Here is a 57,162-nt window from a genome sequence, read left to right on the forward strand (position 1 = left end):
GGCCGCCTGCTCGCGGGTGAGCTCCCCGGCGGGCGCGAAGGACCCGTCGCCGTTGCCGTTGAAGATCCCCTCCGCCAGCGACCAGGCCACGGGCCCGGTGTACCACTCGCCGGCGGGCACGTCGGCCGGCAGCGCGGACTCGTCGACCTCGAGCGCGGGCTTGCCCGCGGCGTTCCAGAGCACCGCCGCGGCCTCGGAGCGCGTCACGAAGCGGTCGGGCCCGAAGGTCCCGTCTCCGTAGCCGGTCATGACGCCGCCCGAGATCGCCCAGTCCACGGCCGCGTGGTACCACTGGGACTGGTCCACGTCCGGGTAGGGCTCGCTCGGGCAGAGCGCGCCGCCGTCGCAGGCGAAGGTCACCCTCACGGTGACGTCACCGCCCGGCATCTCGAACGTCCAGGTGCCGTTGTCGTTGGGCGTGACCTCGACCTCGTTGCCCTTCTCGTCCACGACCGTCACGGACGAGACCTGCTTGCCGGCATCCGGCGTCGCCGTCACGGTGACCTCGGAGTCCTCGGGCGCGCGGTCCTTGTCGACCTGCGCGGAGCCGCCCGCGGTCTGCTCGACCTCGATGGCGTGGGAGGGCTTGGTCTGGCCGCCGGACGAGCCGCCGCCACCCGGCTTGGGGCCGGTGATGGATGCGGTGGCGGTTGCGTTGGCAGTGAGGCTGTCCTCCTCAAAGGTGTAGTTCTTCGAGAACGGGCCGTCCTCGCGCAGCGTCACCGTCACGGTGACCCGCTTGTTCTCTCCCGAGTCAGAGTCCAAGAAGGACGCGGTGGCCGTGTAGTCCTCGCCCAGCGTCAGGCTCTCGCCCTCCACCAGGCCGTCGAAGGTCACGGACACGACCTCGGCCGTGGTGGTGCCGTCGTTGGCCTTGTTCTTGACGGTCACGTCGTCGATGGTGATGGGTCGCTTAGAGATGGTGCCGGTTGCCGTGGAGAAGAACGTCGACGTCGGGCTTTTTTCGTCGCCGACGATCTCGTAGTTCCAGGCGGCGGAGTTCAGGTAGGCAAAGTATCCGTCGTAATTGCCTCCACTGACTTCTTCTTCAAACTTCTCAAGGACCTTCTCGGCAGTCCTCGGGACCGTCCAACTAAACGTACCGGTAATTGCCTGCTTGCCGGCATTGGGTGATTCATAGTTGAGGCCTGTAAGTGTGTAGTCATCGTTTTTGAGCTTCAGGTCGTCGAGCTGATCATCGAACACAGGCGTGACATCATCGGTGGGAAGCGTTGTCGTGCCGTCGTAAACCTTGTCGGCACCCATAATGGACGTCACGGTGACGGGGTGCCGCGTCACGGCATTCATCTGGTCGCCGTTCTCATCCAGACACGGGACCTTGAACACGCCGTCGGTATCTTCGCGGACGCGGCTGAAGTCAAAGCCCTCGTCGTCGTCCGGCCACTGCTGGATGGTCCCGCTCACGATATAGATGCCAAGCTCAGCAGCTTTATATGGATAGTTTGGAATCGCCCCATTCATAGGATCGGCAAGCGAGACGTCGGTCAACGTAAAGCCGGCATCAACCGGAATCCTCACGCGATCGCTCTGGCCGGAGGCCTTGAAGAACAGGGCTTCCACCTCGATGGTGTCCGTCCCGTCGTAGTGGCGCGGCGTCACCTGCGCCCCCTCCAGTTTAGTTAACGTGCTCGCGACGATGCCGGGGTTTGCCGTGGCCTTCACGCCACCCTCGGGTAAGTTGACTCCCACGACGTCCTTCAGCGAGGTAATCTTAAGGTTCTTCTCGTTCACCTCGGCGCTTTTGAACACGGCTTCGCCGTTCACGCCGGTCAGCGTCATGGAGTATCGGCCATCATCAGTCTGCTTGGTGATGGTGATTCTCTTACCCTCAAATTTATAGTCTGGGGAGCCGTCATAGGGCTTCGACGCCCAGATGGTAACCGTATAGCTGTCATCAAGCTTCAGCGGCTCGATGACGAGCTTGCCCTGCTTCTCCGCAGCCGCGTAGAGGTCCTCGGTAACCGGGTCGACGCTCTTGGGAATCGTAAAGAGCACATCATACGTACCGGGCAGCTTGGGATCCTCGTTACGGTAATTCCACTCGATCCAGTCGTCCCCCGGACCCGCCGGCTTCCACTTCTTCGTAATGGTAATGCCCGTCGTGACCGGGTCCTCCCCTCGTTTCACCGTCGCGTCATACTCTGTGTGGGCCACATCTTGGCCGTCATAGGTCAGCGTCAAGGTTTCTGCAGACACCGTGTACTGCTTGATATTGGTTTTTGGGATGATGCGCCAGACGCCGTCAACGTTTCCGGAACCCTCACTCTTCACGAAGTACGTGACGCAATTGTCCGGGAGCGGGACCCCCAGGAATCGCTGCTGGCTTTCGCTTGGGTACTCCACTATGTCAGGCTTACCGTAATCCCTGCTGTTATACTGGCTCAACACCCAGCGTCCTCCGGTGATGCTCGTCTCCTCGCCGCCGCGGGACTGCCCGTAGGTCGCAAGCTGGAGGTATTTCGCATCGCTGTCTGACTTGGCAATGTCAAACCTCCCGCCCGATACGGAGATGCCCGTGCAGGTTGCATCGGTATTCGCAGTTCCGATTACAGGAGCACCTTCCCAAATGCTGCTGCGAGGCATGTAGCCAAAATTCACCGTACCGTCACTGATGTCGATGCCATAGACGTTGCCCTCGGTCGATCCTAGGAACGGATACGCTTTGGTGCTCGACTCATAAGCACAAGTAAGCGTCACAGTTCCACTAGTAATGTTGATATTGGACACGTCACCCTTGACGCTTCCGATGCCGGGGCCACCATTTATGTTCACCGTACCTCCGGTCACGGAGATATCAGAAACGTCTCCCGTGACCGAGCCCACGCCGGGATATGCCCGGCGCAGATCACTCATAGTGACGTCAGCACCATCGAAGGAGATGTCGGTGACTATACCGTCGTAGTCGCCGATGGCGGGAGCATAGTACCCTCCGCCGATGTCATAGGCGCCGGAGACGAAGTGTATGTCCGAGCCGCGAACCCCCATGACTTTGGCCATTGTCATGGTGTCAAAGTTAACCCTCAGGCTACCCGTGCCGTTAAAGGTCAGCCTCGCCGGAGAGACGACCTCGACGACGCCAAACGTGCCCTCGATCTCCTCGTTCACCCCAGGATTGATCATGAACCGGTTTTCCTGCTCTCCAACAGGAGAGAGGGTCACATTGCCAGACTCCACGGTAACAATAGGAGACAGTGAGTTTTTATCTCTTATGAGAAGATTGCAGGAATTGAGAACTACTTTGAGATCCCGCCCGCTTCCCGGGTCAAGAACCAACCTGCCATCAACACCATCATAAAGCCCGGTTCCTGCGTCGGGCGTCGACACCGTGACGGTCTTGGTGGTTTTGAGGGTCAGAGTCTTGGTGGGTTCGTCGTACTCATAGTCCGTACCCGCGGCGAGCGCCTCGTCGGAAGAAAGAGAAAACGGCCCTATGCGGTGACTGACAGGCTCAGCGGAGGCAGCCCCCCCCCGTCAGCAAAGTTACGGCGAACGCAACCGTCGCAAAGAGCGCTGCTAACGGTCGAATCCGCACGGTACCGGCAGATACCATTGCATCCTCCTTTTCATCAACGTTCCCAGGAGCCCCCAGGATTCCTGTAGGAATGTTGAAAGTGTACTACACCCAGCCGTCGCGACTGACGATTTCCGTCAGCGTTGGCTCTCGCTCTCCCAGAGGAGCGCGAAGGGCGGCGACCACCCACACCCGCACGAGCACCGCCCTCACGCAAGCTCGCCGATAAGGCACGCCGCATAGAGGGGCACGTTTCGCACCGTCTCCGTGACGCCGAAGTTCCTGCCCGTGACACGCAGCACGTGCGGGCACCCGTACTTCTCTGCAAAGCGCGTCGCGCTCCTTGACCTGACGTGCGTTCCGCTCTTCACCTCGATCGGGACCACGCCGTCACGCAGCCGCACCACAAACTCAACCTCGTAGGTCGACTGCATCCCCCAGTAATACGGCTTGAGACCCGCCGCCACGAGCTGCTGCATGACATAGTTCTCCGCCATGCCGCCGCGAAAGCGCGCGCTGCGGTTGCCCGTGTCGCTCAGGTCCGCGGGAGTGGCGTCGTACGCGCTGGCAAGGAGCCCCGTGTCCGCAACGTACAGCTTGAACGAGGACTCGTTCTCAAAGGACTTGAACGGCGAGACGCCCTCAGAAACCTGCGTGCACTTGCTCACGATCCCCGACGCCACGAGCCAGTCGACCGCACTTCCGTAGCGCTCCGCCTTGGCCCCGCTGGCAACGTGGCGCCAGACGAACTTTGTCGACCCGCTCTCCTTGGCCAGCTGGGCGGGAATGCTCTCCCAGCAAGCGGAGATTTTCGCAGCGTCAACTGCGGTCGCGTACTTCACCATGTCCGCCACGTACGCGGTGCGTATGTCGCGCTGCACTCCGGCGGCATCCGCGACGCGACGGGTCCGCGCAAACCTCGCCACCGCCTCGGGCATGCCTCCAACCAGCAGATAGTCCCGGTAGAGATCCATGAACCGCTCGTGAAGCGCAAAGGGGGCGCCGTTCGCGAACGAGTCCCTCAGCAAAGAGAAGCCGCGCCCCTCGTCAAGCGCCCAGCAAAACTCCTCGAAGTCCATGGGGTGCATGTCCAGCATGTCAACGTAGCCAACGGGAAACGACCCCTCGCACGCCACATGAACTCCCAGCAAGCTCCCCGCTGCCACCACGTCATACTCGGGGGCGTCGGCGCGAAAGAACTTCAGGGCGGTGATGGCGTTGTCACAGTCTTGAATCTTGTCGAGGAAGAGCAGGGTGGACTCCGGATCGATGTCACGCCGGAGCAGGGCCTCGAGCGCACGAATGATGACGCGCGGCTCCAAGCTACCCGCAAACGCCGCCTTTGCCTGCGGCTGGCGATAGAAGTCCACGTGCACGATCGACTTGTACGAGCGATCGCCAAAGGCCAGAACCGACGTGGTCTTTCCCACCTGACGCGGCCCCATAAGGATCAGGGGCTTGCGATCTGCGCGCAGCTTCCAGGCATCGAGTGCGCTATCGATCTTGCGTCTCATGATTGCCCCCTCTCTTGGTTCGCTACAGTATAGGAGATTTTTTCTAGAAATAGTCTCCATGATTGGACACTTTTTCTAGAAAAAATGTCCGAGACGGGCGTGTCGACGCTGCGAGCAGATGCACTCGTCGCGTAGGACGGGCGGGGCGGGGGCAACGGCCAGGGCAACCTTGCTCCTCAGCAGACCTGCTCCCGCGCCGAGGCAGCCACGTTCCTGCAGCGCATGGACGAGGCCCGCCTTCTGTAGCGGCGACAAGGCCCCACGCCCTGAAGCTGGCTTGAACTTCGGGGGCGGCCGTCTGCGATCATGTGCGGACGGCCGCCCCCTTGTTGTTGGGCTTTGAATCCCTGGGGGTACGTCGGACCTTAGGGGCCTTTTCACCCCTATCTCCACCCATGTGGGCGGGACGCGTATCAAACATGAAAAAAGGCCAGAGACCAAAACGGCCTCTGACCTGTGCGTTTGGCTGGAGCCAGCTACCAGACTCGAACTGGTGACCCCCGCTTTACGAGAGCGGTGCTCTACCAACTGAGCTAAGCTGGCGTGTCAGCGAATAACAACTATACGAGAACCGCTGCCACTGCGCAAGCACGTTTTTCTTGCCCGCCCCGCCCGCGCGGCGCACCCGCGCCCGCTACAGCAGCCGAAGCACGCCGCGCACGAGCGCCTCGAAGTCCTCAGCGTGCTTCTCGGCCTCGGCGAGCACCGTCTCGTGGCTGACCGCCGGCGCGCCGGACTCGTTGGCCGCCAGCGTGAGCCCCAGCACGTTCATGCCCAGCGCCCGCGCCATGACGACCTCGCACACCGTGGACATGCCCACGTAGGACACCCCGAGCGTCCGCAGCGCCGCCACCTCGGCCGGAGTCTCGAAGCACGGGCCCAGCACGCCCGCGTAGACGCCCTCCTCCACGGCGATGCCCAGGTCGTCGGCCACGCCGCGCGCGATGGTGCGCAGGTAGGGCGAGTAGGCGTCGTTCATGTCCACAAACGGGCTCTCCACGTCGCGCAGACCCTCCCACTCGGCGAGGGGGTTGCGCCCCGTGAGGTTGATCTGGTCCGTAAGGATGCCCAGACCCGTGTGCGCCTGGCCCGGCACCGCGCCCGTGGCGCACGCAAAGACGACGTCGCGGCAGCCCAGGTGGTGCGCGTGGCGCACGAGCGCCGTGACCTCGGCGGCGGAGTAGCCCTGGTAGAGATGGATGCGCCCGGGATAGACCACCACCGGTACGCCGTCGATCGAGCCCACGGTGGCCTCGAAGCTGTGCCCCGCCACCGGGCGCGCGTCCTGCGGAAATCCCTCGATGTCACGGTAGTCGATGCGGCGGACCGGCCTCACGAGCGAGCCCAGGTGCCCCAGGCCGCTTCCCAGCACGATGGCGACGGGATGCTCCACGCTCGGCTTGCACGACTTCACGGTATCCTCGGTGACCACGCAGATCCCCTCCTCCTCGAGCCTGCGGGCAAAGACGCCCTGGCCCGGAACGAGCCTTCCAGAGTAGGTTCCATCGTAGACCAGACCCACCCCGCACGAGGGGCTCTTTGCCTTGAGGACGGCCAAACGGACCGGCGAGCGTCTCACCGCGTCGAGGCACCGCCGCGCCCCGAGGTCAAACTCCGCGGTCACGTCCCGCCCGTCGGCGAGAAGGACGCGCCCCCCGAGCTGCTCCGCCGGCGGCCGCGGCACGGGAAGCCCGCTCGCGGTCTCGGGGCACACGCGGACGACGTCGACCTTCTCGGCAAGCTCGAGCACCTCGGAAACGGGCTTGGAGCCCCCGTCGTAGCGGACGGGGGCTCCCAGCAGGCAGGCGCTTATCGCGACGCGCATCAGGAGGTCGCCAGGGAGCCGAGCTGGATGGTCGCGCCCGCGAGGAGGTTCCTCGTGTAGTCGCTCCACTCGTTGCTCATCTGGGTGTAGGCGTCCTGGTAGGCGCTGTAGGCCACGTTGTAGGCGGCCTCGGCGGCGGCGTAGGTCGCGGAGTCGTTGGTGATCTCGTAGGTCGAGAGCGTGGCGTAGAAGTCGCCGTCGGTGCGGGCCCAGGTGCCGGCCTCGGAGTCCCACTCGTCGCCGAGAAGGGCGATGATGTAGCTCGCGTAGTCGGCCGTGGGCGTGTCCTCGGCGCCGTCGGCGGGGGCCGTGGGCTCGGTGGGCTGCTCGGGGAGCGTGGTCTCGCACACGGAAGCGCGCAGCTTCTCGATGACGACGGACTGGGCGAAGGTGTCGCGCACGGCCTGCTCGTCCATGCCGTAGTAGCTGGCGATGCTGGCGAGGTCGGAGGTGCCCATCGTCTTCTCGCTGTAGTCGGAGATCTCCTCGTCGCTTGCCGTGAGGCCGCGGGCCTCGGCGTCGTCCAGGATGATCCGGTTCTGCGCGTACACGAGCACGTTGGTGGCGGCGGGCACGTTGTAGGTGCCGTCCTCGTTGACGGCGGTGTCCACCGAGGAGCCGCCGAAGGTCAGCACGTCGCGCGCCGTCACGTTGGTGCGCACGCCGTTGTAGGTGTAGGTGGCGATGGTGCTGTCGAGCTCGTCGGCAGAGAGCGTCGTGCGGCCGTCGAGCGCGACGGAGCCGCCGCCCGCGCCGCCGAGCAGGAAGAAGCCGGCGAGCACGCCCACGACGAGCGCGCAGACGCAGATGGCGACCCACACGGGCGTGGAGGGGCCGCGGTGCGCGGGGGCGTCGGCGTCGGCGGCGTCGGCGGCGTCGGCCTCGGCGGGGGCGTCGGCGTCGGCGGCGTCGGCGGGGGCGTCGGCGGGCTCCGCGGCAGCGGCGCCCGGGGCGGGCGGCGCGCCGGAGCCCTTCTCGGTCTCGGCAGCCTCGGGCTCGACGTCCTTCTCAGCCTTGGCCTCCACGTCCTTCTCCTCCACCGAGTCCGCGTCCTTCTCGGCCACGTCCTCGATCTTGTCCTCGTCTGCCATGGGTCTCCCCTCACGCTCGGCGCTCCGCGGCGGGCGCGCCCATCTTGCTTTCAGGCCTTGATTCTACGGCGCGGCACGGCGACGGGGAGCAACCTCCCCCGCCCCTGCACAAACCTATGAGAGAGCTTGAAGGATCTCTGCCGAGAAGGACTTGATGTAGCCCGTGCCGTTCTCGGCGTCAAACTTCACGCGAGCCGCCAGGGAGCAACGCGTCTGCTCGGAGGCAGCGCCCTGCGCGAGGCCCAACAGCGCCGTGAGCATGTCGCGGTACTCGGCGTCGCCGTGGTAGCACTGGATCGCCTCGTCGAGCAGCGGCCAGACCTCGTCGGAGCGCTCGGGCGAGCTCGCGCCGAGGCGGCACAAAAACTCGAAGGCCGCCAGGCGCACCGTGGCCGAGCCGTCGTCGAACAGCGACGCCTCGGCGCCCTCGAAGGCGCCCGCCACGCGCTCGGCGTCGGTCTGCGCGACGGCCCCGAGGGCGTCGAGGACCTCCCAGCGCGTCTGCGCCTCCGGGCGGAAGAGCGCGTCGATGAGGTCGTCGGCAAAGGGCGCCACCACGTCGGGGTTGCTGCGCGCGGCCTGGGCGATCGCGTGGGCAACCTCCTGGCGGCGGCGACGGCTCGAGCCGGAGAGCTCCTCGACCAGGCCCGAGATGTCCGGGGTTTCGATATCCGCCATGTTTTTCCTCCCTACTCGCAGAACCCGTCGACCACGGCCGTGCCGCTCTTGGGGTCCTGGTGAATCTCAATGAATCCGAGCTTGGACGCCTCGCGCAGAAGCGCCGTGAAAGAACGGTAGCCGTACGAGGCCTCCGAGAACTGCGGGCGCTTGCGCTTCATCGTGTCCTTGAGGCGCGAGGCGAGGATGAAGCTGTCGCTCTCGCGCTGCAGCGCGTCGATGGTCTCGAAGAGCAGCTGGTAGCAGTCCTGCTTCTCGCGCGGCACCTTGCCGGAGAAGTCCGGGATGCCCGCGCCGCGGGTGATGTCCTCGTAGAAGATGAACTCGTCGCAGACCTCCGCGAGCAGGCTGCTCGTGGCCTCCTTCATGCCCACGCCGATGACCGTCTTGCCAAACTCCTTGAGCTTGGAGACGAGCGGCGAGAAGTCCGAGTCGCCGGAGAGGATGGCAAAGGTGTCGATGTGGTCCTTCGTGAGGCAAATCTCCATCGCGTCCACGGCAAGGCGGATGTCGGCGGAGTTCTTGCCGGTGTAGGCGCGGTCCGGGATCTCGATGAGCTCGATGCCCAGCTCGTGCAGGGGCGTGACGGCGTCGGAGAAGCGCTGCCAGTCGCAGTAGGCGCGCTTGGCGGTGATGCGGCCCTTGTCGACGAGTCGCTCGAGGATGAGCTTGACGTCGGGGAGCGGGCCGGGCTCCTGGTGCCCGCGGCGGTTGCGCTTGCCCGTGCCGAGGGCGAGGTTCTCAAAGTCGATGAGCACCGCGATGGAGCTCTGCGGGCTCTGGGGGATGTCGGTTCCGTTCATGAAGCGGGTGGTTCTCCTTGTCTTGCGCGGCGCTGATCGGCCGGCGCCGAGGATGTCGACGCCGGCCGGCTACCGTAACATACACAGTTCCGTTGCGTATTCTATATCCGCAGGTATTTTTTTGGCAAAACCGGAGCTGTGCATGTTAGCGAGGCGCGCCTGGCCCTCGTGCCCCGTGGCTAGTGCTCGTGATCGTGGTCGTGGCAGTGGCACTCGTGGCCGTCGCCGTGGCCGTGCCCATGACCGCCGCAGCACTCGTGGTCCTCGCCGTGGTCGTGGCCGCAGCAGCACTCGTGGTCGTGCTCGTCGTCCTCGCCCTGGTCGAGCAGGGACCAGTCGAGGCCGGCCGCCACGCACGCGGCCTCCTCCTGGTAGAGCAGCGTGAGGGCCTGCGTGCCCATGCGCGAGCCGCCGATCTGGCAGAGCATGTCAAAGAGGGTGAACGCCGTCTCGGCGCCCGGCAGCGTGATGTCGAGGTCCTCGGAGCGCTGCAGCGCCAGGCCAATATCCTTGCGCAGGTGCTCGGCGAGAAATCCCGGCTTGTAGTCGCCCGCGAGGGACTTGGGCGCCAGGGTGCGCGACGCGCCGGAGCCGCCCGTGCCGCTCGCCATGACCTCGAGCACGCGCTCGGCGTCGATGCCGGACTGCTCGGCGAGGGCCAGCGCGTCGGCGTAGCCCACCATACAGGAGGCCAGCGAGACCTGGTTGCAGAGCTTGGCGGTCTGGCCGCCGCCGGGCTGGTCGAAGTAGAAGATCTTGGACGAGAAGGACTCGAGCACCGGGAGCACGGGCGCCGCCGCGGCCTCGGTGATGCCGGCGATGAGGGTGAGGGTACCGTCGATCGCGCCCTGCTCGCCGCCCGTCACCGGGCAGTCGAAGGCGTGCTTGTCCTCGACCTCCGCGGCGTCGTGGATGTCGCGCGCGAGCTGCGGGGAGCTCGTGGTGAGGTCGATGAGCCAGGCGCCCTTCCTGGCGGCGCGGATGAGGCCGTCGGTCGTGAGGTAGACGTCCTCGACGTCGCTCGGGTAGCCCACCATGGTGAAGACCACGTCCGCGTCCGCGGCGGCCTCGGCGGGGCTGCCCGCCCACGTCGCCCCGCGGGCGAGAAGCTCCTCGGCCTTCTCGCGCGTGCGGTTGTAGACGGTGAGCTCGTAGCCGGCGTCCATGATGTGGCCCGCGATGCGCGCGCCCATGATGCCGGTCCCGATGAAGGCGATCTTCTTGATCTGCAAGGTGGTTCCTTTCCACAGGCAGGGTGATGAGGAGGGACGGTCCCTCCTCATCACCCCGTTGTCAGACAGTTGCTACTTCTCGCCCTTGACGCGGCGGGCGATGCGGTCGGTGAACGAGAGGCTCTCGCGACGGTCCTTGCCCCAGAAGAGCAGGGCCACCATACCCGGGCCCACGTGCGCGCCGATGACCGGCCCCACGGAGCTGTAGATGATGGGGACGTCGGCGCAGCCCGGCTCCTTGCGGACCTGCTCGGCAAGCCACATGGCGTCCTTCTCGGCGTCCGCGGAGACGATGGCCATGGGGAGCTTCTCATCGCCGCCCTCGGCGCCGAGGTAGTTGGCCTTGAAGTCGGCCAGGATCGCGCGCAGGGCCTTCTTGCGGCCGCGGCACATGCCGCGCAGCGTGAGGGCGCCGTTGGTGTCGTAGGAGAGCTCGGGCTTGATGTCGAGCTTGCCGCCCACGGTGGCCGCGGCCGGCGGGATGCGCCCGCCGCGCGCGAGGGCGTCGAAGGAGTCCAGCGTGAAGTAGCCGTGGACGTAGTAGCGCGCCTCCTCGACCCAGGCCACGAGCTCCTTGGCGGAGAGCCCCTTGGCCGCCTGGTTCACGGCCTCGAGGGCCAAAAGCTCCGCCGCGGCCGACGGGCAGAGGTTGTCCACCACGTAGATCTCAAAGCCCGGGTGGCTCTCGCGGACCATCTCGGCAGCCTGGCGCGCGGCGTCCACGCTCGAGGAGAGGCCGCGGGTGAAGGCCAGGTACACCGTCGGGGTGCCCTCCTCGGCCGCGCGCTCGAAGTGCTCGAGGTAGTGGCCCGGTGTCACGGCGGCGGTGGTAGCCGTCTCGCCGGCGCGCATGCGGTCGTAGAACTCCTTGGGGGTCATGGAATTCCAGAGGTCGTCCGCGTGCTCCTCGCCGCCCATGACGTAGGTGAAGTTCACCACATCCACGCCGAGCGCCTCGGCCACGCCGGGGGCGAAGTCGGCGCAGGAGTCCACGATGATCCTCACGTTGGACGCGCGGTGATACGCGCGGCCCAGGCGCGCAGCCTCCTGCGACGCCTGGGCGTTGGTCTCTGACGCGAGCCCCTGCTCGGAGGCCGCGTCCTCGATTGCGGTGGTGCTGGTATCGCTACTGCTCATTCTCTTCCTCGATCTTGGGCTTGATGATGCCGTATCCGCCGTTCTTGCGGTGGTAGATGACGTTGACCAGGCCGGTGGTGGCGTTGGTGAAGACGTAGAAGTCGTGGCCGATGAGGTCGGTCTGGACGAGCGCCTCCTCCTCCGTCATGGGGAACAGGTCGATGTACTTCTCGCGCACGAGCTGGTCGTCCTCGGTCTCGTCCGGGCCGGGCTCGATGAGGGTGGCGAGGTCCTCCTGGGTGACGGTGCCGGCCTTGGCGGCGGCGACGCGCTGACGGCGGTCGATGACGCGCGTCTTGTACTTGCGGAGCTGACGGGTGACCTTGTCGGCGGCGTCATCGATGGCGGCGAACATGTCGTCGGAGCTCGCGACCACGCGGACGACGTTGTCACGGACAAAGACCGTGACCTCGCAGGTCTTGCGCTCGGGGTTGGAGGGGTTCTTATCGACGCGCAGAACGACATCGCAGGTCATGGGCTTGATATCGAACACCTTGAGCGCGTTGCCGACCTTCTCCTCGACGTGTGCACGAAGAGAGTCGGAGACTCCCACCTTGCGGCCCGAGATCTTGATGTCAACCATGCGAACCTCCTAACGATTGCCATGGGCGGGCGCGACACGGGCGCGGCCGCTCCTACGACAATAGATACCCAAATGCGAGCGGCCCATTCCCCCCTCTCGCGGCCACCAACTGCCTGAGCGGCATGGTCTGTTCGGCGTGCGTTCGCAAAGGCGGGCGAGAAGAACGCGCGCTCGCTGCCGCGCCGGGAGCGCGGGGCCGGACGCCGGGCTCGGCGTCAGTCGAACGCGTAGGCGGAGCCGATGTAGGTGCCGTCAGAGTCGTCGGTCCCGGCGTCGGTGCCGTCCGCGCCGGCGTCGTCGGCGGAGTAGCCGTTGCCGGAGACGCCGTCTTCGCCCTCGTCACCGTTTTGGGCGTCGGCGTTGCCGCTGTTCTCGTCGCCCTCGTCCACCGGCTCCTCCTGCGGCTCCGGCAGGCCGGTCACCACCGTGGCCTCGGTGAGGGCCGGGAACTCCCCCACCCAGCGGGACTTGGCGATGTCGGCGACGCCGTTGGTCTGGATCGCGTCGAGCGCGGCCTGGACGTTGGCCTGCAGGGACGTGGCGTCGGTCGAGACGGCCACGCCCACGGGAACGGGCGTGTCGATGGTGCCGGCGAAGGAGATGCCCTCGTGCGTGCAGGCGAGGTAGGCGCCGGCGTAGGCGTCGCACACCACGTAGTCGACCGAGCCGGCCGCGAGCGCGTCGAAGGCCTCGTTGAGGTTGGAGAAGGTCTCCTCGAAGTTGCCGAGCCCCAGCTTGGCGAGGGAGGCCTGCGAGACGGAGCTCTCCTGGACGCCCACCGTCTTGCCGGAGAACTCCGTGGCGGCGATCGGAGTCGCGACCGTGTCGCCGGCGGCGAAGACGCCGAGCGCGCTCTGGGCGTAGGAGCCCACGACGGTGCAGTCGCCCTGGGTGGCGTCGACGCTCATGACGACGTCGCAGGAGGCGAGGCCCGCCGCCACGTTGGTGACGGAGACGAACTCGACGTGGGCGAGCCCCAGCTCGTCCGCGAGGGCGTACGCGGTGTCGACGTCGATGCCCATCGTGGAGCCGTCCGAGCCGGTCATGACGAGCGGCGCTGTGCCCGTGGACCGTACGCCGACGGTCAGGGTGCCGGGGGTGACGAGGTCCTCGTCGCTCACGGCGGGCACCAGCTCGGCGCGGCGGGCGGCGCGGGCCTGCTCGACGGTGACCGGGTCGGTCACGTCCTTGATGATGCTCTGGACGACGCTCCCGACGCCCGAGGGGATCTCCGAGATCCCCGAGCAGCCGGCGAGCAGCGTGACGCTGAGGGCCGCGGCGGCGACCCCGAGGATGCTATGAAAGCGCGAGCGCGGCATGGCAACTCCCGTCTACGATTGCGGTCGTGCGCCTCTCCCAGCTGACCTGGTCTTTGCCCCCACACCCGCGCACCGGGGACGTCGCTTCCGGCGCCGCGGCGCCTCCACTCTTGCCCCTCTCGCCCGCGAGGCCGTATGCCTCTTAGGTATGACGGGCGGTGCGACTTACCTCTAGGACGAGCCATGATCGTCAGGACGCGCACGCCCTGACTTACGTGGATCCCTTTGTCCTCGTCTGACATGGACTTGGGCTCCGGACGCGCCGGGGCCCGCAACCACAGACCTGGTCGAGACGTCTGCTCAGTATACCCCGTCCGCGAGGCGCTTCGGGGAGGGGGCGGGTGTGTTAAAGCAAGTTTCATCATGTTGCCGGGCGCGGGTCGCGGGCGGGCGCGGGGAGCGGGCGCGGGCGGCCCTCAGGCACCGGGCTCACCACACGCGGGCGAGGACGCAGGCGGTGACCGACGCCGCGCCCCGGGCGAGAAGGGCGCGCGAGGCCTCGGCAATCGACGCGCCGGTGGTGGCGACGTCGTCGAGCAGAAGCAGCCGCGCGCCCGAGACGTCCCCGCGGACGTACATGGTGCCCTCGAGGTTTTCCGCGCGTTCTTCTCGGCCAAGGATGCGCTGGTCACGGGCTTGCGGTCGCACGAGCACGTCGGCGAGCCCCAGGCCGGAGAAGCCGCAGAGCTCGCGGGCGACCAGCGCCATGTGGTCGAAGCCGCGGCGCGCGAAGGCGGCGGACGTGGCGGGCACGAAGCAGACGCCGTCCACCTCGTCGGGCGAGAAGCGCGGGCGCCCGTCCGGCGCGGGCCAGGCGGACGCCTCCTCGAGCGCCGTGAGCAGGGCAGCCGCCATCACCGGCGCGAGCCGCAGCTCATGTCCGTCCTTGAGGCAGGTGACCATGCGCGCCGGCGTGCCATGGAAGCCAAACGCGGCGACCGTGGCGCGCACGGGCCAGGTTCCGTCGCACTCCGTGCAGGTGAGGTACCCGTACGGTGCACCGCACGAGGGGCACGCCAGGCGCTGCTCGATCCACGGCAGTGCGGCGCGACATCGGTCGCAGATGAGCTCGCCAGGCTGGTCGCAGCCCACACAGCGCGTGGGCCACAGGGCCTCCGCGAGTCCCTCCCCCATCCTTGTGGCAAGACGCCCGATGCGCATGCGACCCCCTTCCGTCTGCGGATGGGGGTCGCCTCGGTGGCGGTAGTGTAGCACGCGAGGGACGCGGGGCGTGCGCAGGTCCTGTGCTTAAGGTTTGCGGCCCGTCGCACTTCTCGGCCTGGGCTCCGTCCCCGTTTTTGTCGCGCCCGCCACGTCCTTCTCGTCCCGGTCGCTTTGGGCCGAGCCGTTACCTACTTCAAAACCAGTGGGTAACCGCCCTCAAGAGGGGCTCTTTTCCGTTTTTGGGCCAGTTACCCACTGGTTTTGAAGTAGGTAATCCTTCCGCCTCCGGTCAAGGGTCGATGACCCCTTCACGCGGCGGCGCGCCTGGCGTACGCTGGCATCAACGTCGACCGGAGGAGCCGTCATGCGCACCATCATCTGCGACCTCACGCGCGCGCAGCTCGAGGCCACGGGCGCGCGCTTCGACGCGGCCGTCACGCGGGAGGACCTCGCCGCCGCGCACGACTGCGCGGGCTGCTTCGGGTGCTGGGTGCGCACGCCGGGCGTCTGCGTCATCCGCGACTCCCTGGGCGACCTCGGCGTTCTTATCGCCCGGACCAAAGAGCTCTGGATCTTCTCCCAAAACGCCTTTGGCGGGTTCTCCCCGCTCGTCAAGCGCGCGCTCGACCGCTCCATCGGCTACCTGCACCCCAACTTCCGCATGGCAAACGCCCAGATGCACCATCGCCTGCGCTACCCCGACCACGAGCTGACGATCAGCTGCTGGCTCTACGGCCCCTCCACGGAGGCGGAGCGCGCGTGCTTTGGCCGCATCGCCTCCGCAAACGCCCTCAACCTGGGAGCGCGCCTCGCGGGCATCTGGTTTCCCGCAGACGAGCTGGGCGCAGGCGCCGAGAAGAACGCGCCCGCCGTGCCCGCGGCGGCCACCCAGCCGCACGCGCCCGCCCTCCCCCGCCGCGTGGCGCTGGTGAACGGCAGCCCGCGCGGGGCCCGGTCGGCGACCGCGCAGCTGCTCGGGGACTTTGCGGAGGCGCTGCCGGTCTACGCACGGATGGCCGGCGTGGGGCGTCCCGAGCTCGTGCGCGCGACGCGCGCGGAGCTGCTCGAAGGCTGCGACGTGGTGCTCATTGGCTATCCGCTCTACGTGGACGCGCTGCCGGGAGGACTCGTGGAGCTCCTCGAGCGCTCCCGGGGCGTCATCTCCCCGGGGACTCGCGTCTACGCCCTGGCCAACATGGGGTTTTACGAGGCCGAGCAGATCGTTCCGTCCTTCTCGGTCATCGAGAACTTCTGCGCGGGATCGGGCGCGCGGTGGATGGGCGGCGTCGCGGTGGGCGCGGGCGGTATGCTGGGGGCCATCGCCAAATCCCCGCGCATGGGGATGCTGCGTCGCGGCGTCTCCGAGGCGATCGACCGGCTCATCATGGCGGTCCTCGCCGGATCGGACGCGGGCGAGGGCCTGGCGCGTCCGGGGGTCCCGCGCTGGGCGTACCGGCTGGCGGCCGAGGCGCAGTGGAGACGCCTCGCGCGCGAGCACGGCGCCGACCTCGACGCCCGCCCCGCCGACGCGACCTGATCCCACACCTCTTTGGGGAACGTGCGGGATCCGGACGGTCCGGGCCCAAAAACCGTCCGGGCGCCGCACCTGCTTCAGCCACGTGCGGGATCCGGACGGTCCGGGCCCAAAAACCGTCCGGGCGCCGCACCTGCTTCAGCCACGTGCGGGATCCGGACGGTCCGGGCCCAAAAACCGTCCAGGCGCCGCACCTCCTTGGGAACGTGCGGGATCCGGACGGTCCGGGACGCAAAACCGTCCGGGCGCCGCACCTCCCCGGGGAACGTGCGCCGCCCGGACGGTCCAGACGAGAAGAACCTCGGGAACGGCCCCTATCGCCCAAAGAGCGCGCAGGCGTTGCGCCACAGCGCGTCGTAGGTCTCCTGACGCGAGCCGCGCCCGCCCTTCTCGCGGACGTCCGCGATCATCGCCGCGGTGAAGGCGACCATCGCGGGCTCGCACTCCTCGCCGCGCAGCGGCACCGGCGCCATGTACGGGCTGTCCGTCTCCGTGAGCAGGTACCGCTCGGCGCAGATGGTCGCGGCCTCGCGGATATCGTCGGAGCGCATGAACGTCAGCGCGCCGCCAAAGGCGATGCGGCAGTCCAGGCGCGTGAAGCTCTCGAGCACGCGGACGCCGCTCGTGAAGCAGTGCAGGTCGCAGCCGGCCTCGGGCACGCCCTCCTCCTCGAGGATGCGCGCGGCGTCGCGGTGGGCGCCGCAGCGGACGTCGTTGGCGGCGTCGCGGATGTGCAGCTGCACGGGCATCCCCAGCTCCTTGGCGAGGCGCAGGTGGGCGCGGAAGACCTCCTCCTGCACCGGGTAGGGAACCGTGCTCGAGGGGCCGTAGTCGAGGCCGAACTCGCCCACGCCCACGCAGCGGGGGCTCGCCAGCAGCTCGCGCAGGCGCGCCATGACGTCGTCGTCGAAGGTGCCCGCGCCGTAGGGGTGCGCGCCGGCGACGATGCGCACGTTGTCGAGAAGCTCGGGCGCGTCGTAGCCCTCGAAGGCGGGCGGGACAAAGCCGCGCTCGGTGCACTCGGCGAGCGCCTCGCGCGCGGTCTCGATCTGCTCGTCAAGCCAGCTCAGCAGCGCGGGCACGCTCTCCCACCTGCGGGGGATGTCGTCGATGGGGTCGATGGGGACCACGAGCAGGCGCACGCCGGCGAGCGCGGCGCGCACGAGCGCCATCGCCGGGTCGTGCTCGCGGAAGCTCGTGAGGTGACCGTGGGTGTCTGCCAGCGGCGCGAGCGGCACGGGCATCGGGGCCGCCGTCCCCTTGTGGTCGTGGAACAGCTCGCCGTCCGCGAGCGTGAGATCGTCGAGCGCAATGACGTTGGACATGGTGTGCTCCTAGCTCCTTTTGGTCTATCCCTGGTCCTGGGTCCCGCCAATCGGCCGGACCTGGCCCTGAGTCTGCGAGATTTCCTGATAAAGGCGGACAAAGTCCTCGGGCGCGAGCGTCTCGGCCCGGCACGTGGGCGCAATCCCGCAGGCGGCAAACGCCGCGTCGAGCGCGCCCTTCTCGTATCCCGATGAGGACATGGAGTTGCGGATGGTCTTGCGGCGCTGCGCGAACGCGGCGTCGATCACGGCGGACACGCCCGCCACGAGCTCGGGCGCCACCAGCGGCGCGCGGTCGATGCGCACCACGGCGGAGTCCACGTGCGGCGGTGGCATGAAGTTGCCCGGCCCCACCTCAAAGCGCCCGGTCACCTGGCCGAGAAGCGCGAGCTTGGCCGTGTAGGCGCCGTAGGTGCGGCTGCCGGGCGCGGCGCAGATGCGGTCGGCGACCTCGGCCTGCACCATCACCACGAGCCGGCGCAGGCTCGGCATGCCCTGCAGGTAGGCCAGGATGATCGTGGCCGCCACGTTGTAGGGCAGGTTGGACACCAGCGCCGTGGGCTCGCCGCCCGCGGCCTCCACGATCTTCTCCGCCGGGACGCGCAGGGCGTCCCCCATGAGGTAGGCAAAGCTCGGGTGCGCGGCGGCGTGGGCCGAGAGCACGGGCTCGAGCTCACGGTCCATCTCCACCGAGACCACGCGTCCCGCCTCGGCGAGAAGCGCCAGCGTGAGCGTGCCGATGCCAGGCCCCACCTCGAGCACGCGGTCTTCTCGCCCAAGCTCCGCCAGGTCCATGATCTTCTCGATCACGTGATTGTTGACCAGGAAGTTCTGGCCCAGGCTGTGCTTGGTCGCGAGGCCGTACGCCTCGAGCAGGGCGCGCGTGGCGCCGGGGCTTGCGAGAGGAGATCCGCCCACGCCCGCCTACTTCTTGACCGTGTCGAGGCGCGGGAAGAGCGCGTCTCCCTTGGTCACGGGCACGCCTCCCGCGAGGCCGCCCCAGGCGCAGGCCGCGCGCAGGTCGTCCGTCGCGGCCTCGGCCTCGAGCGACATGCGGCGCAGGACCTCGGCCGAGGTCTGGGGCATGAACGGCGCGAAGAGGTGCGCGCAGATGCGGATGGACTCCAGCAGGTCGCGGATGATGTCCGCGAGCTCGCCGGCGCGCTCCGGGTCCTTGGCCACGGCCCAGGGCGCGGAGTCCTCGATGTAGTGGTTGGCGGCGTGGACGAGCTCCATGACCACGTCCTTGGCGCCCGCGTAGTCAAAGACCTCCATGCGGGAGGCATAAGCGTCGTAGATACCCTCGGCGACGCCCTTGAGCACGCCGTCCTTCTCGGCCCAGCCCTCCGGGCACGCCGGCGTGGCGCCCTCGAAGTACTTGGCGCTCATGTTGAGGGCGCGCGAGACGAGGTTGCCCCAGCTGTTGGCGAGGTCGGCGTTGTAGACCTGCTCCATGCGCTCGAAGGAGATGGCCGAGTCGTCGCCGTGCACGACGTCGGTCATGAAGTAGTAGCGGTAGCCCTCGACGCCCAGCAGCTCGATGACGTCGCGCGGGGCGATGGCGTTGCCGCGGGACTTGGACATCTTCTCGGCCTGGCCGGTCTCGGGATTGCGCACCGTGAGGAAGCCGTGGACAAAGACGTGCTCCGGCAGGGCCTCGCCGATGGCCATGAGCATGGCGGGCCACAGGATGCAGTGGAAGCGGATGATGTCCTTGCCGATGAGGTGGCACTGGGCCGGCCAGCGGCGCGCGAACTCGGCCGCGGAGGCCGCATCGTCCAGGCTGTAGCCCACGGCGGTCATGTAGTTGAGCAGGGCGTCAAACCACACGTAGGTGACGTGCTTGTCGTCAAAGGGCACCTTGATGCCCCAGTCGAAGGTGGTGCGGGAGACCGAGGTGTCCTGCAGGCCGCCCTCGACGAAGCTGCGGACCTCGTTCATGCGGAAGTCCGGCTGGACGAAGTCAGGGTGCTCGTCGTAGAGCTTGAGCAGACGGTCCTGGAAGGCGGAGAGCTTGAAGAAGTAGGACTCCTCCTGGACGCGCTCGAGCGGGCGGCCGCAGTCCGGGCAGAGGTGCTGGCCCTTGGTGCCGCGCTCCTCGTCGGCCTTCTCGACCTGGGTCTCGGTGAAGTAGGTCTCCTCGGGCACGCAGTACCAGCCGTCGTAGGAGCCCTTGTAGAGGTAGCCGGACTCGAGCATGCGGTCCCAGAGGTACTGGACCGCGTGGTGCTGGCGCGGCTCGGTCGTGCGGATGAAGTCGTCGTTGGAGACCTCGATCTCGCTCCAGAGGTCCTTGAAGAGCGGGGCCTGGGAGTCGCACCACTCCTGCGGGGTCATGCCGTGCTCGGCGGCGGCCTCGGCGACCTTCTCGCCGTGCTCGTCCATGCCGGTCAGGAACTTGACGTCGTAGCCGGCGGCGCGACGGAAGCGCGCCTGGACGTCGGCGAGCAGGGTGCAGTAGGCGGTGCCCAGGTGCGGGGCAGCGTTGACGTAGTAGATGGGGGTGGTGACGAAGTAGGACGGCTTCTCTGCCATAGGTGCTCCTCATGACGGACTTTGGCATGTGGAGTCGATTGTACTCTTTCGCGAGCGGCAGCGAAGCGGCGGCGAGCGGCTTTGCGCGGGGCACGAACGGGGCGGGGTGGGCGGCGCGCCCGCCGGGGTGTGCGCACTTCTCGGCGTTGTGCGCACTTGTTCGCGTTGTGTACACCGGACGGCGTTGTGCGCACTTCTCGGCAGCGCGTCTACCTGCGCATCTGCCGAGAAGGACCTCTGAGGTCGTGTACACATCGCCGGGGAGCGCGCACATCGCCGGAGGGTGCGCACAACGCCGTAAGGACGGCCCGCCGCCGGCACCGGCGCTACCGCGCGGCGGCGAGCACCTTGTCGTAAACCTCGGCGCGGGGAAGCGAGAAGGACTTGGCCAGCCGCTTGGCCAGCGCGCTCTTGGGCTCGCCGGCGGCCAGGCCCGCGGCGATCTCCTCCTCGAGGGTGCCTCCGGGGCCGGCCGCGGCCGCCCGGCGCCGCTCGAGCTCGCCCGCCCCGGGCGCGGCGATCACGATCACGCACTCGCCGCGCAGCTCGTCGCGGGCCGCCACCTGCGCCGCGAGCGCGGCGGCCTCGCCGCGGACGACCTCCTCGTGGAGCTTGGTGAGCTCGCGCACGAGGGCAACGCGGCGCCCCGGCATGACCTCGGCGACGCGCGCAAGCGTCTCGGCGACGCGCCGCGGGCTCTCGTAGACCACGAGCGTGCCCGGGACCACTGCCAGCTCCTCGAGACGCGAGCGCTGGGCGCCCGCGCGGCGCGGCAGGAAGCCCTCGAAGAAGAAGTGCTCGCTCGCAAGCCCCGACGCCACCAGCGCGCAGGTCACCGCGCTCGGGCCCGGGACCACCTCCACGCGCAGGCCCGCGTCGAGCGCGGCGTCGACGAGGCGCTGCCCGGGGTCGGAGACCCCCGGCATGCCCGCGTCGGAGACGAAGGCCACGCGCTGGCCCGCGGCCAGGCGGTCGAGCACGCCCGCGACCTTCTCGGCCATGACGTTCTCGTCGCAGCGCTCGAGGCGCACGCGCAGGCCAAAGGCGGACATGAGGCGCCCGGTGACGCGCGTGTCCTCGCACAGCACGAGGTCCGCCTCGCCGAGCGTGCGAATCACGCGGGGCGAGGCGTCCTCGAGGTTGCCTATGGGGGTGCCCACGACGCTGAGCACGCCGCCGGGCGCGGCGACCGCCATCAGACGATCATCCCGCGCTCGAAGGTCGCCAGGGCGACGCGCGCGTCCCAGCCCGCCAGAAGCCCGCTCGTCTTCCAGGTGTTGAAGAACCACGCGGGGCACTTCTCGTAGGTGCCCAGCTGCTCGGAGGTGTAGACGCGCTCGAGGGCGATGCGGCCCTCCGGAGTCATCTGGGCGTCCGCGACGGGAAGCGACGAGGACCACTTGCCCACCATGACGGGCATGCCGCAGCGGCGCGCCTCGCGCAGGTGGCGGTCGTGAGCGGCGACGAGGCGGCGCACGCCCGAGGGCCCGGAGACGTCCACGCGCGTGGCGGGGCGGTCGAGATGGCTGTCGAGCCAGACGTTGACGTAGTGGCGCTGCGCCATGAAGCGACCCCAGCCGCCCGGGATGCCGCCGTCCGGGATGATGACGACGGGATCCTCGCCCGCCGCGCTGCGGACGAGCTCGTAGGCCTCGCGGTAGTAGTTGCGCAGGCGATGGATGGGCACGCCGTCGGTGAGCGCCAGGCCGCGGCGCACCTGCGGGACGGCGTCGTCGGCGAGCTCGATGCCAAAGAAGCCCGCGCGCAGGGCGTAGCGCTTGGCGAGGGCGTAGACCACGTCGAGGATGCGCTCGCGCGGCACGTGGCAGTCGGCGTTGTCCGGCGCCACGCCCTCGTCGGGGCAGGGCGCGCCGGGGTTTATCGCAAGCGCGAAGATGACCTTGAGGTCGATCTCCTCCGCCCACTCGAGCGCCTGGTCGACCAACTCGATGCAGCCCACGTAGGGCCCGGGCTCGGGGCCCTGCTCGCCGTAGACGTACCATGGCACGGGAAGGCGCACCGCGTTGAAGCCACGCGCGGCGATCCGGGCAAAGTCCTCGCGCGTGACGAACTCCGCGCGGTGCGAGCGCACGAGGTCGGCGTAGCGACGGGGACCGAGGGCGTTTGCGAGGGACTGCTCGTCGAGCGCGCCGGCCTCGGCAAAGAGCTCGGGCGTCACCCACGACTCAAGCGTCAGCCAACCCGTCAGGTTGACCCCATGCAGGGGATGGCTTCCCATGACGCACCTCCGCTCTCCCGAACTCACCCTGAGGCAAGTATAGCCACCGGGGCCCCTCAATAATCATTCAAGGTCGTGACAAGATGGCCGACGGCCCGCTGCCGTCTGTGGGCGGCGGGGGCGCCGACCTGCGGCGCGTTTGACGAGGCTCAGTCCGCGAGATAGGTCGCGCAGTTGAGCGGGGTCTCGTAGACGTCGACCTGCGCGCAGGGCAGGCCGCGCTCGCGCAGGCGCTCGCAGAAGTGGCGGGCGAGGTTCTCGGCCGTGGTGCGGAAGGGCAGGACCGTGAGCGAGAAGCCCTCGCCCTCCAGGGCCTCGATCGTGGCCGGGCGCAGCGTCCCCTCCTCCACCAGGAAGGTGTGGTCGAACTCCTCCGCGAGCTCCCGGACGGCGCGCTTGAAGACGCCGAAGTCGCAGACCATGTCGCGCTCCGTGCCGGCGGCCCCCAGCTCGGGCGTGCGCAGGTATGCCACGACGCGCCAGCGGTGGCCGTGGAGGTTCTCGCACTTGCCGTGGTAGTCGGCGAGGAAGTGGGCGGAGTCGAAGCTGGCCTCGGTCTTGAGTCCGTACATGCGCGTCCTTTCGGGTCTTTGGCGAGACACTATCGTAGCGCGAGACGGGCAAGCGCGCGTGTGGGATGGACGCGCCGCCCATCCCATACCTTCCTGGATTCCATCCGTCACCCTATGGGTAGACTGAAGCAAAGCAAAGGAGGTCAGAGATGCTGCAGCCTAGACTGGTGCTTGTGGAGCCGCTCGACAACTGCCGGCTGTTCCTTGAGTACGACACCGGTGAGAAGAGGGAGTTCGACGTCTCGCCCTATACGAGCGGACCTTGGTATGAAGAGCTGCTCAACCCCTCCTACTTCAGAGCCGTCCGCATGTTGGAGGGCGGTACGGGAATCGAGTGGCCCCATGGTCAAGACGTCGCTCCTCACGAGCTGTACGAACTGAGCGTACCCGTGGCGTAAGAACAAATTGGCGACAGCGGGGCGACGAATCGACGTTCCGACCGCGGGCCCGCCCCTGAGGGTATGTACGGTCGTGCGGGCGGCGCGTTCTTCTCGCTAAGCCTTTGAGCTGCGGAGATGCGAGAAGGGCCTCCTGACGGGGCGTACATACCCTCAAAGGCGGGTGTACATACCCTAAAAGACGTCAAAGGCGGGCCGACGGTCGGCCGTTGGGGTACCATGTGCGGGCACCCTGACGCAAAGGAGCCGCCATGCTTTCCCGGAGCTTTGCCGAACACGTCGCCCACCGCTACGCCGAGCGCCGCCCCCTGCTGGGCGAGAAGGACCGCGAGGTCGAGGAGCTTCTCGCCCCGCTGCCTGCCGACGAGGCGCTGCTCACCCGCTCCTTCGTGGCAACCCTGCCGCTGACGGACGTCTTCGACTCTCCGCTCGAGACGCTGCTCAGCTTCGCGCGCCACGCGCTCATGCTGCGCGCCGGGGCCGCCGCGGAGCTTCCCGAGGACGTCTTTATCCACTACGTCGCCTGCCCGCGCATCAACAACGAGCCGCTCGAGGACGTGCGCCCCGCGCTCTGGGCCGAGCTCTCGCCGCGCGTGGCGGGGCTCTCCGCCGAGCGAGCCGTCATCGAGGTCAACTACTGGTGCGCCGAGATGGCCACCTACCAGACCACCGACGGCCGCACCCTCGGCGCGCGCGGCGTGATCGCTGCGGCGGCCGGGCGCTGCGGCGAGGAGTCGACGCTGCTCGTGACCGCGCTGCGCGCCGTGGGCATCCCGGCCCGCCAGCTCTACACGCCCTGGTGGGCGCACTGCGACGACAATCACGCCTGGGTCGAGGCCTACGCGGACGGCGCCTGGCACTACCTGGGCGCCTGCGAGCCGGAGGAGGCGCTCGACCGCGGCTGGTTCACCGCCGCCTCGGGCCGCGCCCCCATGGTGAGCACGCGGCTCTTCTCGGACTTTGGCTGCGCGCCCGAGGACGTCCTCATGCGCAGCGGCTGCGCGTACGTGGTCAACGTCACGAGCTCCTACGCGGATTGCGCGCAGCTGACGGTGCGCGTCACGGACGCTGCCGGCACGCCCGTCGAGGGAGCGGCGGTCTCGCTCGAGGTGCTCAACATGGCGGGCTGGCGTCCGCTCGTGACGCTTTCGACAAACGTCACCGGCAGCTGCGCGGTGACGCTCGGAAAAGGCACGGTGCGCGTGCACGCCTCTGCCGGGGAGCTCCTTGCCGAGAAGGACGTGGACCTCGCGCGGTCCTGCGAGGTCGCGCTCGAGCTCGCGCCGGCGCCCGAGCCCGGCGACTGGCGCGAGCTCGACGTCCGGGCGCCCGAGGATCACCCCGCGCGCACGCAGGCGCTCTCCCCCGAGGCCGAGGCGCGCGGGCGCGAATGCAAGGCGGCGGCCGACAAGCTGCGCCATGAGCGCGCTGCCGCCCTGCGTGCGCACGCGGCAGAGCTCGCCGAGCGGGCGGCTGAGCTGCGCCCGGACGATGACGGGGCGGCGGTCGCGCGCGTCCTGGACGGGGCGCTCGGCAACGCCGACGAGGTCTTCTCGTTTCTGACCGCCGGGCCCGAGCCCGAGCGCCTGGCCCTTCTTGAGACCCTGTCGGAGAAGGACTATCTCGACCTCTCCGCCAGCGTGCTGGAGGGACACCTCCGCGCGGCCCTGGCGGCGCGCGACCCCGAGCTCGACCGCGAGGTCTGGGAGCGCTTCGTCCTGTGCCCGCGCGTGCACCTCGAGCACCTGAGCTCCTGGCGCCCGCAGCTCCCCGGAATGCTCGACGACGAGCTCCGCGCGCTGATCGCGAGCGACCCGGCGGCCGCGTGGCAGCTGCTGGCGCGGCGCCTGTCCTTCTCGCCCAAAGAGCACATGGCCAAGCTCGTGGGGACCCCCGTGGGCGCGCTGACCTCGGGCGAGGCCTCCGAGATCACGCGGCGGACGCTCTTTGTGGCCGCCTGCCGCAGCCTTGGCGTCCCCGCGCGTCTCAACCCGGCCGACCTGCGCGCCGAGGTGCTGCGGTTCGGCACGTGGGTCTGCGTGGAGGGGGCGCCCGAGGAGCAGCGGACGTTTGAGCTGCGTCTCACTCCCCCAAGCGGGCGCGCCCTCTCGTACGGCACCGACCTCACCGTCGCGAGGCTGGGCTCCTCGATGCAGGTGAGCGGCCAGCTCCTGTACGGCTTTCACGAGCTCGACCTCTGGGGGCAGGACCCCGAGCGCCTCGAGGTGCCGGCGGGCCGGTATCGCGTCACCACAACCGTGCGCCTTCCCAACGGCAACCAGCAGGCGTGCGAGCGCGTGATCGAGGTCGCACCGGAAGCCCCGGCGCAGCTGGACCTGCGCCTTCGCAGCCCGCAGGCAAGCGAGATGCTGCAGCGCATCCCCCTGCCCGCCGCCGGCAAGCTCGCGCCCACGGACGGTCTGGCGCTTCTCGCCTTCCTGGAGCTCGCCGAGGAGCCCACGGAGCACCTGGAAAACGAGCTCGCGGACGTCGCGGACAGACTCGCCGCCGAGAAGATCGCGCTCACGCTGGTGACGCGCGAGGACGCTGCGGCGGCCGAGGCCGACCCCACGCTCGCGCGCTGCCTCGCGGCCCTGCGCGGCGCCGGCGCCTCCGTGACGCTCGCCCGCGACGACTTCTCCGAGCAGCCGGAGCGCCTCGCGCGCCGTATGTTTGCCAACCCTGAGCTGCTGCCGCTCGCCGTGCTGCTCGACTGCCGCGGCGACGGCGCGCCGCTGGGCCTGTTCGCGCGCGGCGGGTACGCCGTGGGGACCGTCGAGCTCGCGCTGCGCCTCGCCGCCCTAGCGTAAGGCGTCCGGAACTCGCACGTGATCCGGGTACGTGCGGATTCCGGACGGTCTGAGAGACGAAACCGTCCGGAACTCGCACGCATCCAGAGGAGGTGCGGATTCCGGACGCTTCGAGAGACGAAACCGTCCGGAACTCGCACGCATCCAGAGGAGGTGCGGATTCCGGACGGTCTGCAAACTCGTCAATACCTGGCCGAGAAGAACCTTACGTCCCTACTCGCCGCCGCCGGCACCGCCCTCGGAGCCGGCGCCGCCCTTGCCGCGGCCGCCGCGACGACGACGGCGGCGCGCCTTGGGAGCGGTCTCGTCGCCCTGCATGTGCTTGGGCGCCGGACGCTGGCCGCCCTGCTCGCCGCCCTGCTGGCCCGCGCCGGAGCCGGACGCCTGCGCCCCGCGCTTGCGGCGCGACGGCTGCATCCCGCGCGGCTGGGTGCCCTTCTCGGCAGCGGTCTGCCCGCCCCGGTCGCCCGGGCGGCGCGTCCGCTTGACCGGCTGCGCGCCGGAGCCGGAGCCGGAACCCGCACCGGAGCCCTGCGCGCCCGCGTCCGCGGCGCCCTCGCCGGCCTGGTGGTGACGGCGACGGCGCGTCCCGGGCTGCGAGCCGGCGTCGGCCTTGGCGGACGCGGCCGGGGCGGCAGCGTTGCCGGCCCCGCCGTCGCCCGGACGGCGCTTGCGACGACGACGCGTGGGAGCCTCGTCCGCACCCGCGGCAGATAGCTCCGCGGCTCCACGGCCCTTCTCGCCCTGCGCTTCCGCCCCGCCAGAGGCGCGGCGACGCTTGCGACGCGTGTCCACGAAGAGGTCCGAGGCGTCCACCTCGGGCTCGGCGGTCACGCCCATCTTGCGGTCGAGCTCGGCCAGGGCCATCTGCACGTCCGGGGACTCCAAGCGGTCGAGCACCTCGCGCGTCACGGTGTCCGGGCGGCACGGGCAGCCCAGCTCCTCGGACTTCTTGTGCGCGGCCTCGGAGGCCGTCATGTCGGCGAGCGCCACGCGGATCTGCTTGCCGCTCTCCAGGCGCAGGACGATCTGCTCCTTGGGCGTGTCGTACTCGATGATCTTGCCCTTGCCGAGCGGCGTGTCGATCACGGCATTGCGCTTGGGCGCGCGACCCTTGAAGTCGCGGTAGGCCTCGAACTCGTAGCGCAGGCAGCACATGAGCCGTCCGCACGCGCCGGAGATCTTGGTGGAGTTGAGCGGCAGGTCCTGCTCCTTGGCCATGCGGATGGAGACCGGGTCAAAGCCCATGGCAAAGCGGCGGCAGCAGAGCTCCTGGCCGCAGTGGCCGTAGCCGCCCACGATGGCCGCCTCCTCGCGCACGCCGATCTGGCGCATGTCGATGCGCACGTGGAACTCGCGCGCGAGGTCGCGCACGAGCTGGCGAAAGTCGACGCGCTCCTCCGCGGCGAAGTAGCACACGGCCTTGTCGCCGTCGAAGAGGTACTCCACGCCCACCGGCTTCATGTCCAGGCCGGACTCCGCCACGTGGCGACGGAACGCCGGCAGGGCCTCCTCGCCGCGGCGCTCGAGCTCCTCGGCGCGGGCGAGGTCGTCGTCGGTGGCGATGCGCAGCACGTCGCGCAGCTGCGCGTGGCCGATGGTCTCGGCAAGCTCCTCGTCGATCACCTCGCGGGCGTCGCCGGTGGCCAGGCCAAACTCCTGGCCGCGCTCGGTGACGCAGATGACGTGGTCGCCCTCCTGGGCGCCGGTGCCCGCAGGGTCGAACCACAGGTCGCGGGCGGCGTAGGTAAACCTCACCGGGATGATGGCGGGCATGCGAGTGCCTCCTTGATGCGAAGCAGCATGACCTCGACGGTCAGCTGGGGTGATACGTTGTGCGTAAGGTCGTCCGCCGCGCGCGACACGGCGTCGAGCGCGCGCAGGACGGCCGGGGTGTCGCTCGCGGCGGCGATGCGGTCCACGGTGGCTGCCGCGTCGTCGTTGACGATGTCCTCGCCCACGCCCTCGCAGCGAACGAGCGCGTCGCGCAGGAGAGACTCGGCGGCGGACAGGGCTTCCATCATACCCGAACGCTCCCGAGCGGTGAGCTCGCGCTTGTTGGCGTCGGCCACCTGCTTGAGCGCTGTCGAGGTGAGGAAGTCCTGCGTCTCCTTGAGCGCGTCCTCCTGGGCCTGCTTGACGTCGGCCAGCGGCACCGCCACGGCGGCCACGATCTCGCGCGCGGCGAGAAGAACGTCCCAGGAGTCGTCGCGCGCGAGCGCGTCGAGCGCGCCCACCACGAGGCGACGGACCTGGCGGCGGCTCGTGGACTGGAGAAACTCAGTCGCGCGCGCCGGCGTGCCCGCGACCGCCAGGGCGACGCGGGCCTCGGCCTCGCTCGCCGGGACCGCACGGCGGACGGCGTCCACGCCGCCCGTGGTCGAGACGGCCCGGAAGGGCACCTGCTGGCAGCGGGAGACGATGGTGGGCAGCATCGCGGCGGTCGTGCGGGCGCACAGGACAAACATCACGCCCGCGGGCGGCTCCTCAAGGGTCTTGAGCAGGGCGTTTGCGGAGGCGCCGCGGAGCAGCTCCGCGCGCTCGAGCACGTAGACCTTGGTCTTGGCGCGCGTGGGCGCGAGGCTCGCGTCGTCGATGAGCTCGCGGACCTGGGCCACGAGGTAGCCCGTGGCGCTCCCCGGCTCGAGCCAGCGGACGTCCGGGTGGGTGCGGTGCGCCACGCGGCGGCACTCGTCGCAGGCGGCGTCGCCACCGTGGGGGCAGACGACGCACTTCGCCAGCGCCTCGGCGGCCTCGTGCTTGCCCGAGCCGGGCGCCCCCACGAAGAGGTAGGCGTGGCTGAGGCAGCCGTCGGCCAGGGCGCGGGCGAGAAAGTCGCGCACGCGCGGCTGGTCGGACAGGGCGTCGAGGGCGGCGGGGCGGGTCACGGCGCCGGCCGGTCGGTCGGGACGGGTCACGGCGCTCACCCCCGAGGGTCCCAGAGGTCCGCGCACGCGGCGAGCAGCCGCGCGGTGACCTCGTCCTTTTGTCCCGAGGCGTCGATCACGCGCACGCGCTGCGGCTCTTGGCCGGCAAGGCGCAGGTAGGCCGCGCGCACGCGCTCCTGGAACGACAGGCCCTCGGCCTCCAGCCGATCCGCCCCGCCGGCCGTGGCGCGCGCGTGGCCGACGGCGGGATCGAGGTCGAGCACGAGCGTGCGGTCCGGGACGAGCCCACAGCTGCCGAGCTCGTTGGCGGCGCGGACGAGGCCCTCGGGCAGGGCGCGGCCGCCGGCCTGGTAGGCGTAGGTGGAGTCGAAGTAGCGGTCGCACAGCACCACGGCCCCGCGCGCGAGCGCCGGCTCGATCACCTGGCGCACGAGCTGGGCGCGGCTGGCCTCGTAGAGCAAAAGCTCGCACTCCGCCGACATCTCGGCGTTGGACGGGTCCAGAAGCAGCGCGCGGACCTTCTCGGAGATGGGGGTGCCGCCGGGCTCGCGCAGGCGCACGACCTCGCGGCCGCCTGCGGCAAGCGCCGCCTCGAGCAGCGCCGCCTGCGTCGACTTGCCGCAGCCGTCCGCCCCCTCGAGCGTGATGAAGACCCCGCGCGCGCCCATGCGCCCCCTCTCATTGTTCGCCAGCTCTTCCATGGTAGCGCCTCCCGCGGCGCGCCACGAGAACGCCACGCAGCGGGCCGCGGGCCAAGGATTTTCCGTTGTAGGCAGATTTTGGGCGACCCCCTGAGTATCGGACGATTATCGCGCACGGAGTCGCAGGTAGCGGCTGTGCCCAAAGCCGGCTACTCAGGCCCCTACAAAAAAACTGCCTACAACGCGGAATCTGGCGGCCTGAAGCCACGCCTCAGAGCCCCCTCCCGCACAAAACGCAGGTCAGGATTCCGGAGCGGGCTCGGGGCCGCCCACCGCGAGCTTGTTCACGCGCCGGTCGTAGGTGAGAAGCCCGTTGGTCTCCTCCTCGACGTCGCTGAGCTGCGTGTAGACGTAGCCGGCAAGGCCCGCCCCGCGCAGCGCGAGCGCCTGGTCGAGAAGACGCGTCACCTCGCGCGAGAACGCCTCGCCGTCCTTTGCCGTGTCGTAGCCGTACGCGGTCCGCAGGCTCACGTGGTCCGGGACCGACCAGCTCACGCCGCCAAACTCGGAGATCACGAAGGCGCGCGGCCGAGCCGCGACGTCGCGCCAGACCTCGAGGGGCCGGAAGTAGTTGTGCACGCCGCGGACGTCACCGCAGCAGCGGTCGTACCAGCCGCTCGCCGCGCAGACCAGCCGCGTGGAGTCCATCGCGCGCACGTCGTCGCAGGCCGCGCGCGAGTCGAACTGGCCCCAGCCCTCGTTGAAGAGCGTCCAGCCCACCACGCAGGGATGGCCGCCCAGCAGCGCGACCGTCCCCGCGCAGGCCTCGCGCCACTCGCGGCGATAGCCCGGGTCGTCGGCGGAGAGCCGGCGCGCGGCGCGGGTGCCCTCGTCGGTCGTGAGCCCCCAGCTCGCACGCAGCAGCGTGGGCTTGTAGCTCGTCTGCCAGGCGCCGTACGCGCCCCCGCCCGAGACCATGTCCTGCCACACGAGCATGCCCAGGCGGTCGCAGAGCGCGTAGAAGCGACGCGACTCCACCTTGACGTGCGCGCGCAGCATGTTGAAGCCCATCTCGCGGGCGGCGAGGATGTCGTGGGCGAAGGCGGCCTCGGAGGGCGCCGTCATGAGGCCGTCCGGCCAGTAGCCCTGGTCGAGCACGCCGCGCAGGAAGAGCGTCTTGCCGTTGAGGCGCACGCGCGGCACGCCGGCCTCGTCCGCGGCGACCTCGACGGTGCGAAAGCCGCAGTAGCTGCGCACGCGGTCCGCCCCAAAGGAGAGCTCGACGTCGTAGAGGTGCGGGTCGCTGGGACGCCACAGGTGCGGGTCGGGCACCGCGAGCACAAGGCGTGCCTCGTGCCCCGGGGCGGCGCGCGCCGTGGCGCAGGCAACCATGCGACCCTCGTCGAGCAGCCGGGCCTCCAGCACGCCCGCGCCCTCGACGCCCACGGTCAGGACGAGCCGGCCCTCCTCGGGGCGCGGGTCCAGGCTCAGAGAGCTCACGCGGGCCGCGGGGACGACCTCGTACCACACGTCCTGCCAGATGCCGCTCTGGGCGGTGTACCAGATGCCGCCGCGCTCCAGGCGCTGCTTGCCGCGCAGCTGCGCGCCTGCGTCGCTCGGGTCAAAGACGCAGAGGGCGAGCTGGTTGGCCCCCGCCCGCAGCGCGCTGGTCACGTCGGCGCAGAAGGGCAGGTAGCCGCCCACGTGCTCGCAGACGGGCACGCCGTTGACAAAGACCTGGCAGGCCCAGTCCACGGCCTCGAAGTGCAGCAGCAGCCGCTCGTCGGCGGAGAGCGCCGGCGCCTCGAAGGAGCGGCGGTACCAGAGCAGCTCGCTCGGCTGGAGCTGGCGCCCCACGCCGGAGAGCGGCGCCTCGGGCGAGAAGGGCACGCGGATGGGCTGCCAGCCGCCGTAGGGCGGCGTGGCGCGCCGCCACGCGGTCGCAGCGTCGTGGGCAAAGACGAACGCGCACTCCCAGGCGCCGTTCAGCGAGGTCCATGCGTCGCGCGCCAGCTGGGGGCTCGGGTGCGAGGCAGGCGGCAGGTCCTTCTCGCCCGCCGCGATCTTCTCGCCCCACGGGGTGAGCATCGTCCGCAGCGCGGTGTGCTCCGGCTTTCTGGGCTTGCTCTTGAGCACGCGCTTGATGTCCAGCATGGCTCACCTCCCTGCACGACGCTGACGTCAAGGTTGACACTGACGTCTGACGACAATGTCAAGGTTGACAATGACGTCTGACGACAATGTCAATGATACGTAAAACGGGGACACCGCGCCGGGAGCCCCGGCCGACCCCCCGGATGCGCCGGCCGAGAAGGACGCGGGGCCGAGAAGAGCCTCGACCCCGCGCCCGCTAGGACTTCTTCTTGGTGCCGCGTCGAGCGCCGCCGGCGCGACCGCGGCCGCGCGCCCCCCGAGCGGCCTCCTTCTTCTCGCGGCCGGGGCAGCTCATGTTGGGGCAGAGCTTCCAGGGGCCGCGGGCGGTGGTCACCACGACCATCGGGGCGCCGCAGTCCGGGCAGGTCTCCCCGGTGGCCTCGAGCTTACCGCGGGCGGGCAGCGGGTAGCTCGTCCCGCACTCCTCGTAGTTGGTGCAGCGGATGAAGCGCTTGCCGCTCTTCTCGGACTTGTGGGCCACCAGGCGCCCCTCGCGGCCGGCCTGCGCGCACGCGGGGCAGGCGCCCACGTCCACGTCGGGCTCGCGGTTGGTGGGGCAGGCGGGGTTGATGCAGGTCTCGTACGCGCGGCTGCGGAACGGCTGCACCTTCACGCGGGGCGCCCCACACTCCGGGCACACGGCCGCCTCGCCCTCGAGCGCGGAGATCTTGCCCTGGGGCAGCGGGTAGGTGACGTCGCACTCCGGCCAGCCCATGCAGCCGGCGAAGCTGCCGCGCGTCTTGGCAGAGGTCTTGACCACGAGGTCGCGACCGCACTTGGGGCAGACGCCGATCTTGGCGTCGGCCGTGACGGCGTCGGCGATGGAGTCGGAGAGGTCGTCGACGTGCTCCACGAGCGCGTCCATGAGGTCGGCGAGCAGCGCGCGGGAGTGGTTGACCACCTGCTCCTGGCTGCTCTTGCCGTCGGCGACCTGCGTCATGTCGTCCTCGAGCTCGGCGGTCATGTCGGCCGAGGTGATGCGCGGCGCGTAGGTGTGAAGCGCGTCGATGATCGCCATGCCGAGCTGGCTGGGCTCGACCGGGTCGTTCTTGAAGTACTTGCGCTCGTAGAGCGTGTCGATGATGCTCGCGCGCGTGGACTTGGTGCCAAGACCGCGCTTCTCCATCTCCTGGATGAGCTTGCCCTGGCTGTAGCGGGCGGGCGGCTCGGTCTGCTTGGCGAGCAGCTCCATGTCGGAGACGCTCACGACGTCGCCCTCGGCCAGCGCCGGGAGCTGGTCGTCCTTCTTGAGGCCGTAGGGGTAGACCGCGCGGAAGCCCGGGGTCACGAGCACGCTGCCGCTCACCGTGAACGGCTCGCCGGAGACGTCGATGGTGACCTTGGTCCCCTCGATCGTGGCGGGGCCCATGAGCGTGGCGAGGAAGCGCCGCGCGATGAGGTTGTAGAGTTTCCACGCCGCGGGCTGCAGGCGCTCGGGGTCGGCGGCCGCCGTGGGATAGATCGGCGGGTGGTCGGTCGACTCCTCCTTGCCGCGCGTGGCCGTGAGCTTGGGCTGGGCGAGAAGCGCCTGGCAGGTGCCGGCGTACTGCGGGACCTTGGAGAGCGTGCGCACGCAGTCGCGCAGGTCGAGCGAGCTCGGGTAGACGGTGTTGTCCACGCGCGGGTACGAGATGAGGCCGTCCATGTAGAGGCTCTCGGCGAGGCGCATCGTGCGCGCCGGGGAGATGCCCTCCGCGGCGGCCGCGGCCTGCAGGCTCGTGGTGTTGAACGGCGCGGGCGGGCGCTGGGTGCGGCTCTTGCGCTCGACGGCCGTGACGCGGCCCTCGGTGGCGTCGGCGACGTGCGCGAAGGCCGCGTCGGCGGCGGCCTTCTCCCAGAAGCGGCCGGTCGCGTGGGCGATGCGGAAGGAGCCCGCGGCGTCGCCGTCCTTCTCGCCCTGGCCCTGGATGACCCAGTAGTCCTCGGGCTTGAAGGTGAGCCGCTCGCGCTCGCGCTCGACCACCAGGGCGAGCGTGGGGGTCTGCACGCGGCCGGCGGAGCGCACGTTGCCAAGGCCGCTCCAGCGCGCCGCCGTGAGGTAGCGCGTGAGGACGGCGCCCCAGATCAAATCGATGTACTGGCGCGACTCGCCGGCGTCGGCGAGGTCCTGGTCAAGCTCGACGAGGTTGGCAAAGGCGTGGTCGATCTCGGCCTTGGTGAAGGCGGAGTAGCGGGCGCGCGAGACGGGGACCCCGGGCGCGACCTCGCGGATCTGGCGCAGGGCGTCCGAGCCGATGAGCTCGCCCTCGCGGTCGAAGTCGGTGCCGATGACCACGCTGTCGGCCTTCTTGGCGAGGTTCTTGAGGGCGCGGATGATCTCCTTCTCTGCGGGGAGCTTCTCGATGGGCGCCCACACCAGGTACGGGAGGCTCGCGATCTTCCAGCCCTTGAGGTCGATGCCGTTGGAGAGATAGGGCTTGCGCTTGGACTTGTAGGGAGGTCGGGCGAGCCCGTCGGGCACGTCGGCGGGCAGCAGCTCGCCGTCGGCGGTGAGGCCCTGCCAGCCGTTTGCGTCGTCAAAGGTCAGCTGGACCGGGAAGTCCACCTTGAGGATGTGGCCGCGCAGGCCGATCGTGACGTTTTCCTCTCCGCCCACGCGGAAGCGGTAGACCGGCGTGTTGTAGACCTTGTCGGCCGTCGGCTTGCCGGACTCGGAGAGCAGGCGCGCGATCTGCTGCGCCGCGTCGTTTTTCTCGGTGACGATCAGCCTCACGACATCACCTGCCTAGAGACGGTCGAGGTCACGCTGCTCGTAGTCCTCGCGGCCCCACTTGAGGGCGGCCTTGCCGTCGCGCGCGATGATGATGTAGCGGGCGACGGCCAGCGCGGCCTCGTACAGGGCGATAAGAACCGCGAACATCAGGACCATCGTGATCGGCGAGGCGTCGGGCGTCACGACGGCCGAGAGCACCATCAGGGCCACGTAGACGGTCCTCCACTGCGAGCGGAAGGTGCGGTACGGCACCAGGTGGAAGATCGACAGGTAGAAGATCACGAGCGGCAGCTGGAAGGCCAGGCCAAAGCCAATCTCGAGCAGCATGTAGATGTTGAGGTAGTCCTCGGCGTCGGCCATGGACTGCGCGAACTCGAAGGTCTGGTCGAGGAGCCACCCAAAGGCTGCCGGCTGGATGATGAAGTAGCAGAAGATCATGCCCAGGAAGAACAGGGCGACCATCGCGCCCACCGTGGGCACGACCCACTTGCGCTCGTTGGGCTTGAGGGCCGGCAGGAAAAACGCCATGATCTGCCAGATGATGATCGGCGAGCACACGATCACCGAGAAGAACAGCGACACCTTGAAGCGGATGGTGAAGCCGCCGAGCGCGGAGAAGACGTAGAGGTCGCCGCCGCGCATGGCGGAGCGGATCTGGTCAATCATCATCTCGATGAGCGTCGGCGTGGCCATGTAGACGACCAGCGCGCCCACGATGACGGCGACCACGATGATCGTGATGCGACGCCTGAGCTCGCCCAGGTGATCCATGATGGGCATGCGTGCGGGTCCGATCGGCATCGCTTAGGCCTCCTTCTCGTCGTCGGGGGTGGCGCCGTCGCCGGCGGGGACAGCCCCGCCCGCTCCACGCTCGGCGCTTTGCGCCTCGCTCGCTTCGCGAGTCGCGGCGGGGCTGTCCTCGCCGGAGACGGTGCTCTCCGAACGTGAGGGGCGCTTCATCGAGTAGAGGTCGGCCGCGCTCGGCTTGCTGGCGACGGGTTTGGACTGAGAGTCGTCTGCGCCTGCGGCGGGGACGGCGTTGGTGGTCGGGGCGCTCCCGACGGCGTCCGTGACGTCGTCGTCGGAGTCGGGGTCGAGGGTGGCGGTGACGGCATCGGCGGTCGCGGCGGTCTTCTCGGCCTCAGCGGCGGCGGCCTCGGCGGCGGCTGCGGCGGCCTCGGCGTCGCGGGCGGCCTTCTCGGCGGCGAGGCGCTTCTTGCGCTCGGCGAAGGTCTCCGTGCGGCGCGGCCTGGGGGCGTCCTCGCCCTCGGCGAGCTCGAGGTCGGCGTCCTCGTCGAGCTCGGCGGCGCGGTTGCGGTTGGGCTTGCCGGCGCTGGCGTTCATCGCCTCGGCGGCCGGGTCGAGCACCTCGCTCTGGACGACCTGCGTGAAGCCCTCCTGCGCGTGCTTGAACTGGCGCAGGGCGCGGCCGATGGTCCGGCCCATGCCCGGGAGCTTGTCCGGCCCAAAGATCAGGAACGCGAACAGCAGGATGAGGAAGAGCTCAGTTCCTCCGATGCCAAACAAGTTCTTCTCCTCCCCTGCCCTAGCGGGCGTCTTCCTCGCCGATGTTGAGCTCGGAGGTGACCCCGAGCATGCCAAACACGCGAGCGACGTTTCTCTGCGGGCGCGCGACCTCAAGACGCACGCCCTTCTCGGCGGCGCGATGGGCTGCGCCCACCAGCACGCCGATGCCGGTCGAGTCGATGTAGGGGACCTCGGCGAGGTCGACCACGAGGTCGGTCTCGCCCGCGGAAAGGCCCTCGTCGAGCGTCGAGCGCAGCTGGTCGGCGTTGGAGACGTCGACCTCGCCCGCGACGCGGACGGTGCGGCGCGCGCCGTCGATGGTGGTGTCTACCGTAAGGCTCATGTGTCCTCCTCTGGGACGCGGGCTAGTCGTTGCTTGCGTCGCCCGCGGCTTCGTCGTCGGTGGTGGTGGCGTCGGCACTGGCGTCGTCGTCAGTAGCGGCGTCTTCGTCGGCACCGGCGTCGTCGGTGCCCTGGAGCTGCTCGAGGCGCCCCTCGGAGACGCTCTTCACGCCCGCCTCGTCGTCCGGGTCGAGCTCGATCGCCTTCTCGTAGGCGGCGATGGCGTCCTCGGTCTTGCCCTGGCTCTCGTAGACGGCGCCGAGGCCCTGCCAGCCGGCCGCGTAGTCGGGGAACGTGGTCGTGGTCTCCTGCAGCGCCGTTGCGGCGTCGTCGGTCCTGCCCTCGTAGAACAGGCAGAGCGCACGGTTCACGCGAACCTCGGGCGCGTCCTCGATCTCGAGGGCGCGGTCGTAGTAGCCGATGGCCTTCTCGAGCAGCTCGACGCCATGCGTGGTGTCGGCGTCGTCGGTCGCCAGCATGAGCACACCGGAGCCCCACGAGTAGCAGTACTGCCCCAGCGAGACGAGCGTGTCGAGGTCGTCGGGGCTCTCCTCGAGCTTGGCCTCGAGGTCGGCGACGACGTCCTGGTAGGTCTCGTCCATCGTCTCGGCGGTGAGCTCCTGGTTCTGCTCCTCGTACTGCTGGCTCTGGACGACCGAGGCGAGCGCGCCTGCCAGCGTCGAGCCGGCGAAGATCACGATGAAGATGATGATGACGATCTTCTGGAAGCGGGTGAGCTCGCCGGCCTTGCGCTGGGGCTTGGACGCGCCCTTGCCCTTCTCGGCAGCCTTCTTCTGCTTGGCCCCGCCCTTGTTGGAACCCGCCATCTCGTCGATCTCCTCACGTCTCGTTTCCTCGGGCAGACGCCCGTAAGTTTTAAGCATACGTCATTGGCTCCCCCTCGCGAAGGGAGAAGCCCATGAGCGACGACAATACCAGAACTCCGTGGCGCCGTCGTGTCACATCTGACGAGTGCCCGTCCCCAGCGCCGCGGCGGCGAGGGGATGCGCCTGCCGGCCCTAGGCGCGCGCGGCCTTGGCGAGACGCGCCGCCACGAGCTTGACCGCCACGACGAAGACGTCGAGCGCCTGGCCAAGCTCCTCGAGCGAGGGGTAGGTCGGGGCGATGCGGATGTTGGTGTCGCGCGGGTCGCGGCCGTAGGGCCAGGGCGCGCCGGCGCCGGTCAGCGTGACGCCGAGCTCCTTGGCCAGCGCCACGATCGCCTTGGCCGAGCCGTCCGGGCCCTCGAAGCTCACGAAATAGCCGCCCTTGGGGTGGGTCCAGCTGGCCACGCCCAGGTCGCCGAGACCGGCCTCGAGCTTCTCCTCCACCAGGGCGAAGCGCGGAGCCACCACGGCCGCGTGCTTGTTCATGTGCTCCGCCACGCCCGCGGCGTCCTTCAGGAACTTGACGTGCGCGAGCTGGGAGACCTTCTCCGGGGAGACGCGCATGGCCGAGAACGCGCGGCGCAGCTCAGCCATGTCCGCCGGGCTCGCGGTGACCCACGCCATGCCGGAGCTGGGGAAGGTGACCTTGGCCGTGGAGGCGAACTCGTAGACGAGGTTCTTCTCGCCACCCTGCTCGGCGAGGGCGTCGAAGATGTTGAGCAGGGAGTCGCCCTCGCCGGCAAAGGTGTGGACGGCGTAGGCGTTGTCCCAGAAGATGCGGAAGTCCGGCGCGGCGGGGCGCAGCGCGGCGAAGGTGCGCACGACCTCGTCGGAGTAGGTCACGCCGGTGGGGTTGGCGTACTTGGGCACGCACCAGATGCCCTTGACCTGCGGGTCGCCCTCGACCAGCTCGCGGACGACGTCCATGTCCGGGCCGTCCTCGCGCATGGGCACCGGCACGTTCTCGATGCCAAAGCTCTCCGTCACGGTGAAGTGGCGGTCGTAGCCGGGGGCGGGGCAGAGGAACTTGACCGTGCCCTGGCGGCACCACGGCTCGCAGCCGGCGATACCGTGGACGTAGCCGTTGAGCACGCAGTCGTACATGAGGTTGAGGCTCGAGGAGCCAATGACGCTCACGTTGGCGGGGTCGACGCCGAGCAGCTCCGCGGCGAGGGCGCGCGCAGAGGGCAGGCCGTCGGGGTCGCCGTAGTTGTCGACCGAGGAGCCGCCGTCGTGGAGGTCGGTCTCGCTGGTCACGAGGTCGAGCATGGGCTTGGAGAGCGCCGTCTGCTCGGGGCTCGGCTTGCCGCGGGCCATGTCGAGCTTGAGGTCGAGGGCGCGCAGGTCGTCGGCCTGGCGCTCGAGGTCGGCGAGGGCGGCGTCGAGCTCGGCGTCGGTCATCTTCTGGAACGCGTTGGGCATGATGTCCTCCTTCGTTGGTCTCGCATAGTATAGATGCAAGGCCCGCCGAGGCTGCTACCATGTTCCAGACGAAAACGAACGCTTACAGGAGACGCGGGAGAAGGACGGGGAGGCGCGCATGTTCAACACGGACTTCCGCTCGGAGGACTACGGCGAGCTGCAGCGCGTGGTCAACGCCGTCTTTGCACCGGGCGTCTCCTCACGGGCCACCGCGACAAAGCTCGACGTCGTGGCACGCGCGGAGATCTTTGACCTGTGCGAGGACCTCCGCGAGGTCGTCGAGGCCCTTCCCTCGCGCACCTACACCCGCCAGCGCCTCTGCGATCAGCTCAACTCGATTCTCATCGCCCACGGCTGGGGCAGCGTCTACGGAACGGTGGAGTAGCCCCAAGACCGCCGGCCCGCCAGCGACTCTTCCCATGGTTGTTGGCGACTTTCGGCCCATACGACACGGCCCGCCCGCCCCGCTCGCCAGCATCTCTTCCCATGGCTGTCGGCGACTTTCGGCAGACACGACTGCGCCCCGGGTCTTCTCGCCCAGCGATTTTTGCGCGCAGCGCAATGAGCTGGGGAGAAGACCCGGGGCGTCTACAGGTGCGTCAGACGAGCGCGACTTACTCCTCGTCGAGGGCAGCCACGATCTCGTCGGTCATGTCCATGGTGTGGTAGACGTTCTGGACGTCCTCCAGCTCGTCGAGACGGTCGACGAGACGCTGGACCTTCTTGGCGTCGGCCACGGAGACCTGGGTCGGGGTCGTGGGGACCATGGTGAGCTCGGAGCCCTTGACCTCGATACCCTGCTCCTCGAGGGACTTCTGGACGTCCTGCATCTTGTCGTAGGCGGTCCAGACGATCCACTCCTCGCCGGCGTCCTCGTAGTCCTCGCCGCCGGCCTCGGCAACGGCCATCATGAACTCGTCCTCGTCGACGGCGTTCTCCTTGTCGGCGACCTTCTTGTCCTCGGACTTGATGATCTTCTCGACGGCGATGGAGCCCTTGCGCTCGAACTGGAACGCGACGGAGCCGGAGGTGCCGAGCGAGCCGCCGGAGTGGGAGAAGGCGGAGCGGACGTCGGCCGCGGTGCGGTTCTTGTTGTCGGTCAGGCAGTCGACGTAGACGGCCACGCCGGCGGGGCCGTAGCCCTCGTAGGTGATCTCGGCGTAGTTGGCGGCGTCAGAGCCGGAGCCAAAGGCCTTGTCGATGGCGGCCTTGATCTTGGCGTTGGGCATGGAGACCATGCGGGCGCGGGCAACGGCGGCCGCGAGGGTGGCGTTGTTGTCCGGGTTGGGGTCGCCGCCGAGCTTGGCCGCAACGGTGATGTTGCGGGAGAGCTTGGAGAAGAGCGACGAGCGCTTGGCGTCGATGGCGGCCTTCTTGTGCTTGGTGGTTGCCCACTTAGAGTGTCCGGACATGTACATCTCCTTCTTGCCCCGCGGCGGCTGCCCCCGTCGGCGAGGCCCTCGACGATGATTCGTGGCATGAAACATGCCTACGATAGCCAAGTGACGTTAGGTTGTAAAGGGTGGCTTGGGCGAGTCCGCGCAGCGTCCACGCCTCAGGCCGCAAGGCTTGGCGCAACGGGCGCCCTTCGGCACGCGTCCCTGCAAAACCAGGCTTCAATCCATTTTCCTCGGGCGCCGCGAACAAAAGTCGCCTTCGATCCATGGCATTTGGGGCGATTCGCGACGCGGCGGCGCGCGTCGCGAAGCGTTTTCCCAGTTGGCGAAAAAGTGACGTTTGTCAAACTCGCCAATCGGCTCAAAAATCCATGGATCGTAGGGCGGTTTTGTTTTTTGCGCCCGCGAAATATGGATCGGAGACTGATTTTGCAGGGGCCGGGCTGCGGGATGCCTCAGAGGTCGTACTTGGCCACCACACGCCTGATCGCGCGGCCCCAGGGCAGCCAGATCGCGGCGAGGAAGGCAGCCGTGGCCACGCCGTGCGTGACGTCGAGCGGAAGGCTTGCCGCGCAGGCGGCGAGCACCGCAGGCCAGGTGAGGGGCTGGACGTAGCCGAGCACGTGATAGCCGTTCAGGATGAGGCCATAGACCAGGCCGGAGAGAAGGCCCCAGCCGTAGAGCGCCGGCGAGCGTGAGAGCAGGCCTCGCTCGCCCAGAACGCCTCCGACGTATCCCACGAGGCCCCAGGCATACATCTGCCAGGGCGTCCACGGCCCCTGCCCGAAGAAGAAGTTGGAGAGCAGCGCGGCGAGCGCGCCCACCACAAAGCCGCTGCGCCGCCCGAGGGCGGCCCCCGCAACGATCGCGATGGCGGAGACCGGCTTGACGTCGGGAAGCGGCGCGAAGAGCGCGCGGCCCGCGGCGGCGAGCGCGGCGAGCACGGCGGTGGGCATGAGCTGGCGAAGCGCCGGGCGGGAGGCCTCGTAGCCGGCAAGCATGAGGGCCAGGGCGAGCGCGACCATCACGAGCGTGATGCCCGCCGAGGCCGAAACCCCCGCCGCGGCGAGGGCGGCCATCGCCGCCGGCACCGCCACGAGCGCCGGCACCTCGGCGGCGCGGATGAGGCCGGCGAGCGGCCGGCGCGTTTGCTTCTGGGCGTTCATGGGTACCAGTTTGCCATAGGGGCTCCGCCGGGCCGACGACGTTTGAGGAGGACACCATGCTGTACATCGGAAACTTCAGCTACAACGACGACTCCGACAGCAAGGACAACTACTGCCTCATGCCCTGCGTCGTGGAGGCCGAGAACGCCGACGAGGCCATGGAGAAATTCGCCGACCACTTCCAGGTCATCCGCAAGAACTCCGACCTGCTCGACGGCGCGCACGAGATCTTCCTCGACTCCCTCTGCGAGCTCGAGGGCACTCCGTCGGAGCCGGTGATCTGCCAGTGGCAGAAGATCGTCCCCGCCCTGGACGGCCTGTGCAGCATCACGAGCGCCCTGCCCGTGGTCGACGAGGACAACGACTTCGCCAACGCCTACGGCTGGGGCGAGGAGGACGACGAGGACGAGCACGGCCACTACGACGACCTGGACGACATCGACGAGGACGCCATGGCCGAAAGCGAGCCGTTCCTCCTGTTCTAGCCAATCAGCGGAAGACCCACGAGTTGGCGAAGTACTCGTCGGTGGGCTCGGTCACGGCGATGCCGCCGTCAAACATGAGCGAGACACGGTCGGCCACGGCACGGACGAAGCCCATGTCATGCGTGGCAAGCAGGACCGTCGCGCCGTCGTCTCGCGCCTCGGCCAGACGTCGCGCGACCCGTTCGCGCTCGGCGCGGTCGAGCCCCTTGGTCGGCTCGTCCAGAAGCAGCAGGCGTGGGCGCACGAGCAGCAGCTTCTCGAGCGCGAGCAGCTGCTGCTGGCCTCCGGAGAGGTCGTAGGGGTGCCGCTCGGCGGCGCCCGCGAGGCCAAGGCGCTCCAGGGCGGCGCCGACCTCCGCCCGCCCGTAGCCCCCGGCTCGCGACCACGCCATGAGCTCGCCCTCCACGGTCTCGCCTGAGAGCAGCGCCTTGGGCGACTGCGGCAGGAGGGCCTGGGAGGCGGCGAGCTCGTTGCGCGCGTGGCCGCGAGCGGGCCTCGTCACGCCGGCGAGCAGCGTGAGCAGCGTCGACTTCCCGCAGCCGTTTGACCCCACGACGGCGCGGACCTCGCCCTCCCCCACCGCGAGGTCGAGCTCGCGCAGGACCCAGCGGGCGTCGCGGCCATAGCGGTACCAGACGTCTTCCGCGAGCAGCACGTCCTTCTCCGCGGCGCGCCAAAAGGCCGCGCGAGCCCCCGCGTCCAGGGGAGCCCCCTTCGCCAGATCGGCGAGCGACGCCGGGCGCACGGAACCCTCCACCAGCTCAAACGCGCACGTGGCATAGTCGGCCATCGCCGCGGGCGCATGCGTGGCAACCACCACGGTGACGCCGAGCTCGCGGTTTGCCCGGAAGAGCAGCGAGAGGAAGCTCTTCTCGGCAAGGGGGTCGAGCATGCTCGTGGGCTCGTCGAGCAGCAGCAGCCGCGGGCGCATCGCGAGCGCCGAGGCCAGGGCGAGCACCTGTCGCTGACCACCCGAGAGCTCCGCGGTGCGCGCGTGAAACCACGGCTCGATGCCTAGGAAGTTGCAGGTCTCCGCCACGCGGCGGCGCATCTCCGCCTCCGGGACGCCCAGGTTCTCCAGACCAAACGCGAGCTCGTGCCACACGGTGTCGCAGACGATCTGGGCATCCGGGCTCTGGAAGACGTGGCCCACGGCGCGCGCAGAGGCCTGCGGACCGAGCTCGCGCGCGTCCGTGCGGAAGACGCGCACGGAGCCGCCGAGCTCGCCCGCCGGCGCGATCTCTGGCTTGGCGAGGCGCAAAAGCGTCGACTTTCCTGATCCCGTGGCGCCCACGAGCAGGGCAAACGCTCCCTCGGGCACCTCGAGCGAGGCGTCGAGAAGAACGGGCGACGCCGCGCCCGCATACGAGAAGAACACGTGGTCGAACTCAAGCGCGCTCATGAGACCCCCTCTCGCGACGGCCGGCCATCGCGGACAGGCTCGGCAGCAAGACGAGCGCGAGCCACGGCGCATACGCCCACCAGGGGCCGAGCTCGCCCAGCGTGGGATAGAAGCGCCAGCTCGCGCACAGCCGCCACGCGCATGCCGTGCAGGCGACGAGCAGCCCCGCGGTTGCCGCGAGCGCCGCCGCGTCGCGCCCGCGCAGATGCTCCGGGCGATAGCTCGTGCGCGGGCGGCCCGACTCCCAGCCGCGGGCCCGCATGGCGTCCGCGCGCTCGACCGAGTCCTCGAGCGACCAGGCGAGCAGCATCGTCGAGGTGCGCGTGAGCTCCTCGCGCAGGCCCGGGCGCGAGCCGGCGGCCGTGCAGGCGGCGACGGTCGCGCGCACCGTCCGCGCGCGGCCCAGCATCTGCGGCACGAGTTGGGAGGCCATCGAGACCACGAGCGGAAGCGTCCGCGTCCTGCGCCCCGAGAGCGAGAGCAGCCGGTCCTGGGTCAGCGCCGTCGCGGCGCCCTGAAACCACAGCACCGTCGCCACGAGCAGGGCCCCCATCGTCGCGCCGTAGACGAGGCTCTCCGCGTAGACGCTGCGCGGGCCCACCTTGAGAAGCAGCGTGGACCCCGACGCCGAGAAAAACGGGTTGAGCACGCACACGAGCGCGAGGAGCGGCAGCTGCCAGGCAAGCCCCCGCACCGTCGCGCGCACGCCGCGCGCGAGCAGCGAGAACGCGACCGCACCGGCGAGCGACAACGCCACGAGCACAGGCTGGACCGCCAGCATCGTGAGCAGGGCCGTCCCCGCGAAGAGGGCCGCGGGGACGGCCGCGTGCCAGGAGTCGAAGGGTGTGGGACGCTCGGGCGCCACGTTCTTCTCGCCTTCCCGCAGGGCTACTCGGTGAACTCGGTCACGTAGGTCCAGGTGATGGCGTCACCGTCCGCGACCTCGAGCTGGGAGCAGCCGACCTCGGCCATCTCGCCGTTGACCTCGAACATCCAGCCGCTCATGTCGCCGAAGTCCCCGCCGGCAAGGCCGTTGATGCCAGCCACGTACATGCCGTAGTCCGAGTCGGACGCGTTGACGTCCGCGCCGGTCGCGACCAGCGCGTCGTAGACCGTGGAGCCCTCCGGGACGTCGACGTCGACGGTGGTGGACTCGCCCTCGCCGGCCGTCGCGTCGATGGTCACGCTCACGGCGACCGTGGCCTGCTGCTCCTGGCCGACGTCTGCGGTCGCGTCATCGCCGGTCGCAGCCGGAGTGCCGCCGCAGGCGGCGACGGCCAGCGCGAGCGCGAAGGCCGCAGCACCCGCGACGAGCCTCGTGAGCAGGCTCTTCTCGGTGCGGTTCTTCTTGGCAAGGTTGTGCTGGGACATGGTGCCTCGCTCTCTCCCTGGGTCCAGGGCGACGGGAGGGCAAGGCGGGACGGGCGGCCGGGCGGTCGCCGCCTCAAGACACAGCCGTGTGCTGATCCGGAGTCAAACCGGAGCCGTTTTCAACATGACGTGGCAGCTGCTCGAGCCGTGCCCTCTATTCAAATGGAACCCCCAGTGTAGCAGTCTGTTAGTTGGGGACTGTCCCCAATTCGCAGAAGCTCGGGGCGCATGAGGTCGGCCAGCCGGCGGAAGCCCTCCTCGTTCAGGTGCAGGCCGTCGGCGTAGAGCTCGGCGCGCGTGCGGCCACGCTCGTCGAGAAACGCATCGAAGACGTCGAGGAAGCGCACGCGGGCGTCGCGGATGAGCTCGCGCTCCTGGCCCAAGATCATGCGCAGGAGGTCGTTGCTGCGCACGCACGGCTTGGCACGGTAGCCGTCGACCTCCTCAACGCACGGCAGCGGGCTCCACAGCAGCACGCAAGCCTCCGGCAGGTTGCCGAGCACGAGGTCGACGAGGTCGCGCACGTTGCGGGCCACGTCGCGCGGGCTCGCCATGACGGTGTTGCCCAGGTCGTTGGTGCCCGCCATCAGCACGACCAGGCGCGGACGGCGCTTGATGGCCGCCTCGTCGGCGAGCCACAGCAGCTCCTCGGAGACCGCGCCCGCCACGCCGCAGTTCTGGACGCCCGGCAGCTCCGGAAAGAGCCGCTCCACGGGAAAGAGCTGCGTCAGCGAGTCGCCGTAGAAGACGACGCCGCCCGGCTCCGCGGACTCTGTGCCGCGCACGATCTCGAGCATACGCTCCAACTGCGGGCGGCGCAGCTGGAAGAAGTGCGGATTGTAGGCCATATTCTCGCGCACGCTTTTCTCCGTTCCCGCTTAGAACCGTCTGTAAATTGGGGACTGTCCCCAATTAACAGGCCAACCGAGGGCGCTGTCAACCATACGCCGTCGGGCGAGAAGGACGCGCGCGTTCAGGCTGCCGCCAGCAATGCGGGGATGTCGTGACGCCCGCCCGTGGGCCCGATATGCGGGTATACGGCTACCATTTGCCCTCCGCCCCGCCGGGCGCCGTCGAATCGAGGCCTCATGCACCGCCGTCCCCGCGCGCTTCTCGCCGTCCTTCTCGCCTTCGTCCTCGCATTTGCGCCGCTCACGGCCCGTGCCGGCGCCATAGCGAAGCTCACGGACCCCGACACCTCCGCGCGCTGGGAGGAGGTCTTCGGGTCAGGCGCCGGCACCTACTCCACCGAGCAGGCGGGTCGCATCTGGGCCGACAAGTCCGTCTATGGCAGCGCCGACGAGGCGCGCGCCGCCAGCCTGCCCGTGAAGATCGACGTCGCCGACCACGGCTTTGTCGTGGGACTCTCGACGCTCTCGTCCGCCGCGTCGGTGCGGCAGGAGGGCGGGCCCGCCCACGACGTGGTCTTTGTGGTGAGCACCAACCGGCTTCTCGAGGACATGACCTACGGGGGACGGCCTCAGGCAAACTACCTCGTCGACGCGCTCAACGCGGCGATCGCGCGCCTCATGGCCGAAAACGACGACGCCGCCGTGCCCACGCGCGTGGGCGTCATTGGCTATGACTCCCAGGTCGTGACCCTGATGCCGCTCGATACCTACGAGCCGGACGCCGAGGGCCGCTACCTCGCATATGAAAACGGCGCGCTCGCGGTCACGGCCAGCGCGGCAAGCGGCGCCCAGACGGCGTCCGCGCCGCTCGGCAACGGCTCCTACCTGCAGCGGGCCGTGAGCGAGGCGGGCTTGGAGCTGGCGGACGCCGCCGACGACCCGGGCTCGGAGGCACGCCTGCCCGCGCTCTGCGTGATGGGGCGCTCGACCCCGCCCATGGCAAGCGTCGACTACGCGAACCCGCCCGCCTATGACGGCAGCCCGGACGGCTTTCTGGGCTCGCTGCCCGGCAGCCGCGAGAACGGCTACGGCACGGACGCCCTTCTCGCCACGATGCTCACCATGCGCGAGGCCGTGTCGCGCGTGAACGCCGCCTGGGGAGCGGGCCGCGAGCTCACGTTCTTCTCCACCGGGCTGGACACGAGCGACGCGGCGGCCTACCTGCTGGAGACCGCCCACGAGCAGGCGCATCACTCGCTCGTGACCTCGGGATTCAACCTGAACGACAACCTCGCCGCGGCCGCTCGGGCCTTCGAGGCCGCCTCAGCGGCGGGCGAGAAGGACGTGACGCTCTCGCTCTACGGCTCCGGGAGCTACGGCATCGTGCCGGAGGACGTGACGCTGGCGACCTCGCCGGGCCTGCTCGACGCCGACGACCCCGCGCAGCTGAGCGTCGTCGACGACTACCTCTCCGCGCACAGCGCCGCCGCGCTCTCGTGGGCCTTTGGGACCGTGGTCGACCGGTGCCTGGGCATCGTCTACACCGCGCCGGCCTCCGGCGGGCCCGGCGACGAGCGCCCGGGCGGCAGCCGCGTCACCGTCTCCGACGCGGTGGGCGCCGGCATGGAGGTCACGCGCGTGGGCGGCATCGTGTACGGCGACCGGCTGCTCGACGGCGCGCTCGCCGCACAGGCGGTGAAGATCAGCCTGGATGACCCGGGCCACATCGAGGCCACGCACGAGTTCGGCTACCTCGTGGAGGCCATGAACGCGCGCTACGACCTAGGCTATGCCGTCTACGACCTCTTCTATGACGCGCTGCAGGACGGCCAGTTCTCCTACACCGACGACGCGACGTTCTCCAACCACGCGAGCTGGTACGTCGACACCGAGCACGAGATGGTGCCGCTCGACGGCCAGCCGTTTGCCTTTGCGACGCAGGCCGAGGTCGACGCCGTGGCGGACGGCCGCTGGCAGGAGCGCGCACCGGAGGACGTGCGGGCCAAGATCGAGGCCGCGCAGGCGGCCGGCGCGACGGCCGTGTGCGAGACGTACTTCTACATCGGCAACCTGCCCAACCAGTACACCGGCGGCGACGTCACCCTGTACGACTTTGTGGTGATGGTCGAGACGGACCTCTCCTCCGGACGTCAGACGCTTCTGCTCTCTGTGCCCGTGGAGGCGGTTCCCGCGCGCCGCGTCGACGTGAGCGTGGCTGCCGACGGCTCGGCGACGATGGCGCTCGACGGCGGGCAGGACGTGTCCCCGCTGCGGTTTGCCTACGAGGTCGCGCCGACTCCGGACGTGGAGGCGCTGCTCGAGCGCATGGACGCGGGCGAGCTCGTGAGCGACGAGGAGCTCGCGGCGGCGACGGGCGAGCCGGTCGTCGGCGGGACGGACGGGCGGCGACTGCTCTTCGCGAGCGCGTTTTCCGGGACGGGAGCGGACGCGCAGGCCGGGACCGTGGCGAGCGCGTGGACGGCGCAGACCAACTCCTACTACGCGTTCTCGCGCGACACGCCCCTCTACGTGCGCGGGGCGAGCGGATACGAGCCCCTGACGGAGCTGCCCGAGGCCGGCGGGACCTACTACTTCCAGCGGACCGCCTACACGGCGGAGCTGCCCTCGGCAGACGCCGTGGCTGCCGCGACGTCCGAGCAGCAGTGGGTGCCCTACGTCGTGGCGCTCGACGCGAGCCAGATCGACGCCCGCTTTGTGGTGCGCGACGGCCAGTGCGTGGCGCTCGCGGGGACCCCGCGCTACGTGCGGCCCGTCGAGCTGGGCACGCTCGAGAAGGATCCCAACGCCACGGGCAGCGCGCCCTACGCGGAGCGTCTCGGCGTGACCGACGTCGAGGGCGGCGGCGTGCGCCTGGCGTCGCGCCTGGGCAACAACGGCGCGCTCGTGCTGCCGTCGGGGACCGAGGAGCCGCCGGTGGTCGACCCGGATCCGGAGCCCGAGCCCGAGCCGGAGCCGGGGCCTACACCGGACCCGGAGCCCGAGCCCGAGCCCGATCCCGAGCCGACTCCGAATCCAGATCCTGATCCCGAGCCCGACCCGACTCCCGAGCCTGCGCCGGATCCCGAGCCCGATCCCACACCAGACCCGGGCCCGATGCCAAACCCCACGCCCGATCCCGAGCCCACACCGGACCCCAAACCGGACGTCACCCCCGACCAGGCCCCCGAGGAGCGGCCGTCCAACAGCCAGCAGGACTCCGACCACGCGTCCGACGAGCTCCCCTCCACCGGTGACGCCTCGACCGGCCCCGTCGTTCTTCTCGGCACGGTCTTGACCGGCGCGGCCATCACAACCGTTGCCCTGGCCATCCGCCGGCGCGCCTAGGCCCGTGTACTTTGGCCGACCATGCACACCCGTCGTTTTGAGCCGATGGCAACGTTAACAATGACGGGTGTGCATGGTGGCCCATCTATGGATTCGCTTGGGAGTCGGTCCGCGACCCGGATTGGGACGATATCGGCCCATGGAATACTGGATGTGGTATCAGCCCCGATCCCGAAAGGACCGACGTGCTCCTCAGCCTCATCATCATTGCAATCGGATTCGCCCTTCTTGTTTTTGGCGCCAACTTCCTCGTAGACGGCGCCTGCAACATCGCGCGCCGCCTCGGCATGCCCGACCGCGTGGCTGGCCTCACCATCGTGGCCATCGGCACCTCCCTGCCCGAGCTCGTCGTGAGCATCACCTCGGCCGCCGGCGGCCACGCCGACATGGCCTTCGGCAACGTGGTGGGCAGCTGCCTCGCCAACCTGCTGCTCATCCTCGGCCTCTCCGCCGTGATCGCGCCGGTGAGGCTCTCGCGCAGCACGCAGCGCTTCGAGATTCCGGTGAGCGTCGCGGCAACCGCGCTGCTCGCCCTCTTCGCCAACACCGACGGGCAGGTCACGCTCGTGGAGGGCATCATCTTGCTCGTGGCGTTTGCCGCCTTCGTCGTGCGCACCGCCGTCGTGGGCCTTGCCGAGGGTGCGGGTGAGCCGGACGCGGAGGCCACCGACGCCGACGCGGACCCCGTGGCCGAGCCCCTCGTCTTTCGCAGCGCGATCATGGTCGTGCTCGGCATCGCGATGCTCAAGTTTGGCGCGGACTTCGTCGTCGACAACTCCGTCGGGATCGCAAGTGCCCTGGGCATCTCCGAGCGCATCATCGGCATCACCGTGGTGGCGCTGGGCACCTGTCTGCCCGAGCTCGTGACGAGCGTGGTCGCCGCCTTCCGCGGCAACTCCGACATCGCGGTCGGCAACGTGGTGGGCTCCAACATCTCCAACCTGCTGCTCGTCATGGGCGGGCCGGCGCTCGTCGCCAACATCCCCTACGACGCCGCGTACAACCTGGACCTCGCCCTGCTCGCGGCCTTCTCGCTCGTGCTGGTGGGGTTTGCCTTCATCGGGCGCCGTCACGAGATGAGCCGTGCCAACGGCGTCGTCTTCGTGGTGCTCTACGCCGCCTACATCGCCACGTCCGTACTCAGATAAGCGTCGTATGTGAGTTGGGGACAGTCCCCAATTCACATACGCGAGCGAGCAGCCGCGCCGAAGCCGGCCTCGAGCTCGCGGATGCGCTCGTAGAGCCAGCGGTTGGTAGGCACGAGCAGGCCGTGCCTCTCAGCCAGCCGGATGACGGTGCCGGAGAACTCCTCGACCTCGGTGGGCTTCTCGTTGATGCGGTCCTGCGCCATCGACGGCATGCCCTCCGGGTCGAGCGACGCGATGAGCGCGGCCATCTGAGAGAGGTCAGCCTCCGTGACGTCCACGCCCTCGGCGCGGGCCACCGCGAGAGCCTCGCGCATGGCGGCCACGAAGCAGCGGTTCTGCTCGCTGCCGGGCTCGCTCGTGGACCCGTAGGTGCCGCCGTAGACCATGCAGACCTGGTTGATCCCGACGTTGAGCATGAGCTTCGTCCACATGCGATGGCGGATGTCCGTCTCCACCACGTACGGGATGCCCGCGCGGGCATAGAGGTCGGCGACGTCGGCGACCACGCCCGCGGCCGTCCCCGGCGCAGCGCCAAAGCGGATCTCGCCGGGATGGCTGTAGGCCATGTCCGACCCGATGAAGACGGCGTCCATGCCCTGCGCGACGGAGAGCACGGTGCGCTCCCAGCCAAAGCGCTCGGCGATGCGCTCCTCGCTCGTGACGCCGTTGACCAGCGACGCGATGGCCGTGCGCGGCCCCACAAGACGCTCCATCGTGTCCAGCGCCTCGGGCATGCCCGGCGCCTTGATCGCAAGAATCACCAGGTCGACGGGTGTGGCCTCGCTCGCGGGGACGGTGCGCACACGGCACGGCTCGCCGTTCACGGTGGGCAGCTCGCCGGCATGGCGCGCAAAGCGGGCGTCGTCCATCACGTACTCGACGGCCTGTGGCCCGAGGTTCTTCTCGATGAGGCTGCCGTAGAGCAGGCCCACCGCTCCCCTGCCGAGAATCGCCACGCGCTCGATCGCCATGTGTCCCCCTCATCGCCGACTTCCTATATTGTAGGCGCAGAGAGCAGGGTGGGATCAAGCGCGAGGGGGAAGAACGTGGACGCAGAGACCGAACGTAGGGTGGCCGAGAACCGCGCCAACTGGGACGACCGGGCGGCGGTGCACGTGGCCTCGCCGTTTTACGAGGTGGAGCGGCTGGTTGCGGACCGGTCGTACGTCTCGCCCGTGGCGCGGCGCGACTTCGAGGTCCTGCGCCCGCACCTGGGGCCGGACGGGCTCGGGGGCCGCTCCGTGCTGCACCTGCAGTGCCACATCGGGACGGACACGCTCTGCTGGGAGCGCCTCGGGGCCGCCGAGGTCTGGGGCCTGGACTTCTCCCCCGCCTCGCTCGAGCGGGCGCGCGAAATCACGGCGCGGGCAGGCGCACGCGTCACCTTTGTCGAGGGCGACGCGCGGCGCGCCGCCGACGCCATCGACCGGCAGTTCGACGTCGTGGTCACCGGCACGGGCGCGCTCCAGTGGCTGCCCGAACTCGCGAGCTGGGCGCGGTCTATCGCGCGGCTGCTTGCGCCCGGCGGCCTTCTCGTGGTCCGCGACGACCACCCGATGCTGGGTGCCTTGCTCTACGAGTCGCTCGAGGTGCACGCCGACTACCTCTCCGGCTTCTGCGACGACTACGAGGACGACGGCAGCTACGTGCCCGGATCGGCCGGCGCCATCGCGCACACGAGCGCGCACAACTGGAGCCACGACTTCCAGGAGATCCTGGGCGTCCTGCTGGATGTCGGCCTTGCGATCGAGGACTTCCGCGAGAGCCCGTTTGCCGAGTGGCGGTCGCTCCCCTGCCTCGTCGAGACGGCCGACGGCTGGACCATGCCCGCAGGCGCGCCGCGCATCCCGCTCACGTTTGCCGTGGTGGCGCGGCGCCCGGCGTAGGCCGCACGTTCTTCTCGGCTGCGCGTTCTTCTCGGCACATCCCGCCGAGTAAGAGCTTTCTGCCAAAACAGGCCCCTCGGGAGGGCACTTTTGGCAGATTGCTCTTACTCGACGCCGTCTTGCCCGGGCGCACTCGGCGCGTCGAGCCCCGCGCGGCGGCGGAGCTCCGACACCAGGTGGTCGTTGCCGAGCACGGAGACCACAGCGTCGCCGTCAACCGGCGCGTCGATGTAGACGGCGTCCGTCGAGGCAGCCGCCACGTGCCCGGTGAACTCGTCCGGCACGACCGCGCCGGCGGAACGGCGCACGTCGCGCACGTGGTCGTACGGGATGATGGTACGGCCCCACCCAAAGACGATCTCCAGGCGGTCGCCGTAGAGCTCCACGCGGTTTCGCACCACCACGGGCCAGAGCGCGACCGCCGCAACGACGAGCACCGCCGCCGGCACCACCGCGGGCATCCCCGGCTGCAGCGCCAACACGGCGGCCGCCGCGCAGACGATGCCCGAGAGCGCCCCGTACCACGGCGCGACCTTCCCGCGAAAGACAAGCTCGGGGTTGCCCTTGTAGATGCGCATGTGCCACCGCCCTCCCCGCCGTCGTTTGATCGATACGGCCATTCTACGCGCGTGACAGACACCCCTGAGGTATCTGTCCCACTAGCGTCGGGAGCCGAGGGCGCGGCGCGCGTACTCGCGCGGCCGCCACCCCTTGAGGACCATGAGAACGAGAAAGGCTCCCGTAACCACGAGGCCCAGCACGAGCAGCGCCACTGGGAAGAGCCAGAAGCCAAAGGCCTGCCCCACCACGCCAAAGAGCGGCGCTATCGCGAGCGAGCCCACGTAGGACGCGGCCATCTGCACGCCGATGACCGACTGGGAGAGCTCGCGGCCAAAGAGGCGCGGCGTCAGATGCAGCATGTTGGGATAGAGCGGGCTGTTGCCAAAGCCCACCAGGAAGAGGCCCACGGGCGCGGCGGACGTCGGCAGCGGGGCAAGAAGGACGAGCACCGCCGCCAGGGTGATCGCCTGCCCCAGCCCCACGAGCTGCTTGCTCGAGAGCCGGTTGGCGAGCACACCGGACAGGAAGCGGCCGGCCGTCACGCCCACGTAGTAGACGGTCACCATGCCCGCGGCCTCTCCGGCGCCCATGCCGCGCGTCCCGACGAGGTAGCTCGTGCACCAGGTGTTGCAGATGCCCTCTATCGCGACGGAGGCAAGAAACACGAGGCAGGCCAGGCGCACGTCGCGCCGGCGGACCAGCCTGAGGGGGCTCTCCGTGCGGGGCTCCACGTCCTGCTCGTCCCCCTGGCGCTCGTGGACCCGGGCGACCTTGTCCCAGAGCGGCAGGATCGCAATGGTGAGCAGCGCGATCGCCGCCTGGCAGGCCGTCGCGCCGAGATAGCCCTCGCGCCACGTCCCCGCGGAAAGCGCCACGGACATGATGAACGGGCTGATGGTCACGCCCACGCCGTAGGCGCAGTGCAGGAAGTTCATGTGCGTGGCCTTGTAGTGCAGCGCCACGTAGTTGTTGAGCGCCGTGTCGATGGAGCCGGCGCCCAGCCCGAGGGGCACGGCGAGCGCGCAGAGCCACGCGATGTTGGGCGCGAGCGCAAAGCCCAGGAGTGCGAGTGCCGTGAGCGTGGTGGAGAACGCCGTCACGCGCCCGGTCCCAAAGCGGTTGATCACGGCGGCCGAGGCAAGGCTCGAGACGATGGTCCCGCAGCTGACGATCATCGTGATGACGCTGCCCATCGAGACCGGCAATCCGAGGTCGGCGTGCATGGCGGGCCACGCCGCGCCGAGGAGCGAGTCCGGGATGCCCAGGCCCACGAAGGCCACGTAGATGACGACGAGAAGAACGATGGTCATGCGGGAGCTCCCCTTCCGACTACCGGCGCTCACTGCTGGTGTGGAAACGTTTCCACCACATGGTAGCGCCGCTCTTTGGGGATGTCACCCCACATTTCCGCCGCGCTTGAGGGTATGTACACCGCCCCTTGAGGGTATGTACACCCAGCTCCAAGGTTCTTCTCGCAAATCCGCAGGTCAGCGCCACGGCCGAGAAGAACGGGCGGGTTGGGAAGTGTACATACCCTCAAGACGAGGCCGACTCTTGCGAAACCGTAAGGGACTTCGATGGCGGCGGGCACGCCTCTGGGGGACAATGGGGCCGCACGAAGAGACGAGAAGAACGGACGACATGAACCTCATCAGGCGCTTCCTCTCCGGGTACACGGACAACTTCCTCATGGCGCTGATGCTCTGGCCGCTGGCCTCGGCGGCGCTCACGCTGCCGATCCTGGCGTGGGTCTACCACCGCGACGGCCGGCTGCGGTTTGGCACGGTGGTCTCCACCTACCTCGCCGTGCTCTACGTGCTGGGCCTGGGGTGCTTCACGCTCTACCCGCTGCCGAGCGGCACGTCTGGCCTCGGCATCACCTACGGGGTGCCCTGGCAGCTGGACCCGCTCGCCTTCGTGGGAGACTTCCGGCGCGAGGGCGTGAGCACGCTGCCGCAGATCGCGTTCAACGTGGTGCTGTTCATGCCGCTCGGCTTCATCGCGGGGCGCCTGCTGCGCTGGGGATTCTGGCGCTCCGTGATCGTGGGCCTGCTGGCGTCGCTTTGCATCGAGGCGGCGCAGGGCACGGGACTCTTTGGCATCTACCCCTACGCCTACCGCACGGCCGACGTCGACGACCTCATCTACAACACGACCGGTGCGGCGGTGGGATGGCTGTGCGCGGCGGCGCTGGCGCGGGTGCTGCCGCCCGGGGCGCTCGCCGAGGAGGGCGAGGTCACGCACGCACCCGGCTTCGTGCGCCGCTGTGTTGCGTTTTGGCTGGACACCCTGCTCGTGACGCTTCTTTCGCTCGTGGTGGGCGGCACCATCGCCCTGGCGCTGGCGATGCTCGGCGTCTCCGAGGGCGTGCGCGCGCACGTCATGGACGCCGTGCTCTACGCGGCGTTCGTGTGGGTGGAGCTCGTGACTCCCTGGCGCCACGGCGGGTCGACGCCGGGCGGCGCCTTCGTGCGCATGTCGTGCGAGACCCGAGAGCGCACGGGCGGGCGCAGGGCGGCCTTCTACGTGCTGCGCGTCGTGGTGCTGGGCGGGGCGTACTTCTTCTTCCCGCTGGCGTGGCCGATTCTTGCGCTCTTCTACCTGGTGATGCGAACGATGCCCTACGACCTTGTCTAAGCCGCTGCGGAGAGAAGAACCGTCACGTACATGACGACGAGCGGGACCCACAGCAGAAGCTCCCAGGCGCGCCAGTGCGGCAGGACGCAGTCGTAGAGAAAGCCGCGCGGCGGGTCCGCAGCGGGGTCGCGTCCCTCGAGAAACGTCACGAGCCGCGTCGCCGTGGGGAGGTCATGCTCCTTCACGAGGTGCCAGAGGCCAAACCAGCACGCGCCCGCCGCAACCGACACACCGGCCATGGCCGCATTCGCAACGATGGAGGCTGTCTCGGCCCCCGCGTTGTCCAGCGCCGCCCCCGTCACGGCCAGTGCCACCCAGAGGAGCACAAGAAGCCCGTAGCCCACCAGCAGCACGATCAGGCGATGGCGGAGGTCCGCCTCGGCGCGCACGGCCTCGGCGCCCCTCTCGCCCAGAAGCTCGCCCGCCGTGGTTCCCAGGGCCCCGGCCACGAGCGCGAGGCTCTGCACGTCGATGAGGGTCTTTCCCGTCTCCCAGTTGTTTACGGTCTGGCGTGCCACGTAGGCGCGCCCGGCCAGCTCGCCCTGAGAGATGCCCGACGCCTCGCGGAGCTCTCGGATGCGGGCACCGATGACCTGTCGCGATGTACGCTGCTCGTCCATGTTGCCTCCTCAGGGCAAGCATACCCGCACATGAGGCGATGACGACCGAGGATCGGGCGGGCACCCTGTCCAAACCTTTTGACATGCCCGCTGAACTGGCATGGAGCAGGAAAAGCTCAAAGGAGGCCGCCACAATTTGAACCGCTGAAGCCGTCGGGGCTCCTGGGGACGTGGGGTGTTTCGCTTTTGGCGAGGTCTGTGTGGCAGCAGAGACGGACCGCATTATCCACGACGTTTCTGACCAAGATCATCTGGCGAAACACACGCTCTTTGATTGGGAGTGCGTCGAATTAAGAAGGGGACCTTCCATTCGCTGCACAAACCTCGCCAAAAGTGACACACCTCACGTCCCCAGGAACCCCGACCGCCTTGAAGGCCGAAAAGGCATGCTAATTTGATTGGCGCGCTGGCTGCGCGAGGGATGCAAGAGCGTCGCCGGCCATGCGATAGACCGTCCAGTCGCTCATGGGCTCGGCACCCATCGCGAGGTAGAAATCGATGCTCGGGCGGTTCCAGTCGAGACACCACCACTCGAGCCGGCCACACCCGCGCTCCACCGCAATCTGCGCGAGCCGCTTGAGGAGCGCCTTTCCGTAGCCCTTGCCGCGGTGCTCGGGACGGACGTAGAGGTCTTCCAGGTAGATGCCCGCGCGACCGAGGAAGGTCGAGAAGTTGTGAAAGAAGAGGGCAAACCCCACCTCGCGACCGTCTTCCAGCGCAAAGACCACCTCGGCGCGCCCGCGGTCGAAGATCCACTCCTCGAGCGTGGGCTCGTCCGCCACGACCTCGTCGAGCATGCCCTCGTAGTCGGCCAACTCGCGAATGAACTGAAGAATCAGCGGCACGTCTGCGCGCTCGGCTTCCCTGAACTGAGGTTTCTCGCTCATCTCTGACCTCCTGACGTCCTTTGAGGGTATGTACGGTGCGCATACCGGATATGTACAGTACACCCCGAGGTCCTTCTCGCAAAGTCGCAGGTCAGAGGCACAGGCGAGAAGGACGAACGGGTCGAGGATCGTACATACCCTCAATGGTTCAAAAGGGGACAGTCCCCTTTTGACTCATTTCGAGAAGAACGCGGCGTCGGCGGGGCGGTACGGGCGCAGGCGCGCGGGGTCGACCTCGGTGTGCGCGTGCGCGGACACGTCGTACCACTTGACCGTGTGACCGGCACCGTGGCTGCAGAAGACGGAGTCCGGCGTGTTGGGGAGGTCGGCCTCGGGATCGTAGGCCGCCGCCGCGACGACCTCGTCCGCGTTGTGGCAGGGGCGGTATCCCGCGAGCTCGAGCGCCAGGCGCCCGCGCCCGCCCGTGTAGCGCGCGACCTCGAGCGCGTACTCCCCCACCTCGGAGGCCGGCACCTCGCCCACGACGCGCACCACGTCGCCCGTCGCGACCGGCGGTTCGAAGACGGCGGCCATGCGCGTG

48 protein-coding genes and 1 tRNA gene (1 of these 49 only partly in view) are annotated in these 57,162 nt (G+C 69.2%); 9 read left to right on the forward strand and 40 right to left on the reverse strand.

Annotated elements, in window-relative coordinates; all coding sequences use genetic code 11:
* From B5F85_RS05710 to B5F85_RS05765, 12 genes are all read right to left on the reverse strand, one after another.
* On the reverse strand, positions 1-3,345 hold a 3,345-nt coding region (locus B5F85_RS05710; protein WP_143786139.1), incomplete at its 3' end, for an S-layer homology domain-containing protein.
* 396 nt (positions 3,346-3,741) lie between these two features.
* Positions 3,742-5,046: an AAA family ATPase gene (locus tag B5F85_RS05715; protein WP_158094560.1), complete on the reverse strand. Its 1,305-nt coding sequence runs from the start codon at positions 5,044-5,046 to the stop codon at positions 3,742-3,744.
* Positions 5,047-5,513: 467 nt separating this feature from the next.
* Positions 5,514-5,589 (reverse strand) — tRNA-Thr (locus B5F85_RS05720).
* 91 nt (positions 5,590-5,680) lie between these two features.
* On the reverse strand, positions 5,681-6,871 hold the full coding sequence (locus B5F85_RS05725) for a purine-nucleoside phosphorylase (RefSeq protein WP_087315276.1): 1,191 nt from the start codon (positions 6,869-6,871) through the stop codon (positions 5,681-5,683).
* Positions 6,871-7,962 carry a hypothetical protein gene (locus tag B5F85_RS05730; RefSeq protein WP_087315278.1) on the reverse strand — a complete coding sequence of 364 codons (1,092 nt, stop codon included), beginning with the start codon at positions 7,960-7,962 and terminating at the stop codon, positions 6,871-6,873. Before B5F85_RS05730 ends, B5F85_RS05725 begins: the two co-directional genes overlap by 1 nt.
* Before the next feature lie 114 nt (positions 7,963-8,076).
* Positions 8,077-8,640, reverse strand: coding sequence for a hypothetical protein (locus tag B5F85_RS05735; RefSeq protein ID WP_087315279.1), 564 nt, complete (start codon positions 8,638-8,640; stop codon positions 8,077-8,079).
* An 11-nt stretch (positions 8,641-8,651) separates the two neighbouring features.
* A complete protein-coding gene (locus tag B5F85_RS05740) occupies positions 8,652-9,443 on the reverse strand; it encodes an NYN domain-containing protein (RefSeq protein ID WP_087315281.1) in 792 nt (263 codons plus the stop codon).
* Positions 9,444-9,622: 179 nt separating this feature from the next.
* The gene (locus tag B5F85_RS05745) at positions 9,623-10,726 is read right to left on the reverse strand and encodes an NAD(P)-dependent oxidoreductase (protein WP_087315283.1); all 1,104 of its coding nucleotides are present in this window, start codon (positions 10,724-10,726) and stop codon (positions 9,623-9,625) included.
* A gap of 21 nt (positions 10,727-10,747) precedes the next feature.
* Entirely contained in the window at positions 10,748-11,812 is a 1,065-nt protein-coding gene (locus B5F85_RS05750) for a DegV family protein (RefSeq protein ID WP_087315285.1), read from the reverse strand.
* Positions 11,802-12,395: a ribosome-associated translation inhibitor RaiA gene (raiA, locus tag B5F85_RS05755; protein ID WP_087315287.1), complete on the reverse strand. Its 594-nt coding sequence runs from the start codon at positions 12,393-12,395 to the stop codon at positions 11,802-11,804. Before raiA ends, B5F85_RS05750 begins: the two co-directional genes overlap by 11 nt.
* A 215-nt stretch (positions 12,396-12,610) precedes the next feature.
* Positions 12,611-13,714, reverse strand: a complete 1,104-nt coding sequence (locus B5F85_RS05760; protein WP_087315289.1) for a transporter substrate-binding domain-containing protein — start codon at positions 13,712-13,714, stop codon at positions 12,611-12,613.
* A 429-nt stretch (positions 13,715-14,143) separates the two neighbouring features.
* Positions 14,144-14,875: a double zinc ribbon domain-containing protein gene (locus B5F85_RS05765; RefSeq protein WP_087315290.1), complete on the reverse strand. Its 732-nt coding sequence runs from the start codon at positions 14,873-14,875 to the stop codon at positions 14,144-14,146.
* A 367-nt stretch (positions 14,876-15,242) separates the two neighbouring features.
* Between B5F85_RS05765 and B5F85_RS05770 the strand changes: the two genes are divergently transcribed.
* Positions 15,243-16,415: a hypothetical protein gene (locus tag B5F85_RS05770; RefSeq protein ID WP_087315292.1), complete on the forward strand. Its 1,173-nt coding sequence runs from the start codon at positions 15,243-15,245 to the stop codon at positions 16,413-16,415.
* Positions 16,416-16,726: 311 nt separating this feature from the next.
* Here B5F85_RS05770 and B5F85_RS05775 read toward each other — a convergent pair whose 3' ends face one another.
* From B5F85_RS05775 to B5F85_RS05800, 6 genes are all read right to left on the reverse strand, one after another.
* A complete protein-coding gene (locus tag B5F85_RS05775) occupies positions 16,727-17,737 on the reverse strand; it encodes a TatD family hydrolase (protein WP_087315294.1) in 1,011 nt (336 codons plus the stop codon).
* Positions 17,738-17,761: 24 nt separating this feature from the next.
* Positions 17,762-18,655: a 16S rRNA (adenine(1518)-N(6)/adenine(1519)-N(6))-dimethyltransferase RsmA gene (rsmA, locus tag B5F85_RS05780; RefSeq protein ID WP_087315296.1), complete on the reverse strand. Its 894-nt coding sequence runs from the start codon at positions 18,653-18,655 to the stop codon at positions 17,762-17,764.
* A 6-nt stretch (positions 18,656-18,661) separates the two neighbouring features.
* Positions 18,662-20,272, reverse strand: coding sequence for a methionine--tRNA ligase (gene metG / locus B5F85_RS05785; RefSeq protein WP_087315298.1), 1,611 nt, complete (start codon positions 20,270-20,272; stop codon positions 18,662-18,664).
* A gap of 326 nt (positions 20,273-20,598) precedes the next feature.
* Positions 20,599-21,468 carry a 16S rRNA (cytidine(1402)-2'-O)-methyltransferase gene (gene rsmI / locus B5F85_RS05790; protein WP_087315300.1) on the reverse strand — a complete coding sequence of 290 codons (870 nt, stop codon included), beginning with the start codon at positions 21,466-21,468 and terminating at the stop codon, positions 20,599-20,601.
* Entirely contained in the window at positions 21,468-22,511 is a 1,044-nt protein-coding gene (locus B5F85_RS05795) for a cellulase family glycosylhydrolase (RefSeq protein WP_087315302.1), read from the reverse strand. The genes rsmI and B5F85_RS05795 overlap by 1 nt, the downstream gene beginning before the upstream one ends.
* A 149-nt stretch (positions 22,512-22,660) precedes the next feature.
* Positions 22,661-23,083 carry a 6-carboxytetrahydropterin synthase gene (locus B5F85_RS05800; protein WP_087315304.1) on the reverse strand — a complete coding sequence of 141 codons (423 nt, stop codon included), beginning with the start codon at positions 23,081-23,083 and terminating at the stop codon, positions 22,661-22,663.
* A gap of 149 nt (positions 23,084-23,232) precedes the next feature.
* On the opposite strand from B5F85_RS05800, the gene B5F85_RS05805 reads away from it, so the two are divergent.
* Positions 23,233-23,481, forward strand: a complete 249-nt coding sequence (locus tag B5F85_RS05805; RefSeq protein ID WP_087315306.1) for a DUF2442 domain-containing protein — start codon at positions 23,233-23,235, stop codon at positions 23,479-23,481.
* Positions 23,482-23,732: 251 nt separating this feature from the next.
* Positions 23,733-26,291, forward strand: a complete 2,559-nt coding sequence (locus B5F85_RS05810; protein WP_087315308.1) for a transglutaminase domain-containing protein — start codon at positions 23,733-23,735, stop codon at positions 26,289-26,291.
* A gap of 213 nt (positions 26,292-26,504) precedes the next feature.
* On the opposite strand, the gene ricT is transcribed toward B5F85_RS05810, so the two are convergent.
* The 10 genes from ricT to B5F85_RS05860 all read right to left on the reverse strand — a co-directional run bounded on the left by ricT (position 26,505) and on the right by B5F85_RS05860 (position 38,865).
* Positions 26,505-28,067: a regulatory iron-sulfur-containing complex subunit RicT gene (ricT, locus tag B5F85_RS05815; protein ID WP_087315310.1), complete on the reverse strand. Its 1,563-nt coding sequence runs from the start codon at positions 28,065-28,067 to the stop codon at positions 26,505-26,507.
* A complete protein-coding gene (locus B5F85_RS05820; RefSeq protein WP_239386729.1) occupies positions 28,046-29,209 on the reverse strand; it encodes a DNA polymerase III subunit delta' C-terminal domain-containing protein in 1,164 nt (387 codons plus the stop codon). The genes ricT and B5F85_RS05820 overlap by 22 nt, the downstream gene beginning before the upstream one ends.
* Before the next feature lie 5 nt (positions 29,210-29,214).
* Entirely contained in the window at positions 29,215-29,880 is a 666-nt protein-coding gene (gene tmk / locus B5F85_RS05825) for a dTMP kinase (RefSeq protein ID WP_204204660.1), read from the reverse strand.
* 240 nt (positions 29,881-30,120) lie between these two features.
* Entirely contained in the window at positions 30,121-31,974 is a 1,854-nt protein-coding gene (locus tag B5F85_RS05830; RefSeq protein WP_087315312.1) for a sugar-binding domain-containing protein, read from the reverse strand.
* 196 nt (positions 31,975-32,170) lie between these two features.
* On the reverse strand, positions 32,171-34,687 hold the full coding sequence (locus B5F85_RS05835) for a DNA topoisomerase I (protein WP_087315315.1): 2,517 nt from the start codon (positions 34,685-34,687) through the stop codon (positions 32,171-32,173).
* Positions 34,688-34,699: 12 nt separating this feature from the next.
* Positions 34,700-35,488, reverse strand: coding sequence for a twin-arginine translocase subunit TatC (gene tatC, locus B5F85_RS05840; RefSeq protein WP_087315317.1), 789 nt, complete (start codon positions 35,486-35,488; stop codon positions 34,700-34,702).
* 3 nt (positions 35,489-35,491) lie between these two features.
* A complete protein-coding gene (locus B5F85_RS10955; protein WP_087315319.1) occupies positions 35,492-36,214 on the reverse strand; it encodes a twin-arginine translocase TatA/TatE family subunit in 723 nt (240 codons plus the stop codon).
* Between the two features lie 19 nt (positions 36,215-36,233).
* Positions 36,234-36,557, reverse strand: a complete 324-nt coding sequence (locus B5F85_RS05850; protein WP_087315321.1) for an STAS domain-containing protein — start codon at positions 36,555-36,557, stop codon at positions 36,234-36,236.
* A 22-nt stretch (positions 36,558-36,579) separates the two neighbouring features.
* Positions 36,580-37,383 (reverse strand): tetratricopeptide repeat protein, encoded by an 804-nt coding sequence (locus B5F85_RS05855; protein ID WP_158094561.1) that lies wholly within the window; start codon positions 37,381-37,383, stop codon positions 36,580-36,582.
* A gap of 192 nt (positions 37,384-37,575) precedes the next feature.
* Positions 37,576-38,865, reverse strand: a complete 1,290-nt coding sequence (locus B5F85_RS05860; RefSeq protein WP_087315325.1) for an aminotransferase class I/II-fold pyridoxal phosphate-dependent enzyme — start codon at positions 38,863-38,865, stop codon at positions 37,576-37,578.
* A 118-nt stretch (positions 38,866-38,983) separates the two neighbouring features.
* Between B5F85_RS05860 and B5F85_RS05865 the strand changes: the two genes are divergently transcribed.
* On the forward strand, positions 38,984-39,250 hold the full coding sequence (locus tag B5F85_RS05865) for a hypothetical protein (RefSeq protein WP_087315327.1): 267 nt from the start codon (positions 38,984-38,986) through the stop codon (positions 39,248-39,250).
* A 229-nt stretch (positions 39,251-39,479) separates the two neighbouring features.
* Here B5F85_RS05865 and B5F85_RS05870 read toward each other — a convergent pair whose 3' ends face one another.
* Entirely contained in the window at positions 39,480-40,277 is a 798-nt protein-coding gene (locus tag B5F85_RS05870) for a YebC/PmpR family DNA-binding transcriptional regulator (protein WP_087315329.1), read from the reverse strand.
* A 440-nt stretch (positions 40,278-40,717) separates the two neighbouring features.
* Positions 40,718-41,428 (reverse strand): ECF transporter S component, encoded by a 711-nt coding sequence (locus B5F85_RS05875; RefSeq protein WP_087315331.1) that lies wholly within the window; start codon positions 41,426-41,428, stop codon positions 40,718-40,720.
* 56 nt (positions 41,429-41,484) lie between these two features.
* Here B5F85_RS05875 and B5F85_RS05880 point away from each other — a divergent pair, with 56 nt between their 5' ends.
* Positions 41,485-41,913, forward strand: a complete 429-nt coding sequence (locus tag B5F85_RS05880; protein ID WP_087315332.1) for a hypothetical protein — start codon at positions 41,485-41,487, stop codon at positions 41,911-41,913.
* Positions 41,914-41,917: 4 nt separating this feature from the next.
* Here the strand turns inward: B5F85_RS05880 and B5F85_RS05885 are convergent, their stop codons facing one another.
* From B5F85_RS05885 to B5F85_RS05900, 4 genes are all read right to left on the reverse strand, one after another.
* Positions 41,918-43,315, reverse strand: a complete 1,398-nt coding sequence (locus B5F85_RS05885; RefSeq protein WP_087315334.1) for an ATP-binding cassette domain-containing protein — start codon at positions 43,313-43,315, stop codon at positions 41,918-41,920.
* Positions 43,302-44,180 (reverse strand): energy-coupling factor transporter transmembrane component T, encoded by an 879-nt coding sequence (locus tag B5F85_RS05890; protein WP_087315335.1) that lies wholly within the window; start codon positions 44,178-44,180, stop codon positions 43,302-43,304. Before B5F85_RS05890 ends, B5F85_RS05885 begins: the two co-directional genes overlap by 14 nt.
* A 23-nt stretch (positions 44,181-44,203) precedes the next feature.
* Positions 44,204-44,686, reverse strand: a complete 483-nt coding sequence (locus tag B5F85_RS05895) for a DUF4430 domain-containing protein (protein ID WP_087315337.1) — start codon at positions 44,684-44,686, stop codon at positions 44,204-44,206.
* A gap of 158 nt (positions 44,687-44,844) precedes the next feature.
* Positions 44,845-45,546 (reverse strand): GDSL-type esterase/lipase family protein, encoded by a 702-nt coding sequence (locus B5F85_RS05900; RefSeq protein WP_087315339.1) that lies wholly within the window; start codon positions 45,544-45,546, stop codon positions 44,845-44,847.
* A 228-nt stretch (positions 45,547-45,774) separates the two neighbouring features.
* Here B5F85_RS05900 and B5F85_RS10655 point away from each other — a divergent pair, with 228 nt between their 5' ends.
* Together B5F85_RS10655 and B5F85_RS05910 are read left to right on the forward strand one after the other, a co-directional pair.
* On the forward strand, positions 45,775-48,882 hold the full coding sequence (locus B5F85_RS10655; protein ID WP_158094562.1) for a hypothetical protein: 3,108 nt from the start codon (positions 45,775-45,777) through the stop codon (positions 48,880-48,882).
* 185 nt (positions 48,883-49,067) lie between these two features.
* The gene (locus B5F85_RS05910) at positions 49,068-50,030 is read left to right on the forward strand and encodes a calcium/sodium antiporter (RefSeq protein ID WP_087315341.1); all 963 of its coding nucleotides are present in this window, start codon (positions 49,068-49,070) and stop codon (positions 50,028-50,030) included.
* 32 nt (positions 50,031-50,062) lie between these two features.
* On the opposite strand, the gene B5F85_RS05915 is transcribed toward B5F85_RS05910, so the two are convergent.
* Positions 50,063-51,001, reverse strand: a complete 939-nt coding sequence (locus B5F85_RS05915; RefSeq protein WP_087315342.1) for a 2-dehydropantoate 2-reductase — start codon at positions 50,999-51,001, stop codon at positions 50,063-50,065.
* 75 nt (positions 51,002-51,076) lie between these two features.
* Here B5F85_RS05915 and B5F85_RS05920 point away from each other — a divergent pair, with 75 nt between their 5' ends.
* Positions 51,077-51,916, forward strand: coding sequence for a class I SAM-dependent methyltransferase (locus B5F85_RS05920; RefSeq protein WP_087315344.1), 840 nt, complete (start codon positions 51,077-51,079; stop codon positions 51,914-51,916).
* 104 nt (positions 51,917-52,020) lie between these two features.
* Here B5F85_RS05920 and B5F85_RS05925 read toward each other — a convergent pair whose 3' ends face one another.
* Entirely contained in the window at positions 52,021-52,494 is a 474-nt protein-coding gene (locus B5F85_RS05925; RefSeq protein WP_087315345.1) for a hypothetical protein, read from the reverse strand.
* An 81-nt stretch (positions 52,495-52,575) separates the two neighbouring features.
* Complete coding sequence (locus B5F85_RS05930) at positions 52,576-53,787, reverse strand: MFS transporter (protein ID WP_087315347.1); 1,212 nt, start codon at positions 53,785-53,787, stop codon at positions 52,576-52,578.
* 331 nt (positions 53,788-54,118) lie between these two features.
* On the opposite strand from B5F85_RS05930, the gene B5F85_RS05935 reads away from it, so the two are divergent.
* Complete coding sequence (locus tag B5F85_RS05935; protein WP_087315349.1) at positions 54,119-55,114, forward strand: VanZ family protein; 996 nt, start codon at positions 54,119-54,121, stop codon at positions 55,112-55,114.
* Here the strand turns inward: B5F85_RS05935 and B5F85_RS05940 are convergent.
* The 3 genes from B5F85_RS05940 to B5F85_RS05950 all read right to left on the reverse strand — a co-directional run.
* Positions 55,111-55,734 carry a helix-turn-helix transcriptional regulator gene (locus tag B5F85_RS05940; protein WP_087315351.1) on the reverse strand — a complete coding sequence of 208 codons (624 nt, stop codon included), beginning with the start codon at positions 55,732-55,734 and terminating at the stop codon, positions 55,111-55,113. The two genes, B5F85_RS05935 and B5F85_RS05940, sit on opposite strands and share 4 nt — an antisense overlap.
* Before the next feature lie 389 nt (positions 55,735-56,123).
* A complete protein-coding gene (locus tag B5F85_RS05945; RefSeq protein ID WP_087315353.1) occupies positions 56,124-56,621 on the reverse strand; it encodes a GNAT family N-acetyltransferase in 498 nt (165 codons plus the stop codon).
* 174 nt (positions 56,622-56,795) lie between these two features.
* A protein-coding gene (locus tag B5F85_RS05950) for a TetM/TetW/TetO/TetS family tetracycline resistance ribosomal protection protein (RefSeq protein WP_087315355.1) crosses the window boundary here: on the reverse strand, positions 56,796-57,162 show its final stretch. 1,661 nt of this gene lie beyond the right edge of the window; only the last 367 of its 2,028 coding nucleotides appear in the window; the start codon falls outside the window, past its right edge; its stop codon occupies positions 56,796-56,798.

Origin of the sequence: Olsenella sp. An293, from assembly GCF_002159495.1 — a bacterium.
GTDB lineage: Bacteria > Actinomycetota > Coriobacteriia > Coriobacteriales > Atopobiaceae > Thermophilibacter.

What these genes read in the sequence shown, in the direction of transcription:
- B5F85_RS05715 (WP_158094560.1), bottom strand. Translation starts at nt 5,046, where the DNA reads ATGAGACGCAAGATCGATAGCGCACTCGATGCCTGGAAGCTGCGCGCA.
- B5F85_RS05725 (WP_087315276.1), bottom strand. Translation starts at nt 6,871, where the DNA reads ATGCGCGTCGCGATAAGCGCCTGCCTGCTGGGAGCCCCCGTCCGCTAC.
- B5F85_RS05730 (WP_087315278.1), bottom strand. Translation starts at nt 7,962, where the DNA reads ATGGCAGACGAGGACAAGATCGAGGACGTGGCCGAGAAGGACGCGGAC.
- B5F85_RS05735 (WP_087315279.1), bottom strand. Translation starts at nt 8,640, where the DNA reads ATGGCGGATATCGAAACCCCGGACATCTCGGGCCTGGTCGAGGAGCTC.
- B5F85_RS05740 (WP_087315281.1), bottom strand. Translation starts at nt 9,443, where the DNA reads ATGAACGGAACCGACATCCCCCAGAGCCCGCAGAGCTCCATCGCGGTG.
- B5F85_RS05745 (WP_087315283.1), bottom strand. Translation starts at nt 10,726, where the DNA reads ATGAGGAGGGACCGTCCCTCCTCATCACCCTGCCTGTGGAAAGGAACC.
- B5F85_RS05750 (WP_087315285.1), bottom strand. Translation starts at nt 11,812, where the DNA reads ATGAGCAGTAGCGATACCAGCACCACCGCAATCGAGGACGCGGCCTCC.
- raiA (WP_087315287.1), bottom strand. Translation starts at nt 12,395, where the DNA reads ATGGTTGACATCAAGATCTCGGGCCGCAAGGTGGGAGTCTCCGACTCT.
- B5F85_RS05760 (WP_087315289.1), bottom strand. Translation starts at nt 13,714, where the DNA reads ATGCCGCGCTCGCGCTTTCATAGCATCCTCGGGGTCGCCGCCGCGGCC.
- B5F85_RS05765 (WP_087315290.1), bottom strand. Translation starts at nt 14,875, where the DNA reads ATGCGCATCGGGCGTCTTGCCACAAGGATGGGGGAGGGACTCGCGGAG.
- B5F85_RS05770 (WP_087315292.1), top strand. Translation starts at nt 15,243, where the DNA reads ATGCGCACCATCATCTGCGACCTCACGCGCGCGCAGCTCGAGGCCACG.
- B5F85_RS05775 (WP_087315294.1), bottom strand. Translation starts at nt 17,737, where the DNA reads ATGTCCAACGTCATTGCGCTCGACGATCTCACGCTCGCGGACGGCGAG.
- metG (WP_087315298.1), bottom strand. Translation starts at nt 20,272, where the DNA reads ATGGCAGAGAAGCCGTCCTACTTCGTCACCACCCCCATCTACTACGTC.
- rsmI (WP_087315300.1), bottom strand. Translation starts at nt 21,468, where the DNA reads ATGGCGGTCGCCGCGCCCGGCGGCGTGCTCAGCGTCGTGGGCACCCCC.
- B5F85_RS05795 (WP_087315302.1), bottom strand. Translation starts at nt 22,511, where the DNA reads ATGGGAAGCCATCCCCTGCATGGGGTCAACCTGACGGGTTGGCTGACG.
- B5F85_RS05800 (WP_087315304.1), bottom strand. Translation starts at nt 23,083, where the DNA reads ATGTACGGACTCAAGACCGAGGCCAGCTTCGACTCCGCCCACTTCCTC.
- B5F85_RS05805 (WP_087315306.1), top strand. Translation starts at nt 23,233, where the DNA reads ATGCTGCAGCCTAGACTGGTGCTTGTGGAGCCGCTCGACAACTGCCGG.
- B5F85_RS05810 (WP_087315308.1), top strand. Translation starts at nt 23,733, where the DNA reads ATGCTTTCCCGGAGCTTTGCCGAACACGTCGCCCACCGCTACGCCGAG.
- ricT (WP_087315310.1), bottom strand. Translation starts at nt 28,067, where the DNA reads ATGCCCGCCATCATCCCGGTGAGGTTTACCTACGCCGCCCGCGACCTG.
- tmk (WP_204204660.1), bottom strand. Translation starts at nt 29,880, where the DNA reads ATGGAAGAGCTGGCGAACAATGAGAGGGGGCGCATGGGCGCGCGCGGG.
- B5F85_RS05830 (WP_087315312.1), bottom strand. Translation starts at nt 31,974, where the DNA reads ATGCTGGACATCAAGCGCGTGCTCAAGAGCAAGCCCAGAAAGCCGGAG.
- tatC (WP_087315317.1), bottom strand. Translation starts at nt 35,488, where the DNA reads ATGCCGATCGGACCCGCACGCATGCCCATCATGGATCACCTGGGCGAG.
- B5F85_RS05850 (WP_087315321.1), bottom strand. Translation starts at nt 36,557, where the DNA reads ATGAGCCTTACGGTAGACACCACCATCGACGGCGCGCGCCGCACCGTC.
- B5F85_RS05855 (WP_158094561.1), bottom strand. Translation starts at nt 37,383, where the DNA reads ATGGCGGGTTCCAACAAGGGCGGGGCCAAGCAGAAGAAGGCTGCCGAG.
- B5F85_RS05860 (WP_087315325.1), bottom strand. Translation starts at nt 38,865, where the DNA reads ATGCCCAACGCGTTCCAGAAGATGACCGACGCCGAGCTCGACGCCGCC.
- B5F85_RS05865 (WP_087315327.1), top strand. Translation starts at nt 38,984, where the DNA reads ATGTTCAACACGGACTTCCGCTCGGAGGACTACGGCGAGCTGCAGCGC.
- B5F85_RS05870 (WP_087315329.1), bottom strand. Translation starts at nt 40,277, where the DNA reads ATGTCCGGACACTCTAAGTGGGCAACCACCAAGCACAAGAAGGCCGCC.
- B5F85_RS05875 (WP_087315331.1), bottom strand. Translation starts at nt 41,428, where the DNA reads ATGAACGCCCAGAAGCAAACGCGCCGGCCGCTCGCCGGCCTCATCCGC.
- B5F85_RS05880 (WP_087315332.1), top strand. Translation starts at nt 41,485, where the DNA reads ATGCTGTACATCGGAAACTTCAGCTACAACGACGACTCCGACAGCAAG.
- B5F85_RS05885 (WP_087315334.1), bottom strand. Translation starts at nt 43,315, where the DNA reads ATGAGCGCGCTTGAGTTCGACCACGTGTTCTTCTCGTATGCGGGCGCG.
- B5F85_RS05895 (WP_087315337.1), bottom strand. Translation starts at nt 44,686, where the DNA reads ATGTCCCAGCACAACCTTGCCAAGAAGAACCGCACCGAGAAGAGCCTG.
- B5F85_RS10655 (WP_158094562.1), top strand. Translation starts at nt 45,775, where the DNA reads ATGCACCGCCGTCCCCGCGCGCTTCTCGCCGTCCTTCTCGCCTTCGTC.
- B5F85_RS05915 (WP_087315342.1), bottom strand. Translation starts at nt 51,001, where the DNA reads ATGGCGATCGAGCGCGTGGCGATTCTCGGCAGGGGAGCGGTGGGCCTG.
- B5F85_RS05925 (WP_087315345.1), bottom strand. Translation starts at nt 52,494, where the DNA reads ATGCGCATCTACAAGGGCAACCCCGAGCTTGTCTTTCGCGGGAAGGTC.
- B5F85_RS05930 (WP_087315347.1), bottom strand. Translation starts at nt 53,787, where the DNA reads ATGACCATCGTTCTTCTCGTCGTCATCTACGTGGCCTTCGTGGGCCTG.
- B5F85_RS05935 (WP_087315349.1), top strand. Translation starts at nt 54,119, where the DNA reads ATGAACCTCATCAGGCGCTTCCTCTCCGGGTACACGGACAACTTCCTC.
- B5F85_RS05940 (WP_087315351.1), bottom strand. Translation starts at nt 55,734, where the DNA reads ATGGACGAGCAGCGTACATCGCGACAGGTCATCGGTGCCCGCATCCGA.
- B5F85_RS05945 (WP_087315353.1), bottom strand. Translation starts at nt 56,621, where the DNA reads ATGAGCGAGAAACCTCAGTTCAGGGAAGCCGAGCGCGCAGACGTGCCG.